General features: G+C 64.9%; 58 protein-coding genes, 1 pseudogene and 1 riboswitch (2 of these 60 cut by a window edge). Of the genes and pseudogenes, 30 read left to right on the forward strand and 29 right to left on the reverse strand.

What is annotated here, in order from left to right; genetic code table 11:
• The 6 genes from GGD61_RS30695 to GGD61_RS30720 form a co-directional block, all read left to right on the forward strand.
• Nucleotides 1-1061, forward strand: the 3' portion of a protein-coding gene (locus GGD61_RS30695) for an HlyD family secretion protein (protein WP_092262623.1). 88 nt of this gene lie to the left of the window's left edge; only the last 1061 of its 1149 coding nucleotides appear in the window; its start codon lies beyond the left edge, outside the window; the stop codon is at nucleotides 1059-1061.
• Complete coding sequence (locus GGD61_RS30700; RefSeq protein ID WP_018321725.1) at nucleotides 1058-2677, forward strand: DHA2 family efflux MFS transporter permease subunit; 1620 nt, start codon at nucleotides 1058-1060, stop codon at nucleotides 2675-2677. The genes GGD61_RS30695 and GGD61_RS30700 overlap by 4 nt, the downstream gene beginning before the upstream one ends.
• Nucleotides 2678-2992: 315 nt before the next feature.
• Nucleotides 2993-3994, forward strand: coding sequence for a nitronate monooxygenase family protein (locus tag GGD61_RS30705; protein WP_092262587.1), 1002 nt, complete (start codon nucleotides 2993-2995; stop codon nucleotides 3992-3994).
• Nucleotides 3995-4099: 105 nt separating this feature from the next.
• Nucleotides 4100-4519 carry a hypothetical protein gene (locus GGD61_RS30710; protein ID WP_092262590.1) on the forward strand — a complete coding sequence of 140 codons (420 nt, stop codon included), beginning with the start codon at nucleotides 4100-4102 and terminating at the stop codon, nucleotides 4517-4519.
• A gap of 155 nt (nucleotides 4520-4674) precedes the next feature.
• Nucleotides 4675-6249 (forward strand): alkaline phosphatase, encoded by a 1575-nt coding sequence (locus GGD61_RS30715; protein WP_092262593.1) that lies wholly within the window; start codon nucleotides 4675-4677, stop codon nucleotides 6247-6249.
• A gap of 197 nt (nucleotides 6250-6446) precedes the next feature.
• Nucleotides 6447-7265: an aldo/keto reductase gene (locus GGD61_RS30720; protein WP_092262626.1), complete on the forward strand. Its 819-nt coding sequence runs from the start codon at nucleotides 6447-6449 to the stop codon at nucleotides 7263-7265.
• Between the two features lie 180 nt (nucleotides 7266-7445).
• Here GGD61_RS30720 and GGD61_RS30725 read toward each other — a convergent pair whose 3' ends face one another.
• Nucleotides 7446-7685, reverse strand: coding sequence for a hypothetical protein (locus GGD61_RS30725; RefSeq protein WP_092262629.1), 240 nt, complete (start codon nucleotides 7683-7685; stop codon nucleotides 7446-7448).
• Between the two features lie 95 nt (nucleotides 7686-7780).
• Nucleotides 7781-8233 (reverse strand): hypothetical protein, encoded by a 453-nt coding sequence (locus GGD61_RS30730; protein WP_177237516.1) that lies wholly within the window; start codon nucleotides 8231-8233, stop codon nucleotides 7781-7783.
• Nucleotides 8234-8391: 158 nt separating this feature from the next.
• Between GGD61_RS30730 and GGD61_RS30735 the strand changes: the two genes are divergently transcribed.
• Together GGD61_RS30735 and hpaD are read left to right on the forward strand one after the other, a co-directional pair.
• Complete coding sequence (locus GGD61_RS30735; protein WP_026202606.1) at nucleotides 8392-8664, forward strand: helix-turn-helix domain-containing protein; 273 nt, start codon at nucleotides 8392-8394, stop codon at nucleotides 8662-8664.
• Between the two features lie 18 nt (nucleotides 8665-8682).
• On the forward strand, nucleotides 8683-9537 hold the full coding sequence (gene hpaD, locus GGD61_RS30740) for a 3,4-dihydroxyphenylacetate 2,3-dioxygenase (RefSeq protein ID WP_092262598.1): 855 nt from the start codon (nucleotides 8683-8685) through the stop codon (nucleotides 9535-9537).
• 10 nt (nucleotides 9538-9547) lie between these two features.
• On the opposite strand, the gene GGD61_RS30745 is transcribed toward hpaD, so the two are convergent.
• Together GGD61_RS30745 and GGD61_RS30750 are read right to left on the reverse strand one after the other, a co-directional pair.
• A complete protein-coding gene (locus GGD61_RS30745; protein ID WP_092262601.1) occupies nucleotides 9548-10780 on the reverse strand; it encodes a PLP-dependent aminotransferase family protein in 1233 nt (410 codons plus the stop codon).
• 88 nt (nucleotides 10781-10868) lie between these two features.
• Entirely contained in the window at nucleotides 10869-11396 is a 528-nt protein-coding gene (locus GGD61_RS30750) for a DUF3124 domain-containing protein (protein ID WP_183231750.1), read from the reverse strand.
• Between the two features lie 67 nt (nucleotides 11397-11463).
• On the opposite strand from GGD61_RS30750, the gene GGD61_RS30755 reads away from it, so the two are divergent.
• The 4 genes from GGD61_RS30755 (at nucleotide 11464) to GGD61_RS30770 (ending at nucleotide 16859) form a co-directional block, all read left to right on the forward strand.
• Entirely contained in the window at nucleotides 11464-13194 is a 1731-nt protein-coding gene (locus GGD61_RS30755) for a cation:proton antiporter (protein WP_092263362.1), read from the forward strand.
• 177 nt (nucleotides 13195-13371) lie between these two features.
• Nucleotides 13372-14448, forward strand: coding sequence for a 3,4-dihydroxy-2-butanone-4-phosphate synthase (gene ribB / locus GGD61_RS30760; RefSeq protein WP_092263360.1), 1077 nt, complete (start codon nucleotides 13372-13374; stop codon nucleotides 14446-14448).
• A 127-nt stretch (nucleotides 14449-14575) separates the two neighbouring features.
• Nucleotides 14576-15790 (forward strand): acyl-CoA dehydrogenase, encoded by a 1215-nt coding sequence (locus GGD61_RS30765; protein WP_018321712.1) that lies wholly within the window; start codon nucleotides 14576-14578, stop codon nucleotides 15788-15790.
• 151 nt (nucleotides 15791-15941) lie between these two features.
• The gene (locus tag GGD61_RS30770) at nucleotides 15942-16859 is read left to right on the forward strand and encodes an MBL fold metallo-hydrolase (RefSeq protein WP_092263357.1); all 918 of its coding nucleotides are present in this window, start codon (nucleotides 15942-15944) and stop codon (nucleotides 16857-16859) included.
• Between the two features lie 69 nt (nucleotides 16860-16928).
• On the opposite strand, the gene GGD61_RS30775 is transcribed toward GGD61_RS30770, so the two are convergent.
• A complete protein-coding gene (locus GGD61_RS30775) occupies nucleotides 16929-17783 on the reverse strand; it encodes a DUF1499 domain-containing protein (protein ID WP_092263354.1) in 855 nt (284 codons plus the stop codon).
• Nucleotides 17784-17986: 203 nt separating this feature from the next.
• Nucleotides 17987-19615 (reverse strand): fatty-acid--CoA ligase, encoded by a 1629-nt coding sequence (locus tag GGD61_RS30780; RefSeq protein WP_018321709.1) that lies wholly within the window; start codon nucleotides 19613-19615, stop codon nucleotides 17987-17989.
• A gap of 65 nt (nucleotides 19616-19680) precedes the next feature.
• Here GGD61_RS30780 and GGD61_RS30785 point away from each other — a divergent pair, with 65 nt between their 5' ends.
• On the forward strand, nucleotides 19681-20814 hold the full coding sequence (locus GGD61_RS30785; protein ID WP_092263351.1) for an extensin family protein: 1134 nt from the start codon (nucleotides 19681-19683) through the stop codon (nucleotides 20812-20814).
• 36 nt (nucleotides 20815-20850) lie between these two features.
• Here GGD61_RS30785 and GGD61_RS30790 read toward each other — a convergent pair whose 3' ends face one another.
• Both GGD61_RS30790 and GGD61_RS30795 read right to left on the reverse strand, forming a co-directional pair.
• Complete coding sequence (locus tag GGD61_RS30790) at nucleotides 20851-21537, reverse strand: L,D-transpeptidase (protein ID WP_018321707.1); 687 nt, start codon at nucleotides 21535-21537, stop codon at nucleotides 20851-20853.
• Between the two features lie 13 nt (nucleotides 21538-21550).
• Nucleotides 21551-21766 (reverse strand): hypothetical protein, encoded by a 216-nt coding sequence (locus tag GGD61_RS30795; RefSeq protein WP_183231751.1) that lies wholly within the window; start codon nucleotides 21764-21766, stop codon nucleotides 21551-21553.
• Nucleotides 21767-21871: 105 nt separating this feature from the next.
• On the opposite strand from GGD61_RS30795, the gene GGD61_RS30800 reads away from it, so the two are divergent.
• On the forward strand, nucleotides 21872-22849 hold the full coding sequence (locus GGD61_RS30800; RefSeq protein WP_092263344.1) for a magnesium transporter CorA family protein: 978 nt from the start codon (nucleotides 21872-21874) through the stop codon (nucleotides 22847-22849).
• Nucleotides 22850-23053: 204 nt separating this feature from the next.
• Complete coding sequence (locus tag GGD61_RS30805) at nucleotides 23054-23272, forward strand: hypothetical protein (protein WP_038972668.1); 219 nt, start codon at nucleotides 23054-23056, stop codon at nucleotides 23270-23272.
• Between the two features lie 1098 nt (nucleotides 23273-24370).
• Here the strand turns inward: GGD61_RS30805 and GGD61_RS30810 are convergent.
• Nucleotides 24371-25123 (reverse strand): SDR family NAD(P)-dependent oxidoreductase, encoded by a 753-nt coding sequence (locus GGD61_RS30810; RefSeq protein ID WP_026202769.1) that lies wholly within the window; start codon nucleotides 25121-25123, stop codon nucleotides 24371-24373.
• Between the two features lie 26 nt (nucleotides 25124-25149).
• Nucleotides 25150-25791 carry a pyridoxamine 5'-phosphate oxidase gene (gene pdxH, locus GGD61_RS30815; RefSeq protein ID WP_018322567.1) on the reverse strand — a complete coding sequence of 214 codons (642 nt, stop codon included), beginning with the start codon at nucleotides 25789-25791 and terminating at the stop codon, nucleotides 25150-25152.
• Between the two features lie 113 nt (nucleotides 25792-25904).
• Here pdxH and GGD61_RS30820 point away from each other — a divergent pair, with 113 nt between their 5' ends.
• Nucleotides 25905-26312 carry an RT0821/Lpp0805 family surface protein gene (locus GGD61_RS30820; RefSeq protein WP_018322568.1) on the forward strand — a complete coding sequence of 136 codons (408 nt, stop codon included), beginning with the start codon at nucleotides 25905-25907 and terminating at the stop codon, nucleotides 26310-26312.
• Between the two features lie 109 nt (nucleotides 26313-26421).
• Nucleotides 26422-27384, forward strand: a complete 963-nt coding sequence (locus tag GGD61_RS30825; RefSeq protein ID WP_018322569.1) for a DnaJ C-terminal domain-containing protein — start codon at nucleotides 26422-26424, stop codon at nucleotides 27382-27384.
• A gap of 321 nt (nucleotides 27385-27705) precedes the next feature.
• On the opposite strand, the gene GGD61_RS30830 is transcribed toward GGD61_RS30825, so the two are convergent.
• A complete protein-coding gene (locus tag GGD61_RS30830; protein ID WP_092259951.1) occupies nucleotides 27706-28476 on the reverse strand; it encodes an anti-sigma factor in 771 nt (256 codons plus the stop codon).
• A gap of 106 nt (nucleotides 28477-28582) precedes the next feature.
• Nucleotides 28583-29071 (reverse strand): RNA polymerase sigma factor, encoded by a 489-nt coding sequence (locus GGD61_RS30835; protein ID WP_018322571.1) that lies wholly within the window; start codon nucleotides 29069-29071, stop codon nucleotides 28583-28585.
• A 173-nt stretch (nucleotides 29072-29244) separates the two neighbouring features.
• Between GGD61_RS30835 and fabI the strand changes: the two genes are divergently transcribed.
• From fabI to GGD61_RS30855, 4 genes and pseudogenes are all read left to right on the forward strand, one after another.
• Nucleotides 29245-30060, forward strand: coding sequence for an enoyl-ACP reductase FabI (fabI, locus tag GGD61_RS30840; protein ID WP_092259949.1), 816 nt, complete (start codon nucleotides 29245-29247; stop codon nucleotides 30058-30060).
• A gap of 12 nt (nucleotides 30061-30072) precedes the next feature.
• On the forward strand, nucleotides 30073-30672 hold the full coding sequence (locus GGD61_RS30845) for a histidine phosphatase family protein (protein ID WP_092259947.1): 600 nt from the start codon (nucleotides 30073-30075) through the stop codon (nucleotides 30670-30672).
• 183 nt (nucleotides 30673-30855) lie between these two features.
• Nucleotides 30856-31944, forward strand: a complete 1089-nt coding sequence (gene aroC / locus GGD61_RS30850) for a chorismate synthase (protein WP_092259945.1) — start codon at nucleotides 30856-30858, stop codon at nucleotides 31942-31944.
• Between the two features lie 75 nt (nucleotides 31945-32019).
• Nucleotides 32020-33197: pseudogene (locus GGD61_RS30855) on the forward strand (adenylate/guanylate cyclase domain-containing protein).
• A gap of 21 nt (nucleotides 33198-33218) precedes the next feature.
• Here GGD61_RS30855 and GGD61_RS30860 read toward each other — a convergent pair.
• The 6 genes from GGD61_RS30860 to GGD61_RS30885 all read right to left on the reverse strand — a co-directional run bounded on the left by GGD61_RS30860 (nucleotide 33219) and on the right by GGD61_RS30885 (nucleotide 36801).
• Nucleotides 33219-33983, reverse strand: a complete 765-nt coding sequence (locus GGD61_RS30860; RefSeq protein ID WP_183231752.1) for a hypothetical protein — start codon at nucleotides 33981-33983, stop codon at nucleotides 33219-33221.
• A gap of 78 nt (nucleotides 33984-34061) precedes the next feature.
• Complete coding sequence (gene clpS / locus GGD61_RS30865) at nucleotides 34062-34367, reverse strand: ATP-dependent Clp protease adapter ClpS (RefSeq protein WP_018322577.1); 306 nt, start codon at nucleotides 34365-34367, stop codon at nucleotides 34062-34064.
• A 43-nt stretch (nucleotides 34368-34410) separates the two neighbouring features.
• Nucleotides 34411-34752: a DUF190 domain-containing protein gene (locus tag GGD61_RS30870; protein ID WP_018322578.1), complete on the reverse strand. Its 342-nt coding sequence runs from the start codon at nucleotides 34750-34752 to the stop codon at nucleotides 34411-34413.
• A 2-nt stretch (nucleotides 34753-34754) separates the two neighbouring features.
• Nucleotides 34755-35177, reverse strand: a complete 423-nt coding sequence (gene crcB, locus GGD61_RS30875; RefSeq protein ID WP_092259941.1) for a fluoride efflux transporter CrcB — start codon at nucleotides 35175-35177, stop codon at nucleotides 34755-34757.
• Between the two features lie 6 nt (nucleotides 35178-35183).
• Entirely contained in the window at nucleotides 35184-35573 is a 390-nt protein-coding gene (gene crcB, locus GGD61_RS30880; protein WP_092259939.1) for a fluoride efflux transporter CrcB, read from the reverse strand.
• 19 nt (nucleotides 35574-35592) lie between these two features.
• Nucleotides 35593-36801 carry an MFS transporter gene (locus GGD61_RS30885; RefSeq protein ID WP_092259937.1) on the reverse strand — a complete coding sequence of 403 codons (1209 nt, stop codon included), beginning with the start codon at nucleotides 36799-36801 and terminating at the stop codon, nucleotides 35593-35595.
• Nucleotides 36802-36910: 109 nt separating this feature from the next.
• Nucleotides 36911-37001, reverse strand: a riboswitch (Fluoride riboswitch).
• A 272-nt stretch (nucleotides 37002-37273) separates the two neighbouring features.
• Between GGD61_RS30885 and GGD61_RS30890 the strand changes: the two genes are divergently transcribed.
• Nucleotides 37274-38137, forward strand: coding sequence for a DUF1194 domain-containing protein (locus GGD61_RS30890; RefSeq protein WP_092259935.1), 864 nt, complete (start codon nucleotides 37274-37276; stop codon nucleotides 38135-38137).
• A gap of 167 nt (nucleotides 38138-38304) precedes the next feature.
• On the forward strand, nucleotides 38305-38940 hold the full coding sequence (locus GGD61_RS30895; protein ID WP_092259933.1) for a hypothetical protein: 636 nt from the start codon (nucleotides 38305-38307) through the stop codon (nucleotides 38938-38940).
• 38 nt (nucleotides 38941-38978) lie between these two features.
• Here GGD61_RS30895 and GGD61_RS30900 read toward each other — a convergent pair whose 3' ends face one another.
• Both GGD61_RS30900 and GGD61_RS30905 read right to left on the reverse strand, forming a co-directional pair.
• A complete protein-coding gene (locus GGD61_RS30900; protein WP_092259987.1) occupies nucleotides 38979-39752 on the reverse strand; it encodes an enoyl-CoA hydratase/isomerase family protein in 774 nt (257 codons plus the stop codon).
• Complete coding sequence (locus GGD61_RS30905) at nucleotides 39749-39901, reverse strand: hypothetical protein (protein ID WP_177237271.1); 153 nt, start codon at nucleotides 39899-39901, stop codon at nucleotides 39749-39751. Before GGD61_RS30905 ends, GGD61_RS30900 begins: the two co-directional genes overlap by 4 nt.
• A gap of 104 nt (nucleotides 39902-40005) precedes the next feature.
• Here GGD61_RS30905 and GGD61_RS30910 point away from each other — a divergent pair, with 104 nt between their 5' ends.
• Entirely contained in the window at nucleotides 40006-40386 is a 381-nt protein-coding gene (locus GGD61_RS30910) for a VOC family protein (protein ID WP_092259931.1), read from the forward strand.
• Nucleotides 40387-40463: 77 nt separating this feature from the next.
• The gene (locus GGD61_RS30915) at nucleotides 40464-41096 is read left to right on the forward strand and encodes a hypothetical protein (RefSeq protein WP_092259929.1); all 633 of its coding nucleotides are present in this window, start codon (nucleotides 40464-40466) and stop codon (nucleotides 41094-41096) included.
• Here GGD61_RS30915 and GGD61_RS30920 read toward each other — a convergent pair.
• Nucleotides 41093-42202: an Acg family FMN-binding oxidoreductase gene (locus GGD61_RS30920; protein WP_244550724.1), complete on the reverse strand. Its 1110-nt coding sequence runs from the start codon at nucleotides 42200-42202 to the stop codon at nucleotides 41093-41095. The genes GGD61_RS30915 and GGD61_RS30920 overlap by 4 nt on opposite strands.
• A gap of 80 nt (nucleotides 42203-42282) precedes the next feature.
• Nucleotides 42283-43191 carry a GntR family transcriptional regulator gene (locus tag GGD61_RS30925; protein ID WP_026202773.1) on the reverse strand — a complete coding sequence of 303 codons (909 nt, stop codon included), beginning with the start codon at nucleotides 43189-43191 and terminating at the stop codon, nucleotides 42283-42285.
• On the opposite strand from GGD61_RS30925, the gene GGD61_RS30930 reads away from it, so the two are divergent.
• From GGD61_RS30930 to GGD61_RS30950, 5 genes are read left to right on the forward strand one after another with little or no spacing between them, the layout of a single operon-like run.
• Nucleotides 43182-44216, forward strand: coding sequence for a hydroxymethylglutaryl-CoA lyase (locus GGD61_RS30930; RefSeq protein ID WP_246786082.1), 1035 nt, complete (start codon nucleotides 43182-43184; stop codon nucleotides 44214-44216). The genes GGD61_RS30925 and GGD61_RS30930 overlap by 10 nt on opposite strands.
• Nucleotides 44213-45427, forward strand: coding sequence for a CaiB/BaiF CoA-transferase family protein (locus GGD61_RS30935; protein ID WP_092259925.1), 1215 nt, complete (start codon nucleotides 44213-44215; stop codon nucleotides 45425-45427). Before GGD61_RS30930 ends, GGD61_RS30935 begins: the two co-directional genes overlap by 4 nt.
• Nucleotides 45428-45469: 42 nt before the next feature.
• Nucleotides 45470-46516, forward strand: a complete 1047-nt coding sequence (locus GGD61_RS30940) for an ABC transporter substrate-binding protein (RefSeq protein ID WP_092259923.1) — start codon at nucleotides 45470-45472, stop codon at nucleotides 46514-46516.
• Nucleotides 46513-47361: an ABC transporter ATP-binding protein gene (locus GGD61_RS30945; protein WP_018322591.1), complete on the forward strand. Its 849-nt coding sequence runs from the start codon at nucleotides 46513-46515 to the stop codon at nucleotides 47359-47361. The genes GGD61_RS30940 and GGD61_RS30945 overlap by 4 nt, the downstream gene beginning before the upstream one ends.
• A gap of 2 nt (nucleotides 47362-47363) precedes the next feature.
• On the forward strand, nucleotides 47364-48215 hold the full coding sequence (locus tag GGD61_RS30950; RefSeq protein WP_092259921.1) for an ABC transporter permease: 852 nt from the start codon (nucleotides 47364-47366) through the stop codon (nucleotides 48213-48215).
• A gap of 10 nt (nucleotides 48216-48225) precedes the next feature.
• Here the strand turns inward: GGD61_RS30950 and GGD61_RS30955 are convergent, their stop codons facing one another.
• The 7 genes from GGD61_RS30955 to GGD61_RS30985 all read right to left on the reverse strand — a co-directional run.
• Nucleotides 48226-49473: a methyltransferase gene (locus GGD61_RS30955; RefSeq protein WP_183231753.1), complete on the reverse strand. Its 1248-nt coding sequence runs from the start codon at nucleotides 49471-49473 to the stop codon at nucleotides 48226-48228.
• Nucleotides 49466-50200, reverse strand: coding sequence for a TlyA family RNA methyltransferase (locus tag GGD61_RS30960; protein WP_183231754.1), 735 nt, complete (start codon nucleotides 50198-50200; stop codon nucleotides 49466-49468). The genes GGD61_RS30955 and GGD61_RS30960 overlap by 8 nt, the downstream gene beginning before the upstream one ends.
• 51 nt (nucleotides 50201-50251) lie before the next feature.
• Nucleotides 50252-50806: a nucleoside 2-deoxyribosyltransferase gene (locus GGD61_RS30965; RefSeq protein ID WP_092259915.1), complete on the reverse strand. Its 555-nt coding sequence runs from the start codon at nucleotides 50804-50806 to the stop codon at nucleotides 50252-50254.
• A 186-nt stretch (nucleotides 50807-50992) separates the two neighbouring features.
• Entirely contained in the window at nucleotides 50993-52921 is a 1929-nt protein-coding gene (dxs, locus tag GGD61_RS30970; protein WP_092259983.1) for a 1-deoxy-D-xylulose-5-phosphate synthase, read from the reverse strand.
• A 605-nt stretch (nucleotides 52922-53526) separates the two neighbouring features.
• Nucleotides 53527-53778: an exodeoxyribonuclease VII small subunit gene (locus GGD61_RS30975; RefSeq protein ID WP_008132970.1), complete on the reverse strand. Its 252-nt coding sequence runs from the start codon at nucleotides 53776-53778 to the stop codon at nucleotides 53527-53529.
• A gap of 74 nt (nucleotides 53779-53852) precedes the next feature.
• Nucleotides 53853-54782, reverse strand: coding sequence for a histone deacetylase family protein (locus GGD61_RS30980; protein WP_026202776.1), 930 nt, complete (start codon nucleotides 54780-54782; stop codon nucleotides 53853-53855).
• A gap of 133 nt (nucleotides 54783-54915) precedes the next feature.
• Nucleotides 54916-55311 carry the end of a bifunctional UDP-sugar hydrolase/5'-nucleotidase gene (locus GGD61_RS30985; protein WP_092259913.1) on the reverse strand. 1266 nt of this gene lie beyond the right edge of the window, so 396 of the gene's 1662 nt are visible here — the last part of the coding sequence; its start codon lies beyond the right edge, outside the window; its stop codon occupies nucleotides 54916-54918.

Here is a 55311-nt window from a genome sequence, read left to right on the forward strand (position 1 = left end):
GCGAGACCAGTCAGCCGGCGAAGGCGCCGTCGCTGCGAGACCGGCTTCGTCAGCATTGGCTGCTGGCAACCGCCGGCGCCTTCGTGCTGATCGCCGCGCTCGTTGGCGGTCTGCTCTATTGGCTCGAGGCGCGCCACTATGAATCCACCGACGATGCCTTCGTCGCCGCGCGCAGCTTTTCGGTGGCCTCGAAGGTCGGCGGCTATGTGACCGACATCCCGGTGACGGACAACCAGCACGTCAGTGCGGGCGATCTCCTCGCCAGGATCGACGAGCGCGACTACCGTATCGCCATCGATCAGGCCAATGCGCAGGTTGCCAGCGCCAAGGCGAACGTCGCCAACGTCGAGGCGCAGATCGATTCGCAGCAGGAGCAGATCAAGCAGGCCCAGGCGCAGCTCGAACAGGCGCAGGCTCAGCTGCAGTTCGCGCAGGAGGAGTTCAAGCGCGCCGAGGATCTCGTCGAGAAGGGTGCCGGCACCGTGCAGCGCCAGCAGCAGACCCGTTCCGACCTTCAGGCCCAGCAGGCCAACACCGAGCGCGCCAAGACCGCGGTGACCTCGGCGCAACTCGGCATCAAGACGCTGCAAGCTCAGCTCGAAGGCGCCAAGGCGCAGCTTGAGCAGTCGCAGGCGCAGCTCGATCAAGCCAAGCTGAACTTGCAGTACACCAACGTCGTCGCGGCGCAATCGGGCCGTGTCGTCAAGCTCTCGGGCGCCAAGGGCACCTTCGTCACGGCGGGGCAGAGCCTGATGATGTTCGTGCCCGACGAGGTCTGGATCGTCGCCAACTACAAGGAGACGCAGCTGGGCGACATGCGTCCGGGCCAGCCGGTCGAGATCCGCATCGATGCCTATCCCGGCAGCAAGCTCACCGGCCACGTCGATTCCGTGCAGCCCGGCTCCGGCACCGCGTTCAGCCTGCTGCCGGCGGAGAACGCGACCGGCAACTACGTCAAGGTGGTGCAGCGCGTGCCGGTGAAGATCGTGGTCGACAACTGGCCGGCCGATCTGCCGGTCGGTCCCGGCATGTCGGTCGTGCCCTGGACCAGGGTGCGATGACGGACGCTGCGCAAGGCGGCGCATCCGCAGGCGGCTGGTCGCCGGAGCGCTCCGCGGCCGGCGGGCACAATCCCTATTTGATCGCCTTCGTGGTCTCGATCGCGACCTTCATGGAGGTGCTCGACACCACCATCGCCAATGTCGCGCTTCGCCACATCGCCGGCGGGCTCGCGGTCGGCATCGACGAGAGCACCTATGTCATCACCAGCTATCTCGTCGCCAACGCGATCGTGCTGTCGATCTCGGGCTGGCTGTCGACGGTGATCGGCCGCAAGCGCTTCTACATGATATGCGTCGCGATCTTCTCGATCGCATCGCTGCTGTGCGGCTTCGCCTGGAATCTGCAATCGCTGGTGCTGTTCCGCATCCTGCAGGGCCTCGGCGGCGGCGGCATGGCCACCAGCGAGCAGGCGATCCTCGCCGACTCCTTCCCGCCGCACAAGCGCGGCCAGGCTTTCGCCATCTACGGCGTCGCCGTCGTGGTCGCGCCGGTGATCGGTCCGACGCTCGGCGGCTGGATCACCGATACCTACAGCTGGCACTGGGTGTTCCTGATCAACGTGCCGATGGGGCTGCTCTCGCTGTTCCTGGTCGGTACGCTGGTCAAGGAGCCGTCGGGCGCGGAGGAGGAGAGGGAGAAGCTGCTGAGCAAGGGCCTGCGCGTCGACTATGTCGGCTTCCTGCTGGTCGCGATCGGGCTCGGCTCGCTCGAATTCGTCCTCGACGAGGGTCAGCGCAACGACTGGTTCGGGTCGAACATGATCGTCGTCTTCGCGGTGCTGGCCGCGGTCTCGCTGCTCGCGCTGATCCCGTGGGAGCTGACGCGGGAAGATCCCATCGTCGATCTTCGCTTGCTCGGCCGGCGCCAGTTCGCCGCCTGCTTCCTGGTGATGCTCGGCACGGGCGCGGTGCTGATCTCGACCACCCAGCTGCTGCCGCAACTGCTCCAGACCGAGCTGAACTACACGGCGATGCTGGCCGGCCTCGCGCTGTCGCCCGGCGGCATCGCGACCCTGGTGCTGATGCCGGTGGTCGGCCGCCTCGTCAGCACAGTGCAGCCGAAATATCTGATCATGTTCGGCGCTGCCATCGTCGCGTTCTCGATGTGGCATCTCACCGGACTCACCGGCGACATCACCTATGGCTATGCGGCGCTGTCGCGCATCTTCCTCGCGCTGGGCCTGCCCTTTCTGTTCCTGCCGGTGACGACCGCGTCCTACGATGGCGTGCCGCCCGACAAGACCAACCAGGCTTCTGCGCTGATCAACGTCGCCCGCAACATCGGCGGATCCATGGGCGTCGCGCTGGCGCAGACGGTTCTGGCGCAGCGCCAGCAATTCCACCAGAGCCGACTGATCGAGCACGCCGCGCCATCCGACCTCGGCTATCAGCAGACCATCGACGCGATGACGCGCTACTTCCAGGCGCAAGGGTCGAATGCGAGCGATGCCGCGTCACAGGCGCTCGCCTGGGTCGGCCGCACCTTGCAGCAGCAGGTTGATCTGCTCGCCTATATCGACGTGTTCTGGACGCTGGCGATCATTGCGGTGCTGATGATCCCCACGGCGGCGGTGCTGCGGCCGATCAAGCTGGGCGCGCCGGCGCGGGGACATTGAGAGTATGCACTGTGGCTTGGTCTTACCGCGATTGACGCTGTCTCCCCGTCACCCTGAGGTGGCCGCTTCTTCAGCGGCCCTCGAAGGGAGACGGCCCGGCTCGCAGCTGGGCCGTACATCCTTCGAGGCTCACCTAGCGGCGCGCCTGCGCCGCTAGGATCGCACCTCAGGATGACGGGACTTGCAACCAGACTTGGTGTCTCGACTCACCTCCTCGGCTCCTTTGGCCCGCTCCCTCGGAGAGAAATGGTGACCGCGGCGCAAAAGTCCGGCTAGACTGAACCCAACCTGAGCAAATTCCGGGAGGCGAATTAAGTGAAGACCGCGATCACCGAGCTGTTCGGCATCGAGCACCCCATCATCCAGGGCGGCATGCATTTCGTCGGCTTTGCCGAGCTGGCCGCTGCCGTCTCCAATGCCGGCGGGCTCGGCATCATCACCGGCCTCACGCAGAAGACGCCGGAATTGCTCGCCAAGGAAATCGCGCGCTGCCGCGACATGACCGACAAGCCGTTCGGCGTGAACCTCACCTTCCTGCCGACCTTCGCGGCGCCGCCCTATCCGGAATACATCGCGGCCATCGTCGAGGGCGGCATCAAGGCGGTGGAGACGGCGGGCCGCAGCCCCGAACAATACATGCCGGCGCTGAAGGCGGCGGGCATCAAGGTCATCCACAAATGCACCTCGGTGCGTCACTCACTCAAGGCCGAGCGGATCGGCTGCGACGCTGTCAGCGTCGACGGCTTCGAGTGCGGCGGTCATCCCGGCGAGGATGACATTCCCAACATGATCCTGCTGCCGCGCGCGGCGGAGGAATTGAAGATCCCGTTCGTCGCCTCCGGCGGCATGGCCGACGGGCGCAGCCTCGTCGCGGCATTGTCGCTGGGCGCGGCCGGCATGAACATGGGCACGCGCTTCATCGCCACCAAGGAAGCGCCGGTGCATCAGAACGTGAAGAACGCGCTGGTCGCCGCGACCGAGCTCGACACCCGCCTGATCATGCGGAGCCTGCGCAATACCGAACGCGTGCTGAGGAACGCCAATGTCGATCGCCTCATCGAGATCGAGCGCGAGAAGGGCGACAAGCTGAAGATCGATGACATCCACGACCAGGTCGCGGGCGTCTATCCCAGGATCATGCTGGAGGGACAGATGGACGCCGGCGCCTGGAGCTGCGGCATGGCCGCAGGGTTGATCCATGACATCCCCTCCTGCAAGGAACTCGTCGATCGCATCATGAGCGAGGCGGAACAGATCATCCGCAGCCGTCTGATGGGGTTCCTGGATGGGACGGGGGCGACGCGAAAGGTCGCCTGACACCGCCAAACTTCTTAACCACGGCGGCAAATGGACGCTGGAATCGCGCGCGAGGCCTCCTAAATAAGGATAAAATACCTTCAAAATCAATTTCAGGAGGCGTCCGTGGTCCTGAAAAGCGTTTCTTTTGCAGTTGCCGTTGCCCTCGTGATCGCATGGGGCGGCTTCGCGCGCGCTGACGACTACAAGCCAGACGAATATCTCGGCGTCGACCTTTCGAAGGCAGTTCTGTCGCCGAAGCGGCTCGGGCCCGAGACGCAGTTTGCGCCGGTCGCACTCGAGGCGAAGGGTGGCAACGAGGCGCAGGCCCGCGCCGAGCCGGTCGACGTGCCGAAGAAGGTTGCCGCCGAGCGTGTCCGCGTAGCCGAGCCGAAGGTCGCGCACGGCAAGCCCGCGCAGCCGCGCGGTGGAGCCCGCGCCAAGCTCGCGCATCGCCGCAGCAATCCGCTTGATGCACAGGCGAGAGATACCCGCATCCAGACCTGGCCCTGTCGTTCCGGCGGCATCTGCAACTGGCAGCGCTAGACGCTTCGTTTCTTCTACGCCTCTCCCCGCCTGCGGGGCTATCTCGCCCCGTCATCCGCGCGTCGCAAAACCGTAGGCGCGGAGTCAAGAAACCGTAAGGGTAGGAGTCAAGGAGCGCAGGCACCTTCCGTCGCGATTCGACGAAGGTTTCCTGAATGGCAACGCTCCGCGCTTCGCGCGCATGGACCCGGCGGCAATTCCTGGTCCGCTCGACCTCCAGCCTCGCCGTCGCCTCGCTCGGCACGCTCTCAATGCCGCACCTCAGCCGCGCCGCCGACCGGCCACAAGTCGCGGGCGGTATTCAGTCCGGCGATGTTTCTGGCGACTCCGCCGTGATCTGGGCGCGCGCCGACCGGCCCGCGCGGATGCAGGTGGAATGCTCGACCGTCGAGAGCTTCAAGACCATCATTGCGTCAGCTTCGCGCGACGCTCTGCTTGATGCGGATTTCACCGCAAAGCTGCTGCTGAACGATCTGCCGCCCGGCCAGGATATCTTCTACCGCGTGCGCTTCGACGACGTCGCGACCGGCATTGCCGGCGAAAGCCGCATCGGCCATTTCCGCACCGCGCCGTCCGCTGGCCGCTCGATCTCGTTCCTGTGGTCCGGGGATGTCGCGGGGCAGGGCTGGGGCATCGACATTTCGCGCGGCGGCTATCGCAGCTATCGCACCATGCTCGACAACCGCCCGGATTTCTTCATCCACTCCGGCGATCACATCTACGCCGACTGCACGGTTCCTTCCGAGCAGAAGCTGCCGAACGGCGAGATCTGGCACAACCTCGTGACCGAGGAAAAGTCCGAGGTCGCGCACACGCTGGCGCAGTTTCGCGGCAATTACAAATACAACCATCTCGACGAGAACTTTCGCGCCTTCCACGCCGAGGTGCCGATGTTCGCGCAGTGGGACGACCACGAGGTCACCAACGACTGGTCGCCGACCGGCAGCCACGACGAGGCCGGCTATGAGGACGACGGCACCCCGCGCCTGATTGCGCGCGCCTGCCGCGCCTTCTTCGACTTCATGCCGATCCGCGATATCGGCGCGCAGCAAGGCCGGGTCTATCGCAAGATCGCCTACGGCCCGCTGCTCGACGTCTTCATGATCGACATGCGCAGCTATCGCGACGATAGCTGGAACAAGGGCGGCGATCACCGCGGCTGGATCTTGGGTGTCGAGCAGCTCGCCTGGCTGAAGCGCGAGCTCGCGGCCTCGCGCGCAACCTGGAAGGTGATTGCGGCTGATCTTCCGATCGGCCTGATCAGTCTCGACGCCGTCGCGCTTGGCGATGGTCCGCCCGACCGGCGCGAGCACGAGATCGCCGACCTTCTGGCCTCCATCAAGTGCGCCGGCGTGCGCAATATCGTCTGGCTCACCGCCGATATGCACTACACCGCCGCGCATTATTACGATCCCGGCAAGGCGCAGTTTCAAGACTTCGAGCCGTTCTGGGAGTTCGTTTCCGGCCCGCTACACGCCGGCACCTGGGGCCCGGGTGAGCTTGACGACACCTTTGGTCCGGTCGCGATGTACCAGAACGGCTGCAGTGCGGCGCAGGGCGAGAATTTGGCGCCGTGTTTCGGACTGCAATTCTTCGGCCGCGTCGACATCGACGGCGCCAGCGGCGTGATGACCGTGACCTTGAAGGACGTCGACAATCGCGACCTCTGGTCGGTCGACATCGCGCCGCAACCGCAGATCCGCCCGGCCGTGGTGGCGCAGCATTCGTGAGGGGCGATACTCTGTGCGCGGGTCCGGCCATGACGAAGGATAGGCATGGCGCGCCGCTAACCCGATCTTGATTGGCCGCGCTGCCCATGCCGGGCTATGCTGCTCGCTCCCGCCATCTCTTTTCCATCACCGAAGAGTCCGCCCACGCGGCAACGCCGCGTGCTTCCAGCGGGTTGAACGACGTCAGGAGCCTGTTCATGGACAATCTGAAGACACAGGGCATCAGCGTGCCCAAGCTCGGCCTCGGCACCTTCCGCCTGCAGGGCGATGCCTGCCGCGCCGCGGTCGAGAGCGCGCTGTCGATCGGCTATCGCCACATCGACACCGCCGAGATGTACGCCAACGAAGAACCCATCGGCGCTGCCCTTGCCGCGGCTCGCCTTCCGCGCGGCGAGCTGCACGTCACGACCAAGGTCTGGCATGAGAACCTCAACACCGACGCGATCCGGCGGGCCTTCGATGCCAGCCTGAACAAGCTCAGGCTCGATCATGTCGATCTCTATCTCGTGCACTGGCCGTCGAAGGCTGCGAACTGGGGTGCGGTGTTCGAGACCCTGATGAAGCTGAAGCAGGAGGGACGCACGCGGGCGATTGGCGTTGCCAATTTTTCCACGGCACTGCTCAAGACCGTGGTCGAGGACATCAGGGCGCCGATCGCCTGCAACCAGATCGAATATCACGCCATGCTCGATCAATCGAAGGTGCTGGCCTATCTCGCCGCGAAGTCGATCCCTCTGGTGGCCTATTGCCCGCTCGCGCAAGGCCGCATCGCTTCGGAGCCGGTGCTGGCGGAGATCGGAGCCAGGCACAACGCGACCGCCGCGCAGGTGGCGCTGAAATGGCTGCTCGATCAGGACGGCGTCGCCGCGATTCCGAAGGCCTCGCGCCGGGAGAGCCAGCAGGCCAATCTCGATGCGCTGAAGATCACGCTCGACGATGCCGACCGCAACAAGATCGCCGCGCTGCCGAAGGACCGCCGCTGCGTCAATCCGGGCTTTGCGCCGGCGTGGGATTAGCTTCGTTTCAAACGCGCATGGCAGGCTCGTAGGGTGGGCAAAGGCGCACTTGCGCCGTGCCCACCACCTCTCAATCACTATGGAAGCGGTGGGCACGCTTCGCTTTGCCCACCCTACAAGACTGACGACACGCAAAAGAAATGGCCCCCGAGAGGGGCCATTTCCATGATGCGTCGCGCGTTAGTCCCAGTGGTGATGGCGATGGCTGCGCTTGATCACCACGACCTTGTCGCGATTGTGCCAGCCACGATGCCAACCATGGTCGCGATGGCCGCGGAATTCGGCGCGAGCGCCGTACGGCCCGTGATGATGGTGGTGGTAGCCGCCGCGCTTGATCACCACCGTCTCCGCGCTCGCCAGCGTCGGCGCCGCGATCACGAGCGCACCCAGGGCCGCAACCACATAACCAAGCTTCTTCATGATGTCCTCCTCCAATCGAATGCAAATCTAAACCGCGCATTCGCGCGAACGTTCCGGAGGAAACGCGGGAGAATTCTGAACAGCTGTTCAGGTGACTAATCGCAGCGTTGCTGCGCCGGCGTCGGCGCGCCTGTCGCGACGTACTTGCCGTCCCTGATCGTGTACTCGCCGCGCTCGCTGCGATTGTAGATCGCGCGCAGGCTGCCATCCTTCGCCAGCAGCAGCCCGAACTCACGCGCCTGGTGCAGCGAGGGGAAGTACACCATCACATTAAGCAGGCCCTCGGCGCCGACGGTGGCCGACACCACCTCGTTCTCGTCATTGGCCTCGCCGAAATTGCGCCGGTACATCACCCGGCCGTCCTTCCGGATTTCGTAAGTCAGGAGCGCGCCCTTGTCACGGTCGGGCCGGACGGCGCAATCGACCGCCCACGAGCCGAGCAGGCCCCATTGCTCGACCGTCGCGGTCAACGTCTCGGCACCTGCCGTGGAGGTGATCGCCGCCCACAGCATCGCAGCCGCGATCCAGCGGCTCAAACAACGCGTCATGTCCTGAAGAAACCCCGCCTCGAAGAACTCCAAGTGTAGCATCCCGCCCGCTTCCGTCCATGGCTGCCGCCGATCGCTCGCGAATTTGATCCGCGTCAATGAGGCCGGTCTTTTCCGGGGTAGGATGGCGTTTCCCGAAGGCGAACCTGGATAGACCAATGCTGAATCAAGTCATGGATTTTGCGGGCGAAGTGCTGCCGGGGAGTTGTGCCGTGCCGCCCTATTCCGAGACCGCGTTTCTGACCGAGCTGGGCGATCGCTTGAGGTCCTCGCGCATGCGCTGCGACCTGTCGCGCCGCGAGCTGGCCCGCCGTTCCGGGATTTCCGAGCGCTATATCGCCCAGATCGAAGCCGGCAAGGGCAACGTCTCGATCGTCCTCTTGCTGCGGCTGGCCTCCGCGATCCACGGCAGCCAGCCACAGGCGGCCTGACGCTTCGAGGTGACCGCCATGGGGCAACTCGTACTCGCGGCCAAGGTCACCCACGTTCCATCGCTGATGCTGTCAGAGCTATCAGGCAGCCCGTTACGTGACGCGCGCAAAGCCGCCGTCGATTCGCCGCGCGAGCTCGGCCGGCGGGCGAAAGAACGCGGCGTCACCTGCTTCGTGGTGTTCGACACCCACTGGCTCTCCAATTTCGGCTACCACATCAATGCCAATGCGCGGCATTGCGGCTCGTTCACGAGCCACGAGGCGCCGCAGATGATCCAGGATCTGCGCTACGATTTGCCGGGTGACACGCGCCTGGCCGAAGCCATCGCCGATAGGGCCGGGGACGCCGGCCTGAACGTGATCGCCCATCAGGTGGCCAGCCTCGGGCTCGAATACGGCACCGTCGTGCCGATGCACTACCTGAACCGGGACGGCTTCGCGAAGGTCGTCTCGGTCGCCTCGCCGCTCTTCACCTCATTCGAGGAGAGCCGGATCCTCGGTGAAGCGACCCGCCGCGCGATCGATGAATCCGGTGAACGCGTCGCCATTCTCGCCAGCGGTTCGCTCTCGCATCGGCTCTGGCCGAACAAGAAGCTGGGCCCCGAGGCGTGGACCTCGGTCGCCAGCGAGTTCAACCGTCAGGTCGATTTGCGCGTGCTCGAGCTGTGGCAGAGCCGCCGCTACCGCGAATTCCTCGACATGCTTCCGGATTACGCCACCAAGTGCAACGGCGAAGGCGGCATGGCCGACACCATCATGCTGTTCGCCGCGCTCGGCTGGTACGACTATCGCGGCGCCGCCGAGCAGCTCTGCGACTATTTTCCCTCGTCGGGCTCCGGCCAGGTCAACGTGGAGTTTCACGTCGAGGCGTGAGGCCGCGGCTTCAAGCCCGCTTCTCCACATTGGCACTCCGGGCCGGCACGCCGAATTCCTTGCGGCAGACCTCGGCCAGCACGGCGACTCCCTCGCGGATCTGCTGATGCGTCGGGCTCGCAAAGCACAGCCTGAGCCGCGAGCTGGCATGGCTCTTGTTGGTCGACCATTCCGGCCCCGGATTGATCGAGACCCCGGCGGCGAGTGCGGCCTGATAGAGTTTCAGCGTATCGACCTGGTCGGGCAGCTTGACCCAGAGGAAGATGCCGCCCTTCGGCTCTTCGAATTCCGCTGCCGTGCCGAACTGCTCGTTCAGCGCCTCCATCAGCGTGTCGAGCTTGGTGCGCAGCGCCTTGGTCAGCGCCGGCACATGGCTTGCGAAATGCGGCTTGCAATAGGCGGCGAGCACCATCTGCTCCAGCGCGCCGGAGCCGGCATCGGTCTTCAGCGCCAGCATCCGCGACATCACCGCCCAGGGCGCCACGATGAAGCCGACGCGCAGCGCCGGCGCGATCGATTTGGAGAACGAGCCGATATGGATCACGCCGCCGTTTGGGCTCATCGCATGGATCGCCGGCGGCCGCTGCCCCGACCAGACGAGGTCGGCATAGCAATCGTCCTCGAAGATCGGCACGCCATACTCGGTCGCGAGCCGTACCAGCTCAGTGCGGCGGCTCTCGGGCATGATGCTGCCGGTCGGATTCTGCACCGTCGGAATGGTGTAGATGTATTTCGGCCGGATGCCGCGGCTCTTCAGGTCCGCCAGTGTCGCGGCCAGCACGTCCATGCGCATGCCGTCCTTGTCGAGGGGGACGCCGACCACATTGACGCCGAGCCGCGCCAGGCGGGTCAGCGAGCCCTGATAGCTGTCCTGCTCGAAAATGACGGTGTCGCCGCGGGTCAGCAGCGTCGCGTTGACGAGGTCGAGCGCCTGCAGTGAGCCGGACACGATCAGGAGATCGTCGACGGTGCAGTTGATGCCGGCATCGCGCTTGAGCTTCGTCACCAGGAATTCGCGCAAGGGCAGGTAACCCTGCGGGCCATGCGCCAACCCATAGGTCGCGAGCGACCGGCCTTCGCGCTGTAACGCTGAGGTGGTCGCCTCGATCAGGCCCTCGAGCGGCAGTTGCTCGGAATCGTTGTTGCCGCCGACGAAACTGTACTTGGCAAGGCCCGTCCAGCGCGCAGAAGGGGCCGGCAGCCCTGCCGGAAACAGGGGTGCGAAATCGAAGCTGGACGTCATGGGGGTGTTCCTCGTTTTGTTCTTGTTGAGCCAGCCGGTGTTGCGCCGGCCAGCCTTACTTCTTGCCAGCCGTCCGGGTGGGACGGACTCACTTCTTTGTGGCCGTCCTGGTCGGACGGCCCTGGCTGATGAAAGCGTAATGCGCATTGGCGACGCCGCCAACCATCAGGGCCTCGACCACGGGCTCGGCGATCTCGCCTGTCGCGGCCCAGTCGACGAGGAAATTGGCCCCGGTCCCGCCGCGGACGTCATCGGTCGGAATGAAGATCGAGACGGTGGCGAGTGGCCTCAAGGCCACGGGCGTCTTCAGATAACTCTCGACCTGCTTGCCTGCGGTGTCGAAATAGGCGATGCGTTTGATCACCAGTGCTTGCGTCTCGGAGGCGTTGTGAACACTCAAGGTCACCGAGAAGTCGACGCGCAGCTTGCCCTGGCTCATTGCGACGCTGGAATAGGCAGGCACGTAGAATCCACCGGAGATTGCGAGTTCCTCCTTCGGCAGCGCGGCGAGGGAATCGGCGAAGTTCTGTTCAATATTGACCTTGGATTGTGCGACGGCGGGCATGGCAAAGGCGAGGGGGCATAGCAGCATTGCTGCGAACAGCCCTTTTCGCATGTGACGAATTGCTCGCTTGCCGCGCCGCAACCCGTCTCTAGGGTGCGGCAAAACGGACCAATTTGGCATGCATGAGCTCATTCGCGACATCACTCTCTGTATTCTGTTTGCCTGGATGCTGGGCCTGCTCGCCCATTTCTCCCGGCAGCCGCTCATTCTGGCCTATCTTATCGCCGGCTTTTGCATAGGTCCATTCGGCGCCGGCTGGGTCCATTCGCAGGAATCGATCGGCGTCATCTCCGAGCTCGGCCTGATCTTCATGCTGTTCATGATCGGCCTGGAGATCGACCTGAAGAAGATCGTGCGGGCGGGAAAGGTGATCCTGTTCGCGGCGGGTGGCCAGCTGCTCGGCGGCTGCCTGCTCGGGGTCCTGTTCTTCGTCGGCATCGGCCTGTCGCTCGGCGGCGGGCACTTCGATGCGGTCTATCTCTGCGTCGCCTGCGCGCTGTCGAGCACCGTGATCATCGTCAAGGTGCTCTACGAGAAACGCGAGCTCGACACGCTGCCGGGGCGCATCACGCTCGGCGTGCTGGTGCTGCAGGACATCTTCGCCATCCTGTTCCTGGCGGTGCAGCCGAGCCTTGCCAATCTGCAAGCCAGCGTCATCCTGCTCTCGATCGGTCGTGTCGCGGTGCTGGTCGCCGCAGCTCTGCTGGTGAGCCGCTACGTGCTGCCGCGGCTGTTCCACCAGATCGCCCGGCGGCCCGAGCTGATCCTGCTCGGCGCGCTGGCCTGGTGCTTTCTCGTCGCCGAGACCGCCGAGCGGCTGTCGCTGTCGCGCGAGATGGGCGCCCTGATCGCCGGCGTCTCGCTCTCGACCTTTCCCTATGCGCTCGACGTCACCGCCAAGGTCACCACGCTGCGCGACTTCTTCATCACGCTGTTCTTCGTCGCGCTTGGCATGACCATTCCCGTCCCCGGTCTCTCCGTTATCGGGCTGGCCCTGATGATCGCCGCCTTCACGGTGGTGAGCCGCCTCGTCACCACCTTCACGCCGCTCTATCTGATGAAGCAGGGCTTGCGCGCCAGCCTGTTGCCGGCGCTGAACCTCGCGCAGATCTCCGAGTTCTCGCTGGTGGTGATCCAGACCGGCGTTGCCGATCACCATATCGCAGCGCAGACGGCGAATGCCGCCTCCTTCGCCTTCGTGGTGCTCGCGGTGCTCTCGACCTTCGCGATGAGCCGCAGCGACGAGATCACCCGCTGGGCCATCGGCCCCCTGAAGCGGATCGGCCTGCGCGATCTCGACCACGGCAACGGCCATGCCGAGGAGGGGCACGAGGGCGGCCATGGCGAGGCCCGCCGTATCGTCATCCTCGGCTTTTTCCGTGCGGCGAGCGCGCTGCTGGCCGAGATCGAACGGCAGGCGCCGGTGCTGCTCGAGCAGATCACCGTGGTCGATTTCAACCCCAATGTGTACCAGACGTTGCTGTCGCGCGGCCTGCACGTGATCTATGGCGACATCAGCAGCGCGGACACGCTGCTCCATGCCGGCGTCGGCAAGTCCGAGATGATCATCCTCAGCGTGCCGGATTCGCTGCTGAAGGGCGCCAGCAACGAGAAGCTGGTCCGCCACGTCCGCGCGCTCAATCCGACCGCCCTGATCGTGGCCACGGCCGATCTCCTGTCGGACGTTGAGGAGCTCTATGCGGCCGGCGCCAGCTACGTCACCGTGACCCGCCTCAGCGACGCTCATGAGCTGTTTACCGTGATCGAGGCCGCGCAGGCCGGCCTGCTGACCGACAAGCGCGCCGAGCTCGACCAGCGGCTCGGCGAGCGCCGCGAAGTGCTGCCCTGACGCGGGGACCGGCCGTCTTCCTTCCCGGCATTCCGCGCCTATATCCCTGGTATCTTCGGTGCAAGCCTGCCCACCTTGGCAGGCCTGCCGTCAGGCATATGCGGTTGCGTCCAGGACACTAGCGCCCCGGCCCAAGTCCGGCTAAGCCTCCCGCCCACAACCGATAGAGATTGGGACATGCCCGATAGCGTCCAGGAAGTCTTGCAGGCCTTTGCCCGGGGTGAGCTCGTGGTCGTCACCGACGACGAGGACCGTGAGGGCGAGGGCGATCTGATCGTCGCCGCCTCGCTCTGTACCGCCGAGAAGATGGCGTTCATCATCCGCCATACCTCAGGCATCGTCTGCGCGCCTGTGACCACCGAGGACGCGCGCCGCCTGCGGCTCGATCCGATGGTGGCCCACAACGATTCCGCGCACACCACCGCCTTCACGGTGTCGATCGACTACAAGCCCGATGGCGGCACCGGTATCTCCGCCGAGGAGCGCGCCTCCTGCTGCCGCGCGCTGTCCAATCCCAATGTCGGTGCCAATGACTTCGCCCGGCCCGGCCACATCTTCCCGCTGATCGCCAAGGATGGCGGCGTGCTGCTGCGCTCGGGCCATACCGAGGCCGCCGTCGATCTCTGCAAGCTCTCCGGCCTGCCGCCGGTCGGCGTCATCAGCGAATTGATGAACGACGACGGCAGCGTGATGAAGGGCGAGCAGGTCGCCCGCTTCGCCGCCCAGCACAAGCTCAAGCACGTCACCATCGCGGACATGATCGCCTACCGCCAGGCGCGCGAGAAGCTGATCGAGCGGGTCTCGACCTTCGTCACCGAAAGCCCGATCGGACCCTTGCAGGGCTATGCCTATCGTTCGCCGTTCGATTCCATCGCCCACGTCGCGTTCGTCTACAATGGCGTCGGTGACGGCAAGAACGTGCTGACGCGCTTCCACAAGCCGAACATCGTCAAGGACACCTTCACCGGCCACAAGCGCATGGCGGCCGTGCTCGAGCATTTCAAGAAATCAGGCCGCGGCGTCCTGGTTTACTTGCGCGACGGCGCGGCCGGTGTCCCCGTGTCCCCGTTGCCCGACGAGAGCGCGACCGAGGCCGACCGCAACCGCCAGTGGCGCGAGGTCGGCGTCGGCGCGCAGATCCTGCGCGATCTCGGCGTCACCTCGATCCGGCATCTCACTTCCTCGGTGCACGACTACAAGGGCCTGTCCGGCTTCGGCATCGAGATCGTTGCCAACGAGCAGCTCGAAACCTGACAACGGCATTTCCGGTTCGTCGGTGTTGCGCCCCGGAACGACCGAAACCAGGATGCAATTGCACTTGTTGCCGCGGCGCTTTACTTTGTCGGGCAAATTTTGACGGAACCAGACGAAAGGACGTTTCATGAGCGTGCGCCCTCAGGCCAAGGACAAGCCGGCTGCGGCTTCTTTCCAGTGGGACGATCCGTTCCTGCTCGACGAGCAGCTGACCGAAGACGAGCGCATGGTGCGCGACACCGCCCGCGCCTACGCCCAGGACAAGCTGCTGCCGCGCGTCTCCAAGGCCTATCTCGAAGAGAAGACCGACCGCGAGATCTTCAACGAGATGGGCGAGCTCGGCCTGATCGGCATCACGCTGCCGGAGGAATATGGCTGCGCCAATGCGAGCTACGTCGCGTATGGCCTCGTCGCGCGGGAGATCGAGCGGGTCGATTCCGGCTATCGCTCGATGAACTCGGTGCAGTCCTCGCTGGTGATGTACCCGATCTACGCCTATGGCGACGAGAACCAGCGCAAGAAGTACCTGCCGAAGCTCGCCAGCGGCGAGTGGGTCGGCTGCTTCGGCCTGACCGAGCCCGATGCCGGCTCCGATCCGGCCGGCATGAAGACCCGCGCCGAGAAGGTCGCGGACGGCTATCGCCTCACCGGCAGCAAGATGTGGATATCGAACGCGCCGATCGCCGACGTGTTCGTGGTCTGGGCCAAGTCGGCCGCGCATGACAACCAGATCCGCGGCTTCGTGCTCGAGAAGGGCATGAAGGGCCTGTCCGCGCCGAAGATTGGCGGCAAGCTCTCGCTTCGCGCCTCCATCACCGGCGAGGTCGTGATGGACGGCGTCGTGGTTCCTGAAGACGCCCTGCTGCCCAACGTCTCCGGTCTCAAGGGTCCGTTCGGCTGCCTCAACCGGGCCCGCTACGGCATCTCCTGGGGCGCGCTCGGCGCCGCCGAGGACTGCATGCACCGCGCGCGCCAGTACACGCTCGACCGCAAGCAGTTCGGCAAGCCGCTCGCCGCGACCCAGCTCGTGCAGAAAAAACTCGCCGACATGGAGACCGAGATCGCGCTCGGCCTTCAGGGCTCGCTTCGCGTCGGCCGCCTGATGGACGAGGGCAAGTTCGCGCCCGAGATGATCTCGATCATGAAGCGCAACAATTGCGGCAAGGCCCTCGACATCGCCCGTGTCGCGCGCGACATGCACGGCGGCAACGGCATCTCGATCGAGTACCATGTGATGCGCCACGTCCATAACCTCGAGACGGTCAACACCTATGAGGGGACGCATGACGTCCACGCGCTGATCCTGGGGCGCGCCATCACGGGCATTCAGGCGTTTTTCTGAGCGGCTACGCGGTGAACGCGTGAGGCACGAGAACTCTCCAACTGCGTCATGGCCGGGCTTGTCCCGGCCATCCACGTCTTAAGCCACGCGAAGAACGTGGATGCCCGGCACAAGGCCGGGCATGACGAAGTCAGCAAGGAATGAGCAAGCCATGTCCGACAATGACGACGTCCCGTTCAACCGCAACTTTCCGCTGAAGCCGGGCGTCGTCGAGGAAGTCCGGCCCGGCGTGCGCCGCGTGCTCTGCAACAATCCGAGCCCGTTCACCTTCACCGGCACGGTCAGCTACATCGTTGGCAAGGGCAATGTCGCGATCATCGATCCCGGTCCCGACGATGCGGCGCATGCGGCTGCGCTGCTCGATGCCGTGCGCGGCGAGACGGTGAGCCATATCTTCGTCACCCACACCCATCGCGACCATTCGCCGAACACCGCGCGGATCAAGCAGGCGACCGGCGCGCCGGTCTATGCCGAGGGCCCGCACCGGGCCTCGCGCCCGCGCTTCGAGAGCGAGAAGCACAATCCGGAATCCGGCTCCGATCGCGACTTCGTACCCGACATCCGGATCGCGCATGGCGATGTCGTCGAGGGCGACGGCTGGCGGCTCGAGGCCGTTGCGACGCCCGGCCACACCGCCAATCATCTGGCATTCGCCTGGCCGGAGCGAAAGTTCAACTTCGTCGGCGATCACGTGATGGGCTGGTCCACCTCGATCGTGGCGCCGCCCGACGGCTCGATGATCGACTACATGGACTCGCTCGACCGGCTCGCCGCACGCGAGGAGGATCTCTATTTCTCCGGCCACGGCCCCGAGATCCCCGACGGCCAGCGCTTCGTGCGCTTCCTGATCCGGCACCGCAAGGCGCGCGAGGCCTCGATCCTGCACCGCCTCGCCAAGGGCGAGACCGACATCCCGACCATGGTCCGCGCGATCTATATCGGTATCGACCCGAGGCTGACGACGGCCGCCGGCTATTCCGTGCTGGCGCACCTGGAAGACCTGGTCGCCCGCGGCGTGGTGGCGACCGACGGCGATCCCGTGATCGGCGGGACGTATCGGATGGCGTAGGGGCGAATGGGGAGTAGCGAGTAGCGTTCCATTCGCTATTCGCTATTCGCTACTCGCCATTCGCCAGTTTCATTTCTTCACCGTCTTTGCCGGCGCTTTCGGCGGCGCCACCGGGGTCTTCTTCACCGGCTTGAGCGCGTCGGCATCGGCGGCGGTGTTGAGATCGTCGATGAATTTCTTGACCCGCGCGGCATTGCTGCCGAGATCGCTGTCGAAATTGCGCGAGGCAGAGCGGATGTCGACGCGGGAATCATCGCCGTCCGGCACGAACCTTATCGAAATGTCCTCGCGAAACCCCATGATCGGCGTGCGCGCCACCGCCTCGATGCGGCCGATGCGGCGCGGCGGCTGCGGTGCGCGCTCGTCGATGATGATCCATTTGCGCTTGTTGACGAGCTGGAGCGCGATCGCATAGGCGCGGTCGACGGAGATCTCGAGCTCGACAGGCTCGATATCAGGGTAGAAGTGGCGCTGCTGCTCCGCCGAATAGAGGCCGGCATAGACCGCGGTGTTGGTGCCCTCGCCGGTGCGCAGGCGCGCCAGCGCGTCGAAACGCGGCGGATCGATCGGGTCGGTGGTGATGTCGTAGATCGCCGGCAGCTTGCGATATTGCAGGGCCAGATAGGCGGGATAGGCGAGGATCGCCGCGTCGATCAGCAAAGCGAGCAGGATGCGCGCCATGCCGCGCGAGCCGTTCTGCCAGATCGCGGCAAAGCCGGCGAGCCCGAACAGGATCGACAGGCCTGATATCGCGAGCCCGCCGAAGAAGGTCGCAAGGGCCGGCTTCGGCTCCAGGAAATCGAAGCGGACGATGATGATCGAGACCACCACCGCCACCACCGCGAACACGGCCAGATTGCGCGCCCAGCTCGCGAGGCTGGACACGGGCTCCGACTGATAGGGAGCGGAAAACCTGCGGGCCATCGAGTGAGCTCTGCCGGGGTTGGCGATGCCGGCCAGTTCGGCGCGACGAGGGCCGTTGAGACCACGGCGCGGGGGCAAATTCAAGGGAGATCGGGCTGTTATGACCGGTCATTCCGGGGCGGCTCAAGGAGCCGAACCCGGAATCTCGAGATTCCGGGTTCGATGCTTCGCACCGCCCCGGAATGACGTTGCTTGCTTTGCCGCTACGCCGCCGCGTTCGGGAAGCGATAATCCCTAAACTGGTCGCGCAGCGCCGTCTTCAGGATCTTGCCGGTGGCCGTATGCGGAATGCCCTCGACGAAGGCGACGTCGTCGGGCATCCACCATTTGGCGATCTTGCCGTCCATGTATTTGAGGATGTCCTCGCGGGTGGCCTGCTGGCCCTGCTTGAGTTGCACGATCAGGAGCGGCCGTTCGTCCCATTTGGGGTGGAACACGCCGATCACGGCGGCTTCGGCCACGGCCGGATGGCCAACCGCGAGGTTTTCGAGGTCGATCGAGGAGATCCACTCGCCGCCGGACTTGATCACGTCCTTGGAGCGGTCGGTGATCCGCATGTAGCCGTCCTCGTCGATGGTCGAGACGTCGCCGGTGTCGAAGAAGCCGTCCTCGTCGAGGATGTCGGTGTCGACGCGGTAATAGGCCTTGGCGACGGCGGGGCCGGAGACCTTGAGGCGGCCGAAGGTCTTGCCGTCCCAGGGCAGCTCCTTGCCGGCGTCGTCGGTGATCTTCATCTCGACCGCGAACGGCGCATAGCCCTGCATCTGCAGCACGTCGAGCCGCGCATCGCCGGTGGCGTTCTGGAACGGCGGCTTCAGCGCCGCGACGCTGCCGATCGGGCTCATCTCGGTCATGCCCCAGGCGTGACGCACGTTCGAGCCCATGTCGAGGAAGGCCTTGATCATCGACCGCGGCATCGCCGAGCCGCCGCAGATCACCATCTTCAGGTCCGGCAGCTTGAGATTATTGGCGGTCATGTGCTGGAGCAGCATCAGCCACACCGTGGGCACGCCGGCGGTGTGCGTCACCTTCTCGGTCGAGAGCAGCTCGTAGACCGAGGCGCCGTCGAGCTTGGCGCCGGGCATGACCAGCTTGGTGCCCTGCGAAGGCGCGGAGAAGGCGATGCCCCAGCTGTTGGCATGGAACAGCGGAACCACCGGCAGCATCGTCTCGGACGCACTGGTGCCGAGCGCGTCGACATTGTTGGCCATCAGCGCATGCAGCACGTTGGAGCGATGCGAATACAGCACACCCTTCGGGTCACCGGTCGTGCCCGACGTGTAGCACATCGCGGCTGCCGTGTTCTCGTCAAAGTCCTTCCATTTGAATTTGCCGTCGGCCTCCGCAATCCAGTCCTCGTAGGCGACCACATTCTTCAGCGTCGTCTGCGGCATGTGCGCCTTGTCGGTGAGCACGACGTAGCGTTCCACGCTGGTCAGCTTGTCGGCGATCTTCTCCAGGACCGGAACGAAGGTGATGTCGGTCATCACGATGCGGTCCTGCGCATGGTTGATGATCCAGGCAATCTGCTCGGGGAAAAGGCGGGGATTGACGGTATGGCAGATGGCGCCGATCCCCATGATGCCGTACCACACCTCGAGATGGCGCCAGGTGTTCCAGGCGATCGTCGCGACACGGTCGCCGAGCTTGATGCCGTCGCGCTCCAGCATCTGCGAGACCTTGAGCGCGCGCTTGTGGATCTCGGCGTAATTGGTGCGATGAATCGGTCCCTCGACCGAGCGGGTAACCACCTCCTGCTTGCCATGAATTTTGGCGGCATGTTCGATGATCCGGTGGCAGAGCAGGGGCCAATCTTGCATCAAACCAAGCATTCCGACGTTCCTCCGAGAAGTCGCTGGGCGCGTTGTCGCTCTCAGCGTTGGGCCAAAGAATTGTCATGAGTTTTAGCCTGCCGGACTTTCGCCGCAAATGGTCTTGTCGCGGCTATATGTCCGCTGGCGCGGCAATGGTTACCGCTGCGCTCGGGCTGTCGCTCGTCCTCGCCGAGAGGGCAGAGGCGCGAAAATACACATCCCCACTGGATATCTTCGGTATCGCCGCACCACGGTCGCGCCCCGCGGTTCATTCCGCCAGGATCCCGCTGCCGAGACCGCGCCCCGAGGAGGCGCCCAAGGCATCGGACAAGGCATCGGACAAGGCATCGGACGAGGCTCCGCGGGAGGCGGACGGCAAGCCTCTCGCGGACAAGCCCGGCGCCGACAAGCCCGCCGAGGTTGCGGCACCAGCCCAGAAGCCGGTCTCGGCCTGTCGTCTTGCGCTGACCGAGGAAATCGCGATCGCGCCCTCGATTCCGGATATCCGCGGCCCCGGCGCTTGTGGCGGCGAGGATCTGGTGCGGCTGGAAGCCGTCGTTCTGCCGGACAAGCGCAAGGTGACGGTCAAGCCGGCGGCGATTCTTCGCTGCACCATGGCGTCGGCGATCGCCGATTGGCTGCGCAAGGACATGGCGCCGCTGGCCACCAGCCTCGGCTCGACCATTGGCGAACTCGACAATTTCGATTCGTTCGAGTGCCGCGGACGCAACCGTGTCGTCGGCGCGCTGCTGTCAGAGCACGGCAAGGCCAATGCCCTCGATGTCCGGGCCATCAAGCTGACCAACGGGCAGTCGATCGGCCTCACCGACCGCACCATGTCGCGCGACGTGCGCGAGCGCGTGCTGCACTCGGTCTGCGCGCGCTTTTCCACCGTGCTCGGCCCGGGCTCGGACTGGTACCATGAGGACCATATCCATCTCGACCTGGCGCAGCGGCGCAACGACTACCGGATCTGCCAGTGGAACGTCTGGGATCCCCTGCCGCAGGTCGCCCCGCTGCTGCCAGCGGAACGCCCCGAGGAGGCGCCACCGCGCGAGGTCGCGGCCAAGCCCGAGGTCAAGCCCGAGGCCAAGCCTGAAGAAAAGGAAGGAGCTGACGACGAGGCGGTGGAGAAGTCTCCGGCGCCTGCGAAAAAGCCGGCGGCCGATGCCAGCAAGTCCCAGCCGCGCAAGCCGGCAACAAAAAAGCGCCGGTGAAACCGGCGCTTTTCGATCGCAGAGATCAGCAGGCGATCAGTAGCTGCCCGCCTGGCCGGTTTGGCTGCCGCCGAGCGCCAGCCGCGAATTGTAGGGCGAATCGCCATGCTTCGGCTCGAGCACCACGACGAGGGTGCCGAGCTTGACGCGATCATAGAGATCGATCGCGTCCTCGTTGGTCAGGCGGATGCAGCCCGAGGAGATCGAAGCGCCGATATATTCCGGCTGATTGGTGCCGTGGATGCGGAACAACGTGTCTTTCCCGCCGGAATAGAGGTAAATCGCGCGAGAGCCCATCGGATTGTCCGGGCCGGGTGCGACATAGGTCGGCACGCCCAGGCGCGAAATTTCGCCGGGGGTGGGGTGCCAGGCCGGCCACTCGGTCTTGCTGCCCACCTTGGCGATGCCCGACCAGGCCATGGCCTCTTCGCCAACGGTGATGCCGTAACGGATCGCCTTGCCGCCATCCAGCACGTAATAGAGATAGTGATTGTCGGAATCGACCACGATCGAGCCCGGCGATTCCTTGCGGTGGTATTGGACGATGGCGCGGCGGAACGGTTCCGCAACCGGGGTGTTCTCGTACCGAACTTTGGCCAGCAGTTCCTTGTCCTTCGGCTTGAAGGCTTTGGTGTCGGTCGCCTCGAAATGCGTGGCCTGCATGCAGCCCGACAGCATCAGGCCGGCGGCCAGAATTCCCAACTTAACTTTCAGCGACGACATGATTTGGTTCCAATCAAAACAATACCGTGCGGAAGGCCTGAGCCTGCCCAAGTTCCTCGACTCCGTTAATTCCATTATCGTTGAAATCTGCCACAATTCCAGCACTGAAGGCCTTATCCCGCGCTGCGAGACCCAAGCTGTGGCTTTTCTGCCGCAAGTTTTGCGGCCCCGTGAAGATTTTTGGGCCAAAGGGGGCCGGACTGTCGATTCCGTGCCACAGTTGAGCCATGGCCGCGCCACAAATGCAAACGCTCCATTAATGTGGTTGTCATCGTGAACTTGTCAGAATCGCGCTAAGGGCTGTCATTCTGCCGCAGGTTCTCTGGAGTCGTGCATGTTTTCGGTGTTTGTTCCCTCCGAGTCTGTCCTGAAGAAGGTTGTCATCGAAGATCTTGCCGCGGTGCCCGAAAGCGCGGTCTGGATCGACCTCGTCAACCCCACCGCGGCCGAGGACAAGGCAGTGGAGCGGCTCGCCGGCATCGCCATCCCGACCCGGGAAGACATGCAGGAGATCGAGATCTCCAGCCGTCTCTATATCGAGAACGGCGCGCGCTACATGACCGCGACGCTGATGTGCCACTCCGATACCGACATGCCCCGGACCACGGCGGTGACCTTCATCCTCGGCGACCACCGCCTGGTGACGGTGCGCTACGACCTGCCGAAGCCGTTCGCCCTGGTCGAGGCCAAGCTTGCCCGCTCCTGCACGCCCTCCATTACCGGCGAGATGGTGCTGATGGAACTGCTGGACGCCGTGATCGACCGCTGCGCCGACATCCTGGAGCGCTGCGGCGCCGAGATCGACCAGGTCAGCCACGACATCTTCGAGCCCGAGAGCGAGCGCCACGGTCACGCCAAGCAATATTCCCAGATCCTGATCTCGATCGGCCGCAAAGGCGATCTGACCTCGAAGGTTCGCGAGAGCCTGGTGTCGATCGGCCGTGTCGTCACCTTCCTCTCCGCGGTGGTGGAGGGCGTGAAATGGTCGAAGGACATGCGCGAGCAGCTCAAGACCATGCAGCGCGACGTTTCCTCGCTGACCGACCACGCCTCATATCTCTCCAGCAAGATCACCTTCGTGCTCGACGCCATGCTCGGCGTCGTCAATCTCGAGCAGAACAACATCATCAAGCTGTTCTCGGTGATGGCCGTCGTGCTGATGCCGCCGACGCTGATCGCCTCGATCTACGGCATGAACTTCAAGATGATGCCGGAACTCGAATGGGCGCACGGCTATCCGATGGCGCTGGTGATGATGCTCGTCGCCGCGATCCTTCCGTACTGGCTCTTCAAGTGGAAGAAGTGGCTCTGATCCCGTTGCGCTCGGAAAATAGCTACCGAGACCTTACGCCGGTCGCACAGACACGGTGAATCGTGTCGCAGAATAGATCGGGATTGCGGCCGCGCCGTGATGTGTTCGCCGTGCCGCAATTCCTCCGGTAAAATTTGAGCGGTGGGCTGAACGTTTGCGCGAAACTTGTCTGCGATAAGCAGTGCGTAGCCGCGAGGAACAACCATGGTTGAAAAACACATAACGTCGCCCCGCAACGTCATCGACCTGGCGAACTATCGTCAGGTCCTGGCGAGCGGCAAGGCGTCGTCGATGTCGGCACGCATGTGCCGGCACTGTGGTGCTCCGCTGCTCGATGGTGAGAATGACGACGACTGCTCGACCGCATTCAGCACGGCCGCTCCACGGCCGCGCGACAGGTCACGTCGGATTCGAATCGATTGAGGAACGGAAGGCGAGGGCGATCCAGGTCTTGCGGCGGCGTTGTCTGGATCGCCTTGCTTCCCTTCTGTTCAGGACAATCGGCTGTGACGTCCGATTGGCGGGTGCGTTAGAGACCGGCTGAACCCCCATCCAGCCAAAACGGGGCCTGTGTCGCGCTCTGTCAATCCGCTTCGCCGAAAATATTCCACTTTACCGAAATTCGGTTTCGGCGTATGTGTCGTCCATCCCGGCTCACCCAAGAGGGGCGACTATGTGTCGTCACTGTCGCGAGCCGGGCTTGCGGTGGACGCGGCAGCGTCGGCACGAGAGGCGCGGGCAGGGCGGGTAGTCCCTGTGAGCCCGAGGCTTCGTGCGGACGACGGCGCTGCCAGGCTTCGTCTCGTCTGTAAGTTTCCGGCTTCGTCGACGGGGCCCGGGAAAACTGCGGCGAAATGGCGGGCCGTGCGTACGGCAAAACCGTGTGGTCCTGGCCGTCGTTGCCACGGTCAAGTCCTTGCGAAGATGCGAGCGAGCCCAACCGGGCAGACTGCATCATCCAAATTCGCGGGGCGAGGGAGGCCAGAAGGAATGGTCGGCTCCCGGGAGATCACGGCATAAGCCGTCCAGCCATCGCGCAGGGAAGGCCGAGTGATCGGCCACACCTGTATGCTGCTGTGCGGTTCTTTCTGCGCGTGCTTTTCGCGCAGCGGACCGCGGGTGCGAGCCAGCACCCGGCCTTCCCTGCGCCCTCTTGGATGAGAGGGTGGAGTGATCAAGCAAAGCTCGGGCGAAATGCGCCGCGAGGCCGAAGAGGCGTGTCTGCGAGCCGAGCTGCGTGCCACAAGCTCGATCTCGTAGGGTGGGCAAAGCGCAGCGTGCCCACGCCTTGTTGCTCATGGACGGAGATCGTGGGCACGGCGCTATGCGCCTTTGCCCACCCTACGGCACTGCCGCTGGGATATGCACTGGAGCATCGCAATGACATGTGGAGACAACATGCGCCACAATCCGCTCTCGTGCCCCAGACGCAGTGCAGCGTCACTGCGTGCCGCAACGCGTCCGGGACACGAGAGAGCGAGGTTGTCGCCCTTGCTCCGTCACTGCAATGACGCGAACGGACTACACGTGCTGGCCGCCGTTGATGTGGATCTCGGCGCCGTTGACATAGGACGAGGTGTCCGTGCACAGCACGTAGATGATCTTGGCGACCTCGTCGGGCGTGCCGAGCCGGTGCATCGGAATCTGCTGTTCGACGATCTTCTCGGTGCCCGGCGACAGGATCGAGGTATCGATCTCGCCCGGAGCGATCGCGTTGACGCGCACGCCGACGCGGCCGAAATCGGAGGCCATCTCGCGCGTCAGCGCCGCGAGCGCGGCCTTCGACGTCGCGTAGGCGGCGCCCGCGAAGGGGTGCACGCGCGAGCCCGCGATCGAGGTGACGTTCACGACCGAGCCCTTGGCCGCCTTCAATTCCTCGATCAGCCCGCGCGCAATCATGATCGGCGCGAAGAAGTTGACGTGGAAGACGTGCGTCCAGGTGTCGAGATCGGTGTCGACCGAGCCGAGCCTGGAGCCGCCCGCGCCCTTCGGCGAGATCGCGGCGTTGTTGACCAGCGCATGCAGCGTGCCACCCTCCAGCCGGCTGCGGATCTCGCTGATCGCGCGCGCGGTGTCCTCGGGATTGCCGAGGTCGACCTGGATGTGGTCCTCGGGCCCCGCGTCCCACGGACAGTCCTCCGGAAACGGATGCCGCGAGCAGGTGATGACGCGCCAGCCCGCCGAGGAGAAGCGGATCACGGTGGCGTGGCCGATGCCGCGGCTGGCTCCGGTCAGGAGCAGTGTACGGCGCGGCGCATTGGACGAATGCGGCATGGACATCTTTCAGGTCGGCCTAAAGCTTAGGGATACATCCGCGTCTTGGACCACTTCTGGCCGGCCGCGTCACGGCGAAATTCGATGCGGTCGTGCAAGCGGAACGGGCGGTCGTGCCAGAACTCGATGCGTGAGGGCGTGATGCGCCAGCCGCTCCAGCCCGGCGGCCGCGGCACTTCGCCGATGACGTATCTGGCCGCGACTTTCGCGATGGCCTGTTCGAAAGCGAAGCGGCTCTCCAGCTCTTGCGACTGCTTGCTCGCCCAGGCGCCGATCTGGGCCTGCTTGGGTCGGGTGGCGAAATAGGCGTCGGCCTCGGCCTCGGTCACCGGCGTCACGTTGCCGCGGATGCGGACCTGACGGCGCAGCGACTTCCAGTGAAAAAGTAACGCTGCCTTAGGATTTGCGGCGAGTTCGCGGCCCTTCTGGCTGGCGATGTGGCTGTAGAAGACAAAACCCTCGGTATCGAAGCCTTTCATCAGCACCATGCGCACGTCGGGCAGCCCGTCGGGGTCGACGGTTGCGAGCGCCATGGCGTTCGGATCGTTCGGCTCGCTCTTGATAGCCTCGTTCAGCCAGGCCTCGAACAGCGCAAATGGCTCGTCGGCGGCGGTGAAATCACCGGATGTTAAGGGTGTCTGGTGTTTCATCGAGGTCGTGTCGGTCATGTCTGGAGTCCGAGTTGCGTCCCGCGGCCCAAAACGCGTTGTTGTCCGCTACCGCCCTATATAGGGCATGGGGACGCGTTGGCCTATCGGCGATCCGGCCGTCCGGCGTTGTCATGACGATCATTGTCATCGGGCTCGGTGCCGGAGGATGCAGCTTTTCCCGCAATGACAAGAGTGCCTACGCCAAGGCCGATGACAGTGACCTCACCGGTTCGATCGCGCGGCCGGCGAAGGACGCCCCGCCCACCGAGACCGATCTCGCCTTCGCCCGCAACGCCGCCTCCGACGTCCTCAGCAAGGGCGACAGGGATTCCAGCCAGCATTGGGAGAATCCGGAGACCGGTGCGCGCGGCTCGGTGACGCCGATCGCGCAGTCCTATGCCGCCGAGGACGGCCGCAGATGCCGCGATTTCCTGGCGAGCTACGTCAACGGGGCGACCGAAAGCTGGCTCCAGGGCGCCGGCTGCCAAAGCACCCGTGGCCGTTGGGAGATTCATACGCTAAAGCCGTGGCGGAGCTAGGATTCGGCGCGCGCCCCTAGTTGCAAAAATGCCACTCTCTTCCCACATGAATCCCTGGTGGGGCGGGGAGCCCTTTGAACAATTCGATTTCTTGAAGGAGACGTGACGGATGCGCGACCCCTATGAGGTCTTGGGGGTGCCGCGGAGCGCCAGCGCTGCCGCGATCAAGAGCGCCTATCGCAAGCTTGCCAAGAAGCATCATCCCGACAGCAACAAGGACGACCCGAAAGCCGCCGAGCGCTTCTCCGAGATCAACTCGGCGAACGAGATCATCGGCGACGAGGACAAGCGCAAGCAGTTCGACCGCGGCGAGATCGACGCCGACGGCAAGCCACGCTTCCAGGGCTTTCCGGGCGGTGGCGGGCCGCGCGGCCGCGCCGGCCCCGGCGGCTTCGAAAGCTATACGTTCCGCTCCGGCGGCGGTCCCGGCCAGGGCGGCGGCGCGTTCGAGGATATCCTCAACAGCATGTTCGGTGGCGGGATGCGTGGCGCCCGGCCTGGGGCCGGCGGCGCCGGGCAGTTCGAATTCGACACCGGCGGCGTCGGGCTCGATCTCGACGTGAATGTCGCCATGTCCGTCTCGCTGGAAGAGGCGGTCAAGGGCGGCGAGAAGCGCGTCCGACTGCCGACCGGCAAGGAGCTCAACGTCAAGATTCCGGCCGGCGTCACCGAGGGCCAGCAGATCCGGCTCCGGGGGCAGGGCGAGTCCGCGCAGGGCCATCCGCCCGGCGATCTCCTGATCACCATCAGCATCGCGCCGCACGCCCACTTCAAGGTCGAGGGCGCCGACTTGCGGATTGATCTGCCAGTGACGCTCTACGAGGCCGTGCTCGGGGCCAAGGTGCGCGTGCCCACCCTCGGCAATGCCGTGGAGCTTTCGGTTCCAAAAAACACTTCCAGCGGCCGGACCTTCCGCCTCAAAGGTAAGGGGTTGCCGAAATCTGGCGGAACCGGGGATCTCTTCGTCACGATCAGGATTATGCTACCGGACGGGAACGACGCCGAGCTTGAAGCATTGATGGAGAAGTGGCGGGACCAACACCCCTACAATCCACGTAGCGGACTCGGCTAGGGCGCTAGCCGAGGCATCCCGACGATCGGAGCATTCTCTTCCCGAAAGGATGATGCTCAACATGCGCCTGAAGCGCGGTTCGCGCTTCGACGCTGACGTTCGAGACGTGTCGGTTGCCCGGCGGGGCAGCCGATAAAAAGGTGCGGCCTCGAGAGGGGGACCAGCGCGGTACCAAAAACCCCAATCGAGGCCGCCCGCGTCGATCGGCGGATCGAACGCTGCTCATTTTCGCGTGATCATCCGGTGCGATAATGAGACGCGCCGATGTCTTCATTCCAAATTTTCAATGACGGAATCTAGGCACCGCCCTCAAGCAGCTGTCTAGGTGCCGTTTTTCTCGGCCTGATCATAGACCGCCTGCGCCACCCTGGTCAGCCGGTCGCGATCACCGCCACCGCTGACGACGTAGCCGACGCCGCGCTCGGCCCAGAACAATGCGCCGTCCTTGTCCGTCCTGGCGTAGCGCATTTGCGTCGCACCATTCTCGGTTTTGGCGGTGTAGATCGTATAGCGCTCGCCAGAGGCGCCCTCATACATCAGGAACGAGGCCGGGCCGTTCGGACCCGGCAACAGCCGGCCGCCGACGAGCTTCAGCCCGCTCGCCTCCAGGTTCGGCGCGAACACGGTCCAGCCGCAACGCCGGGTCAGCCAGGCCTGCAGGTGGTCGCGCTCGTTGCCGCCGACCTCGACGGGGTGGCGGACCTCCACGACATAGAGGCGGTGGGCGTCGAGCGCGTCCGCCGCAAAGCTCCGGAAGGTGGAGGGGGCATTGGCGGCGCCATGCCCGACCCAGCCGGCGGCGCCGCCGGCGACGAAGGCGACCAGCACCGCCGCCGCGGCGCCGTAGAGCCATTGCCGCGGGCGGCGTTCCAGCCGCTCGAGCTCCAGCCGGGCCGGCACCGGCTCCTGGGCGACGGAATCGTAGCGGGCGTGCAGCATCTCAGCCATGGCGCGCCAGGACTGCACGCGCTCGGCCTCTTCAGGATGGGCGGCGAGCCAGGCCTCGACGTCGGCGCGGCGCTCGGCCGGCAGCTCGCCATCGACATAGGCGTGCAGCTCGTCCTCGGTCACTGGGATATTGCGGTCGTTCATATCAATCGTCTCTGGCTCTGTGGCCTTAAATGTCGTTCAAAGCTCGACGTCGCGTAGCTCATCTTCGTGCTGCGGGCGGACGACACGCGATGCATCAACCCTGCCATCATTTCACCCGCCTGAGCGTCGGGCGCTCGCCCTCCAGCGAGGCCTTGACGTGGGCGCGGGCGCGGGCCAGGCGCGACATCACGGTGCCGATCGGCACGCCCTGGATGTCGGCGACCTCGCGGTAGCTCATGCCTTCCAGCATCACGAGGAGCAACACCGAGCGTTGCTCCTCGACGAGCGTCGCCAGCGCCCTCTCGATGTCGCGCCCTTCGGCTTCGGTGCCGCTGGCATCCGGGTTGTTCTCCGTCAGCTGCGTGAACTGCGGCCGCCTTGCCAGCGAGCGCCGCCGGTTCTTGTTGAGGTTGGTCAGGATCGTGTAGAGCCAGCTCCTGACGTCGCCTCCGAGAAACAATCGCTCCGAACGCAGCGCCCGCACCAGCGTGTCTTGCACCAGATCGTCGGCCGCATCCGCGTCGCGCGTGAGCGCGCGGGCGTAGCGGCGCAACGCCGGGATCATGGCTTCCACACTCTGGCGAAACGCACTCATTGCGGTCTTGACGTCCTGGTATCAGGCGCGAGCGCCTATAGCGATCATAACACCCGAACGGAACGGCTATTCCGGCGCTCGAAACAGCGTTAACGCGGCGTATTAGGGCTGTACCGCAGGGGAGGGCTGGTGTACCTCCAGACCTCACCAAGAGTTCGACGGGACGTTCAAAAATGGCGCAGAATTCGGGTCTGATGCAAGGAAAGCGCGGAGTGGTCCTCGGCGTTGCCAACAACCGCTCGATCGCCTGGGGCATCGCCAAGGCGTGCCACGCCGCCGGCGCCGAGCTCGCCTTCACCTATCAGGGCGATGCGCTGAAGAAGCGCGTCGAGCCGCTCGCTGCCGAGATCGGTGGTCTCGTGCTCGGCCATTGCGACGTCACCGATGCTGCGACCATCGATGCTGCGTTCGCGGTGCTGAAGGAAAAATGGGGCAAGATCGACTTCCTGGTGCACGCGATCGCCTATGGCGAGCAGCTCGACGGCCGCTACGTCGACACCACGCAGGAGAATTTCTCCAAGTCGATGCTGATCTCCTGCTACTCGTTCACGGCGGTGGCGCAGCGCGCCGAGAAGCTGATGACCGATGGCGGTTCGCTGATCACGCTCAGCTATTACGGCGCCGAGAAGTGGATGCCGCATTACAACGTGATGGGCGTTGCCAAGGCGGCGCTGGAGGCCAGCGTGCGCTATCTCGCCGCCGATCTCGGCGAGAAGAACATCCGCGTCAACGCGATCTCGGCAGGTCCGATCAAGACGCTCGCGGCATCCGGCATCGGCGACTTCCGCTATATCCTGAAGTGGAACGAGGCCAACGCGCCGATGCGGCGCAACGTGTCGACCGAGGACGTCGGCGGCAGTGCGCTGTATTTCCTCTCCGACCTCTCGCGCGGTGTAACCGGCGAGGTGCATCACGTCGATTCCGGTTATCACGTGCTCGGCATGAAGCGCCCGGACGCGCCGGACATCTCGTTCGGCGGCAAGGACTAGCTTAAATCCGGAATTCCCGTGCCCACGATCTATTATCTTCGCCATGGTGAGACCGAGTGGAATGCGCTCGGGAGGCTTCAGGGCACCAAGGACGTTCCGCTGAACGCGCGTGGACGCGGTCAGGCCGTGCAGGCCGGCAGCATTCTCGCCGACCTATTCAAGCGCGAGGGTCGCGACAAGGCGGCGTTACCCTATGTGTCGAGCCCGCTCGGCCGCGCGCGCCAGACCATGGAACTTGCGCGCGGCAAGCTGGAGCTGCCAGTTGCCGGATATGCGCTCGATGATCGCCTGCGTGAGATCGGCTATGGGGTTTGGGAAGGTCTGACCCTGGCCGAGAGCGAGGCGAGGGATCCTGACGTGTATGCCCGGCGCCTCACCGACAAATGGTCGGTCGGCCCCGCCGGCGGGGAGACCTACGCCGATGTCCAGGTCCGCGTACGGGCCTGGTACGACCAGCTGCGGACCGACACCGTTGCGGTCGCCCATGGCGGGACCTGCCGGGCCCTGATGGTTTCACTCGGCCTGGAGACCCCCCTCAGTGCCGCCGAACTCTATATCGAGCAGGGCGCCGTCTACGTGTTCCGCGACGGGCGGCTGGAGAAGTTTAGCTAGTCCCATCCGCCGTCATTCCGGAGCGGTGCGAAGCACGAACCCGGAATCTCGAGATTCTCAGGTGCGCAAGGGCGCACCGGAGTTCGCCCTTCGGGCGCCCCGAATGACCGAGTGTGTTTGACCCCGGTGTTCCCCCGCGTTACCACCACAAGTCAGAACTGACTTACGCACCAGCGAGAAGCGATGTCCTTCAACACCTTCGGCCACATGTTCCGCGTCACGACCTTCGGCGAGAGCCATGGGGTGGCGATCGGCTGCGTGGTCGACGGTTGTCCGCCCATGATCCCGCTGACCGAGGCCGACATCCAGGGCGATCTCGACCGCCGCCGGCCGGGCCAGTCGCGCTTCACCACCCAGCGCCAGGAGCCGGATCAGGTCAAGATCCTCTCCGGCGTGATGGCGCATCCGGAGACCGGCGTGCAGGTGACGACGGGTACGCCGATCGGGCTCCTGATCGAGAACACCGACCAGCGATCGAAGGACTATTCCGAGATCAAGGACAAGTTTCGCCCCGGTCACGCCGACTTCACCTATGAGGCCAAATACGGCCTGCGCGATTATCGCGGCGGCGGCCGCTCCTCGGCGCGCGAGACCGCGACGCGCGTTGCCGCCGGTGCCATCGCGCGCAAGGTGCTGCCCAACGTGAAGGTGCGCGGCGCGCTGGTGCAGATCGGCCCGCACAAGATCGACCGTGCGAAGTGGGACTGGGACGAGATCGCCAAAAATCCGTTCTTCTGCCCGGACAAGGACAAGGCCGCGTTCTTCGAGACCTATCTCGACGGCATCCGCAAGAGCGGCTCCTCGATCGGCGCGGTGATCGAGGTGGTCGCCGAAGGCGTGCCGGCCGGCCTTGGCGCGCCGATCTACGCCAAGCTCGATTCCGATCTGGCGGGCGCGATGATGACCATCAACGCAGTGAAGGGTGTCGAGATCGGCGCCGGTTTCGGCGCGGCCGAGCTCACCGGCGAGGAAAACGCCGACGAGATGCGCACCGGCAATGACGGCACGCGCTTTTTGTCCAACCATGCCGGCGGCGTGCTCGGCGGCATCTCCACCGGGCAGCCGGTGGTGGTGCGTTTCGCGGTGAAGCCGACCTCGTCGATCCTGCAGCCGCGTCTCACCGTCGACCGCAAAGGTGCGGACACCGAGATCTTCACCAAGGGCCGCCACGACCCCTGCGTCGGCATCCGCGCCGTCCCCGTCGGCGAAGCCATGATGGCCTGCGTGCTGGCCGACCACTTCCTGCGCGATCGCGGGCAGGTGGGACGCTAGCAAAAGGTCTTCATGTCGCGGTACTAGCCCACCGCGCAGCTTGACGTTCCCACAACTTCGTCCGCAAATGCGGACATGCAAAGCTCCGAGCTCCAGCGCATCACCAACTGGCTGATTGACGGCGCACGGTCGTCAGGCACCCCGGCCGAGATGATTGCGGACGTCTGCGAGCATCTGGTCGAAGCCGGCCTGCCAATCTGGCGGTTCGGCATCTTCATCCGTACCCTGCATCCCGAAATCTTCGGCCGCAACTTCATCTGGCGGCAGGGCGAGGAGGTCGAGGTCGGCACCGTCGATTTCGATATCCTGGACACACCCGAATTCGCCGCGAGCCCGCTCCGCATCGTGTTCGAACAGGGGATCGAGGTCAGGGGGCGCGTCGGCGATCCCGACAATACGCGCTTTCCGATCGTCAAAGACATGGGCGCCGAAGGAGCGACCGACTACATCGCTGTGCCGATGCCGTTTCTCGACGGCTCGGTCCACGCGACGAGCTGGGTGACACGGCATCCCGGCGGCTTCACCGACGACCACATCGCGGCGATCCGCTCCATCGTGACGCCGCTGGCGCGCGTCAGCGAGATCATCAGCCTGCGCCGCACCGCCGAGATGCTGCTCGACACCTATGTCGGCAACCGCGCCGGCGCGCGCATCCTCGGCGGCCAGATCCGCCGCGGCCACAACGACACCATGCAGGCCGCGATCTGGCTCTCGGACCTGCGCGGCTTCACCGCGCTGTCGGACCGGCTGTGGTCGAGATCCTCAATCACTATTTCGACTGTCAGGTGACCGCGATCCGCGGTCATGGCGGCGAAGTCCTGAAATTCATGGGCGACGGCCTGCTCGCGGTGTTTCCGATCGACGAATATGTCGGCGATGCCGCCCATGTCTGCACGCGCGTGCTGGAAGCGGCGCGCGAGTCCCGCGCCAGCGTCGAGGCGCTGGCCTTTCCGGTCGGCGACGCCGTCGAGCGCTTCCGCTTCGGCGTGGCGCTGCACGTCGGCAACATCCTCTACGGCAATATCGGCGGCGGCAACCGCCTCGACTTCACCTGCATAGGTCCCGCCGTGAACCTTGCCGCAAGGCTCGAGAAGATCACGGGCCGCCTGGGGCGGACCGTCGTCGCCTCGGAAGGTTTTGCCAATGTCTGCCACCACGACTGGCGCGAGCTCGGCGAATTTCCGATCGCGGGATTTTCCAAGGCGCAGCGCGTGTACGGGCTCGGCGAGGAGACGCCGGTGGTGATGGCCTAGCGGACGGCACCGTCGGCGAAACTAGTCAGCGCGCACATATGACTGCCTCAGCCCAAGCGTCAGGATCATCAGAGTGATCCACAGCCGCAGCATCGCAAAGCTGAAGATGAAGACGAAATAGATCAGGTTCTTGCTGAACTGGCTCGCTGACGAGGTCTGCCAGAAATTCCAGATCGCGCTCCGCACCGCTTCCTGTCCGTAGGCGAGGGCGACGTTGATGACACCGAGCGCGATCACGGCGGCGCCGAGCCACAGCCCGCGCCGTGCGAACTCGCCGATGGCGGCGAACAGGGCGACCCTGCCGTCATCGTGCTCGGCACGGACGATCATGAGCAGCACGATGATGGCGATCCATGCACTCCAGAAGCGCCCGGGATGGGTGAACTGGTCGAACGCCATGCCATCGAGCCCCGCCATCAAATGAGGCGCGAAAGCCTCATGGCCGATCGCTGCGATACCGAGCGCCGCTGAGGTCATCACGAGTGCGATCCGCCACAGGATCGAGAAGGACAGATTGAGCTGCTCGCCCAATGTCAGCGCGCCGAGCGAGGACTGGCCACCCGCCGCCTCGATCGATTGTTGCGCCGTTGCGAAGAAGGCCAGGAGCACCGAAATGTCGGCAATGATGATGGCCGGCAGCGCCACGGCGCCGCCGCCGAACGCGATTACCCGGATCGCAGCCGCCAGGATCAGCCAGGGCAGGGCGTGCAGGAGCTTGAACGGACCGAACGAGGTTTCTGGGCGGGCCGGCTTGAGCGCGAGCTGTTTGCGCAGTGCAGCTGTCATCTCACCGTGGTGACACAGGAGATTGAACCTGCGGTAGCGGGGATCGGTAAAATTGACCGGAAGCGGGCAAACGACGCCCTATTCCTCCGGCTCGGTCGTGAACAGCAGTGGATAGCCCTTGGCGCGGCCGGCATCGGTGGCGCGGGTGGCCTTGGTCTCGGCGACGTCCCTGGTGAACACGGCAACGACGCAGGCGCCGAGCTTGTGCGCGGTGATCATCACCTTGTAGGCCTGATCCTCGGTCATGCGGAATTCGGCCTTCAGGATCATGGTGACGAATTCGCGCGGCGTGTAGTCGTCGTTGATCAGGATGACCTTGTGCAGCTTCGGCCGCTCGACCTTGGTCTTGGTCCGCGTCTTCGGCTTGGTGACAGTGTTGTTCATTCCGCCTCCCGGACACGCGGGCTCGGGTTCCCTGCCGCAGCGATCAGCTTGCGGCCTTCGCACCATATTGCAGGACCTGCACCTTCTCCAAGGTGATCAGACCGCTCGACATCATGCCATCCAGGATGGGCAGGAATGCGTTGATGTTGTCCTCGCTGTCAACGATCTCGATCAAGAGCGGCAAATCTTCCGAAAGCCGCAGGATCTTCGAGGTGTGCAGCCGGCTCGACTTGCCGAAGCCCATGGGGCCGCGCAGCACGGTGGCGCCGGCAAGGTGTCGCTCGCGCGCGGTCATCACGATCGCTTCATAAAGCGGTTTGCCGTCGAAATGGTCGCTCTCGCCGATGAAGATCCGGAGCGAAACTGCCTGATTGGGGATTTGCATGGTCAGCTCCTCGTCAAGCGGTTGTAGCGGCTCGCCATCATATGCCCTGCCCATACCGACACCAGCCAGCAGATGACGGACGCCGCGATATAGGCGAGCGCGGTGTATTTCATGCCGCCGTGGAACAGGCGGAAGGTCTCCAGGCTGAAGGTCGAAAAGGTAGTGTAGCCGCCGCAGAACCCGGTCATGACGAATTGCCGGTGCTCGGGCCGCGCCAGCATGCGGCCGTCGGGGCCGGTCAGCGTCGCGTAGAAGCCGATGATCAGCGAGCCCGTCGCGTTGATGAACAGCGTCGCGAAGGGAAAGCCCGGCCCGGTGTCGAGCGCGAGCCCGACGAGATAGCGCGTCAGGCCACCGACGACGCTGCCGGCGGCAACCCAGGCATAGAGTATCGCAGTGCGCCGGCGCTCGGTGGGAGCGTTCATCGGCCTCTAGCCTCCCAGGCCGTCCGCAAGGAGGAAACCGCAACTGACGGCGGCAAGGCAGAGCCCGACCGAGAACACGACATTGCCGAGCGCATGCATCGCCTCGCCGTTACGCGCGAGTGTCAGGGTTTGCAGGCTGAACGAGGACACCGTGGTGTAGCAGCCGAGAAATCCCGTCACCGCGAACAGCCACGGATTGGGCGTGGCCAAGGCCGAGCCGGGATGGGTCGCCAGCGCGCCGAGAATGCCGATCAGGAAGGCGCCGGTGACGTTGATGGTCATGGTGCCCCACGGAAACGTCTCGCCCAGCCGCCGCGCGATCACGCCGGAAATAAAATAGCGCGCGCAGCCGCCGAGCACGCTACCGACCATGATCGCGATTGCTCCGCTCAGCACGATGAACGACCTCCCATCCTCATTTGTCCTCCGCTGCCAGACCGTTGCCGGCGGCCAAGAGTCCCACGAGCGAGACCAGCGCGAAGCCGAGTCCCGCAAAGAAGGTTCCTGCCGGACCATAGGCGTCCCACAGCGCGCCGGCGATCACGCTCGCGGCCAGCAAGGCAAGGCCGGTGAACAGGTTGAAATAGCCGAACGCGGTGCCGCGCAGGCTGGGCGGCGCGGCGTCGGCGACGAGGGCCGAGAGCAATCCTTGCGTCAGTCCCATATGCAGCCCCCACAGCACGACGCCGAGTGCGAGGCCGCCAAGGCTCGGCAGCAGCGCCAGCGCGAGATCGGCACAGGCGAGGAAGACGAGCCCGAGCGCGAGCAGGCCGGTCCGGTTGATCCGGTCCGAGAGCACACCGGCCGGATAGGCCGACAGCGCGTAGGCGATGTTCATCAGCACCAGCACCGCCGGCACCCACATCGCATTGAGCCCGATGTTCTGTGCCCGCAGGATCAAGAAGGCCTCGCTGAAGCGGGCGAGGGTGAAGACGACGCCGACGGCCACGACGCGCCAATAGACCGTGCCGAGCTGCCGCATCGCGGCGAGATTGAGCGGATTCCCCGCAGGCTCCCGGCTCGGATCCGGCTCCGGCTCGCCCACCGCGAACGCGATCAAGCCGAACGACAGGAAGGCCGGTAGCACCGCCACCCAGAACACCGCGGCAAAATTGTCTGCCGTCCACCACATCAGGCCGATCGCCACGAGCGGCCCGAGGAAGGCGCCGATGGTGTCGAGCGATTGCCGCAGGCCAAAGCTCGCCCCGCGCAGGCCGCGAGGTGCGATATCGGCGATCAGCGCATCGCGCGGCGCGCCGCGTATGCCCTTGCCGACACGGTCGATGAAGCGCGCGGCCACCAGCCATCCGACGCTGGGGGCAAGCGGGAACAACGGTTTGGTGAAGGCCGCGAGCCCGTAGCCGAGCGCTGCGAGCAGTTTGCGGCGGCCGAGCCAGTCGGACAATGCGCCGGAGAAGATCTTCGTGATCGAGGCCGTCGCCTCCGCGATGCCCTCGATGAAGCCAACGGTGAGCGTCGAAGCGCCGAGCACGGTGACGAGATAGACCGGCAGGAGCGCGTGGATCATCTCGGAGGAGATGTCCATCAGCATCGAGACGAAGCCAAGCACCCAGATCCCCCTGGGCAACCCGCTACGTGCAGCAGTCGGTGTCGTCGTCGTCACGTCGTCGCCGTCTCCTTCGCGTTCTCCTGGCCAAAGGCCAGACAACAAAAAACCCGCCACCGGCGGGTTTGTCCATCCCGCCGAAGGCAGAGGCCCAATGATTGCCCCTCCTCAAGCAGGAGTCATCAGCCCACTACGGTCCAGGATACGGGTTCAAGGCCGCCGGGCGGTTATCGGGGGACTCCATCCCCATCTGTCTGGCCAACCTAGCATGGAAATCGTGCCGGACAAGTAGGCGGGACGCTCTGTCCCGCGGCTCGTCGTTCCGGCTTTGCGCATCGCGAGCCCGATGATGCGAGCAATCTGGCGCGTTCCAGCGGCGCGAGCGCGGCAACACGGCGGCAGCTTTGCGCAAGGGCGTGCACATACCCAACCCTCAGCTTCCTAACCTGAATGTGAAGCGCAAGCGATCTTCGCCCTTTGCGGCTCGGCGATTGCATGTCACCATCGCGTCATACGACGGGAGACTGCGATGCGCTTGCTGTTCTCGATCGGGGCTGTGCTGGTTGCCGGCATGTTTGCCGGAGGGGACGTCGCGGGCATAGCGGCACCAGGACCAAAATTTGAACCGCCAAAGAACGAGCCGCAGCGGCTTGCGGCCGACAAGGACGCGCAGACGGTCGACGTCGAGCTGATCCTCGCCGTCGATGTGTCCTACTCCATGGACATGGACGAGCTCGCGATCCAGCGCGAAGGCTATGCGCAGGCGATCCAGTCGAAGGAATTTCTTCAGGCGCTGAAGCTCGGTCCGAACGGCCGGATCGCGGTGACCTATTTCGAGTGGGCCGCTTCGAGCGACCAGAAGATCATCATTCCCTGGCGGCTGGTCGACGGACCGGAGACGGCCGATGCGGTTGCCGCCGAGATCATGAAGACGCCGATCCGGCGCGCCTCGCGTACCTCGATCTCCGGCGCGATCACGTTCGCGATGCCGCTGTTCGACGAGGATCCCTATCGGGGCCTGCGCCGTGTGATCGACATTTCGGGCGACGGACCCAACAACAATGGCGGCCCCGTCACGGTGGCGCGCGACGCCGCGCTGGAGAAGGGCGTCGTCATCAACGGCCTGCCGATCATGGTCAAGGAGCCGTCCTATTCGACCATGGATATCGACAATCTCGATTTCTATTACGAGGACTGCGTCATCGGCGGTCCGGGCTCCTTCGTCATCACGATCAAGGACCGTGACAAGTTCAAGGAGGCGATCCGCACCAAGCTGCTGATGGAGGTCGCCGGCCGCACGCCGGAGCGCCCCGTGATGCGCGTCGCCGACAAGGAGCCGCGCGTCAATTGCCTGATCGGCGAGAAGATCTGGTCGGACCGCTGGGGGCGCTGAAGCCCCCCGGCTGAGACCTTTTGCCCATCCAACCGGCAGTTGAACTTAACGGCTCATTAACCGGTGCATGGCCCTAATCGGTCGGTTTCTGTCCGTTTCAGTCGGCGTCCCGATATCGCTGAAGCCAAACGAAGTGGGTCGGTCGGGCCCGTCTTCCGAGCAATCACATGGCCGTCATCTCATCGAGCACCAGCCAGATTTCTCCCGCCAATGAGCGGCTGTATCACCAGAGCGCGCTGCTTGGTGACTGGAAGGGCAATTGGGTGGGCAACAACCAGCCCGTCGGCTTCAAGGTCGTGAACATCCGCGGGGCCCGCGCGCAGGTCGAGTACACCCATAACGGGCACACCGAGCGCGGCTTTGCCGAGGTCCAGGGCACGCTCATCACCTTTGGTGGGGTGACGGTCGGCACCAAGGACGGCAAGAACATGGTGATGCTGTTCTCCTTCGGGGGCGCTGGCAAGCAGACCGCGAATCTCGAGAAGCAGGCCCCGCCGGCTTCCGACAGCCGTCTCATGGGAAGCTGGGGCGGCTATTCCAGCGCCAACGGCAAGAGCGCGAGCTTCAAAGTGCTCGCGGTCAATGGCAAGGAAGCCCAGGTCAGCGTCACCACCGACGGCATCACGCGCCAGGGAACCGGCTACGTCTACAAGAACGTCATCATGTTCGGGCAGACGCAGATCGCGACCGATGACGGGCAGAACGGCAAGGTCATCTACCAGGTCGGTACGAAATCCTTCATGGTGCCGGTGACGAAATATCCGCCGGCCGATTCATCGTCCTCCGTGGACAGGACGGCCTGAACGCGCGGCGCTCCCGACACGCGCGGGGCCTGCGGTTCTCACCATTTCGGCGCCCGCTTCTCCACGAACGCCCTCAAGCCCTCCTGCGCCTCATCCGACGTCGCGACGTTGCAGAAATCGTCCACGGCGCTCGCAATGCTGCGGCGATAGTCCAGATCGATCTGGCGCATGAAGGCGGCGCGGCCCATCCGCAGCACCGCGGCCGATTTGGCGGAGAACTGCGCAGCGAGCTTCGCCACCTCGGCCTCGAGTTCGGCATCGCCGACGACGCGGTTCACCACGCCGAGCTCGCGCGCTTCCATGGCGCTGAAGACCCGGCCGGTGAACAGTAGCTCGAAGGCGCGATGGCGTCCGACGATGCGCGGCAGATGCGCGTAGTGGATCGCGGGAATGACGCCGACGTCGATCTCGGGATAGCCGAACGTCGCGCTCTCGGCTGCCAGCACCACGTCGCAGGACACCGCCATGGTCATGCCGCCGCCGCGCGCCGCACCGCCGACCGCGGCGATCGAGGGCTTTCCGAGCCCGTACTGGGCTTCGTAAAGGTCGATATAGAGCGCTTGGAGGAATTGCCGGATCTCGGCGCCGGATCTGCCAAGCAGGATGTCGAGGTCGAGGCCCGCCGAAAAACGTTTTGCAATTGCGCTCGCCAGCACGACAACGCGTGCGCCGTCGTCATCCGCAGCGCGGCGGAAGGCGGCCACAACTGCGCGGATCATCTCGAGGCTCAGCGCATTGACAGGCGGGCGGCGCAGCGTGATGCGGGCGATGTTGCCAACGCATTCGTACGCGACGGGATTGTCAGAGGTCACCGAGTTCTCCATGCCTTGATCGGGACAGCACCTTCAACTGCCGCTCGACCTTGCGCAAGGCTTTCGCGGGCGGCCTCAAGCGCGCCATCGCCGATCAGCCGCCAGGCATCGTCGGCCCCTTCCGCCAGATGCGGGATCGTCAGCGGCAAGAGCGCGGCTTCCTGACCAGCTTACGTTGCGGCGCGGCCCGTGCAAGACCTCGGGGGCGCATGCTAGGCTGCACTCTGGAGATTGCTCGCGACGGAGAGGACAGATGACCGACGAACATCCCATGTTGGCCGGCTCGGCCACCGTTTTCGTCGTCTCCGACATCGCCGCGAGCCTCGCCTATTACCGCGACGTGCTCGGGTTCGAGGTCACCTTCGAATATGGTGAGCCGCTGTCCTACGCCTGCCTCTGTCGCGAGGAGGTCGCCCTGCATCTGCTGGCAGCGGCCAGGACGAAACGCTTGCCCGGGCAGGGCGGCCTCTGCATTTTCGTCCGCGACGTCGACCTGCTCTATGCCGAATTGTCCGGCCGTGGCGCCAGGCCCATCAACCAGCCGGAGGATCGCGATTACGGCATGCGCGATTTCGACATCGTTGATGCCGACGGCAATCAGCTCACTTTCGGCATGGGTATCCCGGAACCCTGAGGCGATGCCGGCGCGGCCTCGCTGGTATTTCTCATCGCCGGAGGGTATGATTTGCGAGGTTTTCGAAGGTTACCTGAATGTCCCGCCTTGCAACTTCATGCGGTCTTGCAGCTATCGGCGCCGTACTCTGCCTCAGCGGCACCTCCGTTGATGCACAAGTTGCACCGCTGAGATATGTCATACCGGGCGGACCGTTTGGCTTTGGCGGCAGCGATGGCCAGGGCTCCGATCCTTACGGCAATTTTCCGAGCTTCAATGCCGGTGACGCAGGCGGGCGCACCAATTTTGCGAACGGCTTCTTCGTCGGCAGCCGGCGCGGCAACCTCAATTGGAGCGGGCTCAGTCAGACCGGACTTGGTCAGAGTGGATTTGGTCAGAGCGGTTTTGCCGGCAATTTCAGCGCGCTCTCGTATGACAGCACCCAGTTCGGCTACACCACCAAAACCTTGGGCGACATGCCCGTCACCTTTTTTGCCGGTTTCGACACGCTGAAATATGGCAACGGCATCGGCAGCTCGCTTGCGCCGCTGACGTCCGGTGCGACGCCCGGCACCAGCGCATTTGCGGGCGTCGAGTTCAAACCGACCTCCAACCTCAGCCTATCGTTCGGCGCCGGTTTCATCCAGCAGGACTCGGGTCGCATGGACAGCGATATCAGATCGAACATGCTGCCCGGCGAGTCGCCGGCCCTGAGTGGCCTTCGGCGTTAGGATCGCATCACCAGTTCAGGCGGACGCCGCAGCGATTTCGGCAGGTCCGGGCCGTACCCGAAACGCATCACGATATCGGGGCGCCGCTCGCCGAGTCCGAGTGAGGCCGCGAATTGCGGCCTCAGCGCCGCCACCTCGACCGGCTGGTTGACGAAGGCATATTTCAGTCCCAGCGCGGTCGCCTGCAAGCCGAAGCGCTGGCAGGCGCGCCCCACTGCAATCCCGTGCGGTGTGTCGCTGCGATAGGCCGCGAGCACGACGACGCCCGCGGAGCTGACGAGCTGTTCGCGGTACTTCTTGTTTTCGCCGCTCTCCGTGAAGAAGAGTTTCATAAGCGGCCGCGCCAGCCACGACGGCAGGGACGGGTTTCCCGAGGCGAGCGAGAACAACCCGTCCATGCTCGCGAGCGCCTCCGTCTCGTTGAAGCGAATCCAGTTCACGAGCTCGCGCATGAAGGCCCCGTCGCGCATCTGCGCGGCGTTGCCTTCGAGCACGTAGTCGGCGACCTTCGCGATCGCGGCGTGCTCGGTCAGCAGGATGGTCGTGACATCAGGTTCGAGACAGGCGTTCTCGAGCCGGCGCAAGGTCTCGGGCGGGGCCGGCCTGCCGTCGAACGTCGCGCGCGTGCACTGCCGTACCGGAATCGCGGCCGCCAACGCCGATGCGGCGGGCGGTGTTTCCTCGAGCGTGATCACGATGCGGTCGCCGTCGATGACCGGGTCGGCGCGCCAGCCCAGCGTGGATGCAGCGAGGATGAGGTTTTCGGCGGCGCAGCCGAGGCTGACGAAGAGGTGATGATCGTCCGGATCGACAGCCGGACAGCGGCGCGAAAAATCCGGCGCGATCGTGATTTCGTTGCCGTGCGCGGAGAAGACCCACGGCTGGGTGTTATGGCTATTGGCGGCGAGGGTGGCAAAGCGCACGAGCTCGCGATCCCGTGGAACGGCCTGCAGCGGAGCCCGCGACGTCGTCACCGCCGCGTCATAGGTCATCGTTGCTCCCGCGGCAGGGAAGCCGCCGATCGCAGCCGCGGGAAACCCGAGCGCGGCCGCGATGAACTGCCGTCGGTGAACCACAAACGCTCGCTCCATGCCCTTGCGCAGCATGCCTCTAGCAGCAACGGGCCCCAGAACGATTGACCGGAATCAAGATCAGATGACCGGTCCACGCAATTCTGGTTTGGGCATCACGACAAGCCCGCCACCAGCGGCCTTTGCAGGTGCCTGGCCATCAGTTCCGCCGCCTCCGTGTAACGTCGCGTTTCCAGGACGTCGAGCAGGCGCAAATGCTCGCGCACGTGCCGGCGCATGCCGTCGCGGTCGGCGAAGCTGCGATAGGCGAACAGGCGTCTGATCGAGTTCACGCGCTTGAGCGCTTCGAGAAAAAAGGGATTGCCGGCGCCGCGGATGATGTCTTCGTGGAATTCGCAGCCGGAGTGAAAGATCTCGCCGATCGTCATCTTCTCGATCTCGCCTTCGAACACGCGCTGTTGGCGCTCGCGCAGGCGTGTGATCACCTCCTGCGGCAGCGTAAAACCCGGCTGCGCGATCGCCGCCGGCTCGATCACCGCGCGAAACGCCTTGGCCTGTGCTTGAGCTTCGGGGCTTGAGACCGTCTCTGCGAAACGCCAGCCATAGCCCGGCAGGCGTGCGATCCAGCCCTCGGCAGCGATCCGGTCCAGCAGCCGCTGCAGCTCGGCCCGCGTGACGTCATAGCGGCGCATCAGCTCCGCCTCGGTAACGTCGGTCGGCAGCCGGCTCGCGAGCACGTCGCCTGCGACGGACGCATAAACCTGCTCGTTGCGCCTCACTGCCGCGAGCGCCGGTTGGGCTGCGCCGCTGGTGGGATTCTTCGCCAGCACAAAGCCGCGATGCGGCTCGCCGCGCGCCAGCCCCGCTGCTTCCAGCGCCTTCAGGCCGAGCCGGATCGGCGCGCGCGAAAGGTCCAGCGCGTCGGCAAGCCTTTGTTCGATCAGGCGGTCGCCGGCCTTCATGCCTTCGCGCCGGGCCAGCGCCATGATGAGCCCGGCAAGGTGTTCAGCGCGTTCGGAACCGTTCTTGTCGGTGCGTTGTCGGGAACTGTCTGATGAGCTCATTGCACTGCACGCGAGATTTAGGGCTTGACAGACTGTCCCACGGATTGTTCTTTTATGCAACAATATACAATCGACCCAGGGAGAGCCCGATGGCACGCGCGCCGGATGTCCATATTTGCGAGGTCGCTCCCCGCGATGGTCTGCAGAATCTCGACATCTTCGTTCCGACCGAAGCCAAATGCGCGTTGATCGACACGATCGCCGCTGCCGGCGTGCGCGAGATCGATGCCGGCTCGTTCGTGTCGCCAAAGGTCGTGCCGCAATTCGCCGACGTCGATACGGTGATGACACACGCGCTCACGCACAAATCGGCGACCATCGGTGCGCTGGTGCCGAACGTGAAGGGCGCCGAGCGCGCCATCGCCGCCGGTGTCAACGCCGTCTACTTCGTGATCTCCGCCAGCGAGACGCATAATCGCGCCAATGTGCGCCGTACGGTCGATGAGCAGATCGAGGGATTTCGCGCGGTCCGCGCCGCGATCGACGCCCGGCCCGTGGGCCAGCGGCCGCAATTGATGGGCGCGATTGCCACCGCCTTCGGCTGCTCGCTGGAGGGCGAGGTGAGTGAGGCAGCCGTGTGCCGGGTGGCGCGCGCTTTTGCCGAGGCCCGTGCCGACGAGATCGGCCTTGCCGACACCGTCGGCTATGCCACCCCGAAATTGATCGGGCAGATCATCCAAGCCGTGCGGGGTGAGGTCGGGTCGCAAATGACGCTGCGGCTGCATCTTCACGACACGCTCGGTGCGGGCCTTGCCAATGCCGTCGCCGGTCTCGAAGCCGGCATCCGCCGTTTCGACGCTGCGGTGTCCGGCCTCGGTGGCTGCCCCTTTGCTCCCGGTGCGCGCGGCAACATCGTCACCGAGGACCTCGTGTTCATGCTGGAACGCATGGGGCTCTCCACCGGCATCGACCTCGACCGTCTGATGCAGACGCGCGAGATTCTCGCCCGCCATATCCCGGCGAAGCATCTGACGGGGCATCTGCACGAGGCGGGCATTCCCAAAGTCCTGCGGAGCGCGGCATGACCCCGGCTGCACATGAGACGGTATCGGAGCTTCGCCCGCTCGCCGGGCTTCGCGTCATCGAGTTCAGTCAGATGGTGATGGGGCCGAGCTGCGGCTTGATCCTGGCCGATCTCGGCGCCGACGTGATCAAGGTCGAGCCGCCCAAGGGCGACCGCACCCGCACTTTCAAGGGGCCAGCCGCCGGCTTCTTCGCCACCTACAGCCGCAACAAGCGCAGCATCGCGCTGGATACGTCGACCGCGGACGGCCAGAACGTCGCACGCAGGCTGATCGAGAACAGCGATGTCCTGATCGAGAATTTCCGGCCGGGCCTCTTGAAACGGATCGGCCTCGACTACGAGAGCGTCGCGGCGTTTGCGCCCCGCCTGATCTATTGCTCGCTCAAGGGGTATCTGCCCGGCCCGTACGAGAACCGCCTCGCGCTCGACGAGGTGGTGCAGATGATGGGTGGCCTCGCTTATATGACCGGCTTGCCCGATCGTCCCATGCGCGCCGGGGCCTCGGTCAACGACGTCATGGGCGGCATGTTCGGCGTGATCGCGATCCAGGCCGCGCTCGCCGAGCGGCAGCGGACCGGCCGCGGCCGTTACATCCAGAGCGCGCTGTACGAAAACAACGTGTTCCTGATGGCGCAGGCCATGATGTGCGAGGTGGTCAGCGGCCAGCCGTCGATCCCGTATTCCATCAAGGACAGTCCGTGGCCGGTCTACGATCTCTTCGACACCAGGGACGGCTCGAAGCTGTTCGTCACCATCGTCGGCGAAGAGCAATGGGCGGCGTTCTGCCGCGCCTTCGATCGTGACGCCTGGCTCGTTGATCCGCGCTTTGCCACGAGCAACGACCGCGTCGATCATCGCAGCTGGCTGATCCCGGAAATCGCGAAGATCTTCAAGCAATGGGACAAGGCCGATCTCGCCGCGCGCCTCGAGCAGCTGGATCTGCCCTACGCGCCGGTCAACAAGCCCGGCGATCTCTTCGATGATCCGCATCTCAACCAGTCGGGCGGCCTGACCGATATTCGGCTGCCCGATGGCGGTGAGGCCAAGACACCGCTGTTGCCGATTTCCATGGACGGAAGGCGGCTGCCCAACCGCTACGATCCACCTGGGATCGGTGAGCACAGTGGGGAGATCCTGCGCGAGATCGGCATGTCTCCGGAAGACATCGAGGCGCTGCGACAAGCAGGGACGATCAAGTTCGCGCCGTCCTGACCGATCGGCGTAATCGAACAAAAAACGAGGGAGGAGGAGCACATGAGCATTACCAGGCGCGAGGCGCTGATCGCGGGCTCCGCATTGGCCGGAGCATCGCTGTTGCCGGGGCGATTGCTTGCGCAAAGCAAGCAGGTCTCCCTTGCGTTCGGACCGGTGTCGCCGGTCTACGCCATCGGCATGATCGCCGAGCTGAAGGGGTACTTCAAGGACGAAGGGCTCGATTCCAAGCTCGTCACCGGCAATGCCGGCACGTTCGGCCGCCAGACGCTGGCGGCAGGACAGGCGCTGTTCGCCCATGGCGATGCCAGTCACCCGCTCCAGCTCGGCGCGCGCGGCAAGCCCTGCAAGATACTGCTCGCTACCGAGATGGTGTGCTCCTACGCCAACATCATGGTCCGGCAGGACCTCCACGACAGCGGCATCAATTCGGTCGAGAAGCTCGCCGACTACAAGCGGCCGGACGGCGCCAAGCCGATCGTTGCCGCCACCGCGATCGGCTCGGGCACCTGGGTGTTCGGCACCTATGTGTTCGAAGCGCGCGGGCTCGGCGACAAGGTGAACTGGGTCGCAGGCGGCGGAACCAACACGATGTTCCCCTCGCTCCAGACCAAGCAGTTCGACGCCATCATGGCGCCGCCGAGCTGGATCGTCGAGGTCGAGAAGAAGGGCTTTGGCAAGACAATCTACGACACGTCCAAGCCGGGCGTGTTCGAGAAGGATTTCGGCGGCACGCTGCCCGTGCTCGTGATCTACACGCTCCAGGACACGGTGGAGCAGGACAAGGCGTTGGTGCAGGCCTATGTCAACGCGATCTACCGCGCGATGGCGTTCGTGAAGGCGGCGCCACTCGCGGAGGTGCAGGCGTTGGTCACGCCGAAATATTTCTCGGGCATCGATCCCGACGCGGTCAATGCCGAACTCGGCTTCGACAAGTCGACCTGGGCCTATGACGGCGTCATCGACAAGACTGCGTTCGAACGCGGCGCCAAGCCCTGGTACCGCAAGGGCACGGATATTCCCGAGACCAAATACGAGGATGTCGTCGACATGAGCTTCCTCCAGGCCGCCAGGGCGAAATACAAATGATCGCCGCGACGGGCCAGGGCCTTGCGCTCGCGCGCGACGAGGATCACACAGCGGCAGCGCGCGTCCGCATTGCCGTGCAGGGGCTTGCCAAGCGCTTCAACGCGTCCGGCCGCGAGTTCGTGGCGGTGGATGACGTCTCATTCGAGGTCAAGCAGGGCGAGTTCGTTGCGCTGCTGGGTCCATCCGGCTGCGGCAAGAGCACTATTCTCAACATGGTCGCGGGGTTGTTGCCGCGCTCGGGTGGACGCATCCTGATCGACGAGGACGCGGTCGAGACCGGCACGGTCAACCCCAGGGTCGGTTATGTCTTCCAGCGCGATACGCTATTTCCCTGGCGAACCGTGGAGCAGAACATTGGCTATGGGCTGGAGATCGCCGGGTTGCCGAAGACCGAGCGCGCCAGCCGCGTCGCTTCGGCGGTCGAGAAGGCCGGGCTCTCGGGCTTTGGTCAGAGCTTTCCACGCATGCTGTCCGGCGGCATGCGCCAGCGCGTCGCCTTGATGCGCACGCTGATCCTGGAGCCCGAGATCCTGCTGATGGACGAGCCGTTCGGTGCGCTCGACACCCACACCAAGCTGGAGATGCACAAGACGCTGCTGGAGATCTGGGAACGCGAGCGGCAGACGGTGCTGTTCGTGACGCACGATCTCGGCGAGGCGCTGACGCTCGCGAGCCGCATCATCCTGCTCTCGGCCCGGCCCGGGCGTCTCAAGGAAGATTTCGACGTCGCTATCCCGCGGCCGCGTGACCCCGTGGCCGTGCGCGAGAGCGCCGAATTCGGCCGCCTCTATTCTCACATCTGGCACTCCCTCGGCGAAGAATTCCGCCGCACCAGGGTCGATTGACCATGTCCAACAACCGCGCCGTGATTCTGTTCTGGCAATTGGCCATTCTCGCAGCCGTGCTTGTCATCTGGCAGTGGGGCTTTGAATGGAGCAAGGCGCTGCTGCCGAGGGCTTACGTGCCCAAAATCCTCGATCCCTATTTTGTCGCCAAGCCGTCGCTGATCTGGCAGAGCTTTCTGCGGCTCGGCTGCTTCGCTGACGCTGGCGGCTTTGCCGCCTGCATCAGGGGCAACGACAACAATCTTTGGCTCGCCACGCTCGTCACGTTGAAGAATACGTGGTGGGGCTTTCTGTTCGGCTCTGCGAGCGGGATCGCGGCTGGCCTGGTCCTCGGCCGTTCGGACTTGCTTGCCCGCGTGTTCGGACCCTACATCGTGGCGCTCAACTCGATACCGCGCATTGCGCTGGTACCGCTCGTCATCCTGATCTTCGGCCTTGGCGATCTCTCCAAGATCGCGACCGCCTGGCTCGTCGTGTTCTTCGTGGTGTTCTTCAACACCTTCGAGGGAACGCGTGCGGTCGACCGCGACCAGATCGCTGCCGCCCGTCTGCTCGGCGCCAGCGAGTTCACCGTGCTGCGTACGGTCGTGATCCCGTCCGCGCTCGCCTGGGTGTTCGCTTCGCTATTGCCGGCGGTGTCTTTTGCGCTGATCGGCGTCATCGTTGGCGAGTTCATCGGCGCCGAGCGCGGCCTCGGCAAGCTCATCATCGAGGCGGAGGCGCGGGCCAATGCCAGCGAGATGATGGTGGCCATCTTCGTCATGATGTTCGTCGGCATCCTGCTGGCGATCGCGGTGCGCTCGCTGCAGTCCTATCTGCTCCGATGGCAGCCGCAATTCGAGCCATCGGCATAGCGGCCTGACCTCAACGGCTGAACCGCGCCACCAGCTCCACATGCGGCGTGTGCCGGAACTGATCGACCGGCACCACCGCCTCCAGCCGATAGCCGCCGTCGATCAGCAGCCGCGCGTCGCGGGCAAATGTCGCGACGTTGCAGGACACCGCGATCACGACCGGCACCTTGCTCGCGGCGAGCTTAAGCGCCTGCGCCTGTGCGCCCTGGCGCGGCGGATCGAATACGACGGCGTCGAAGTCACGTAGCTCGGGCGGCACCAGGGGGCGGCGGAACAGATCGCGCGGCTCGGCCTTGATCGGCTTCAGGCCCGGCGTGCGCGCGGCTTTCGCCAGCGCTGCGACAGCGCCGGCGTCGTTGTCATAGGCGGTGACGCGGGCCTTCTCTGCGAGCCGCAGAGCGAACGGACCGACACCGCAGAAAAGGTCGAGAACCTCCTTGGCCTTGCCGATGCGCTCGGCGACGAGCGCTGCCAGCGTCTCTTCGCCCGCGACCGTTGCCTGGAGGAACGAGCCCGGCGGCAGCGTCACCTCGGCGCGGCCCATCTTTATTGTCGGCGCCAGGCGTTGCAGCACCAATTCGCCATGCCGCGTCAGCCGCGCCAGGCGATGCTGCTCGGCGACGCGCGAGAGCGCGGTGACGAGCGGCGTCGGCAGCGGGCCGGAGCCGCGCACGTCGACATCGAGGCCGTTGGCGGTGGCGGTGACCTGGATGTCGAGGGGCTTGGTCACCGGCATCCTGGACGTCAAAGGCTCGGCGAGCGCCCAGGCGGCATCGATCGCGCCGTCGAGTGCGGGATCGAGGATCGGGCAGCGATGGATCGGGATGACGTCGTGTGAGCTCGTCGCCGAGAAACCGACCTTGAGGATATCATGCGTGCCGAAGCGGCCATGCAGCGTGACGCGGCGGCGTCCGGCGCCATGGGCATCGACCAGCGGCGCGACCTCGCATGCGATGCCGGCCTGGGCCAGCGTCTCCACCACGATGCCGCGCTTCCAGGCGTGATATGGCTCAGCCGCCCAATGCTGGATGGCGCAGCCGCCACAGACGCCGAAATGCGGACAGAACGGCTCGATGCGCTCGGGGCTTGCGACGTCGACTGCGAGCAGCTTGCGGCGGTCGGGATGGTGGCCCACGACGTGATCGACCTCGATGGTCTCGCCGCCAAGCGTGTAGGGCACATAGATCGCTTCGCCGGCGTCGAGGCTGACGCCGTCGCCGCGATGGCCGACATGATCGATCCTGATGCGCTCAACCACGACGCGCGCCCAGGAAGAATTCGATATTGCCGTCGCCGCCGGTGATCGGCGAGGGGAATATCTCGATGTCGGTGCAGCCGAGCGAAGCGGCAAAGGCGGCGATGTCGTCGCAGATTTCCCGGTGCACGGCGGCGTCGCGGACGATGCCCTTCTTGTTGTGCTTCCTGTCAGCCTCGAATTGCGGCTTGATCAGCGCCAGCAGGCTCATCGGCGCTGCCGCCAGCGACAGCGCCACCGGCAACACGGTCTTCAGCGAGATGAAGCTGACGTCGATGACGACGACATCGGGCCGTGCCGGCAGCCGCTTGCCCTCATAGCTGCGGATGTCGGTCTCCTCCATCGACACGATCTTGGGATGGTCGCGCAGCGAAGGATGCAGCTGGCTGGTGCCGACGTCGATGGCGAACACCAGGCTCGCGCCGTTCGCCAGCAGCACCTCGGTGAACCCGCCCGTTGAAGCGCCGACGTCGAGGCAGACATGATCTTCGATCTCGATCGGATACCGTTCCAGCGCGCCGGCGAGCTTGACGCCGCCGCGGGAGACATAGGGGTGCGCGGGCTCGGCCTGGATCACGGCGTCCTCGGCAATCGTCTCCGACGGTTTGGCGACCGGCTTGTCGTCGGCGGTGACGAGCCCGGCCTCGATCGCCGCGCGCGCCCGCGCCCGGCTCTCGAACAGGCCGCGCTCGACCAGCAATACATCTGCGCGCTTGCGGGCAGGGGACATCACGCTCTCTTGGTACGGCTCTTGGGACGCTTCTTGGGACGATTGATCTGCTTATGTAGCGATCAATCGCGCGGCTGCCATCCGGACGCAAGCCTCGAACGCGGCGAGATCATGCCAGACGTCGATCGGCATCGCGGCCGGCGTCACCAGCGGACAGCCGTGCAGCTCCAGCGCATGGATCATCATGAGATTGTCGACGAGGCCGAAATCCTCGACCGTCAGTCCCTGCGCGTCGACCAGCCGCCCATCCTCGGAGGTGACCTCCATGAAGCGGCCGACACGGTCGGCATAGGCGGCACCGTCGTTGGAATAGGCCAGGCAGAATTTGCGGCGGCCGGCCATGTAGCCGAGCTCGTAGACGGTGCCGGGATCGGCGCCGGCGCCGCGGAACGGGGTGAGATTGGCAATGATGGCGTCGGCCGCCTCCATCATCGCCTCGTTGCCGCAGAAGATCTGCCGCGCGGCATCGGGCGCGGTGAGATCGATGGCGTTGTCGAGGGGATAGAGGCCGGTGAGCCCGTGCGCGGCGCAAATATCGACCTTGCGCCGGCCGATCTCGATCGCATCCGGCAGGAACACGTCGGGGCCTGCCAGATAGATTTTCATGGCTGACTGCTTCGGAGAAATTCAGGCGAGCTGCGAACCGCGGCGAAAACTGCGCTCCCTCTCCCGCTTGCGGGGGAGGGTTGGGGAGGGGGTGTCTCGGCAATCGAGAACCCCCAAGAGGCGAAAACCCTCACCCGGATCGCTTCGCGATCCGACCTCTCCCGCAAGCGGGAGAGGTGTACCACCTCAGGCCAGCTTGACCGTCTCGGCCTTCACGTCCTTGCCGAGCGCCTCGAACACCTTGGCGACGATGCCCTTGGCGTCGAGACCGGCGCGGCCGTACATCGCGGCCGGCGTGTCGTGGTCCTGGAACACGTCGGGCAGCACCATCGAGCGGAACTTGACCATGCCGGTGTCGAGCACGCCCTGATCGGTCAGGTACTGCGCGACATGCGAGCCGAAGCCGCCGACCGAGCCTTCCTCGATCGTGATCAGGATCTCGTGGTCGCGGGCAAGCTTGAGCACCAGCTCGGTGTCCAGCGGCTTCATGAAGCGCGCGTCGGCGATCGTGGTCGACAGGCCGTGGGCTGCGAGCTCGTCGGCCGCCTTCTCGCATTCGGCGAGGCGCGTGCCGAAGGAGAGCAGGGCGATCTTGCTGCCCTGGCGAATCACGCGGCCCTTGCCGATCTCGAGCGGGATGCCGACCTCGGGCATCTCGATGCCGCGGCCTTCGCCGCGCGGATAGCGCAGCGAGCTCGGACGGTCGTCGATCGCGACCTGCGTCGCCACCATGTGCACGAGCTCGGCTTCGTCGGCCGCGGCCATGATCACCATGTTCGGCAGGCAGCCGAGATAGGCGTTGTCGAACGAGCCGGCATGCGTGGCGCCGTCGGCGCCGACGAGGCCGGCACGGTCGATGGCGAAGCGGACGGGCAGGTTCTGGATCGCGACGTCATGCACGATCTGGTCGTAGCCGCGCTGCAGGAAGGTCGAGTAGATCGCGCAGAACGGCTTGTAGCCTTCGCTGGCAAGACCGGCGGCGAAGGTCACCGCGTGCTGCTCGGCGATGCCGACGTCGAAAGTGCGGTCGGGGAAGGCCTTGTTGAAGATGTCGACACCGGTGCCGGACGGCATCGCCGCGGTGATGGCGACGATCTTGTCGTCCTTCTGCGCTTCCTTGACGAGGCTCTGGCCGAACACGTTCTGGTAGGCCGGCGCATTCGGCTTGGCCTTGGCCTGGGTGCCGGTCGCGACGTCGAACTTGACGACGGCGTGGTACTTGTCGGCGGACGCTTCCGCCGGGCCGTAGCCCTTGCCCTTCTGCGTCACGACGTGGACCAGGATCGGGCCGGTCTCCATGTCGCGGACGTTCTTCAGGACAGGCAGCAGATGGTCGAGATTGTGGCCGTCGATCGGGCCGACATAGTAGAAGCCGAGCTCCTCGAACAGCGTGCCGCCGTCCATCATGAAGCCGCGGGAATATTCCTCGACGCGGTTGGCGCGGTTGGCGATGATCTTGGGCAGGCGCTTGTTGATCTGCTTGGCCGCATCGCGCAGCGTGCGATAGGTCTTGCCGGAGTAGAGCCGCGACAGATAGGCGCTCATGGCACCGACCGGCGGCGCGATCGACATGTCGTTGTCGTTGAGGATGACGATCAGGCGCGAGTTCATCGCGCCGGCGTTGTTCATGGCCTCATAGGCCATGCCGGCCGACATCGCGCCGTCACCGATCACGGCGATAACGTTGTTCTTGCCGCCGGAGAGGTCGCGCGCCACCGCCATGCCGAGGCCGGCGGAGATCGAGGTCGAGGAATGGGCCGCGCCGAACGGATCGTAATCGCTCTCGCTGCGCTTGGTGAAGCCGGACAGGCCGCCGCCGGTGCGCAGCGTGCGGATGCGGTCGCGCCGGCCGGTGAGGATCTTGTGCGGATAGGCCTGATGGCCGACGTCCCAGATCAGCCGGTCGCGCGGCGTGTCGAAGACGTAATGGATCGCAGTGGTGAGCTCGACCACGCCGAGGCCCGCGCCGAAGTGACCGCCGGTCACCGAGACGGCATCGATGGTCTCCTGCCGCAGCTCGTCGGCAACCTGGCGAACCTGCTCGATCTTGAGCTTGCGCAGGTCTTCCGGCGTCCGGATGGTGTCGAGAAGCGGCGTTTTACTGTATGCGTTCACGGCGATTTCCAATTTGTCAGCGCCGGAAGTTCATTCCGGTGCGCGATGGGTTTGCACAATATCGGCGCAGCGCGAGTCCTCAAACCGTCGGAGCCACCTGCATGGGGCAAGGCCCCGTCTTCAAGCTTAGGTAAGCTTAAGTGCGCTCCGGTTCAGTCTCTGTGATCCCTGTCACTTAGATCGGCTTCGTCCGTCCCAGCCAATTTCATTAGCAGTTTGAAGCGCTTGTCGTCGGAATTCTCTGCCCACGCAAGGCTTGCAAAAAGCCACACTCCGCGCAGCTTTACACCAAAGCTTGGGCCAAAGCCAACCCGCAGGACCGATTGGGGGTATGCAGATGCAACCGGCGGGCCAGAGTGGTTAACCGTGGCCCGGGACAATGGGTTCCAGCCTTGCCGGGTCCCCTGGCAGGCTTTTCCGCCTGAATGAGATCTTTTTTTGGTCCCGAGGGACGGATTTCCGGACGGATGGCATCAATCCGGCTGCACGGAACCGTGCTGGTTGGCGGGATCGCGCCGTGCGTTCATGAAATCATGGCGGCCACGCTCCCGTGATGACGTTTCGGGGCCTGCCCTCGGAAGGCTGAGCGGGAACTCTCGGCTTTCCTACTGCACGTCCAGCGGCGCGGTGCCGGTGGCCTGGCCGCTGGCATCGGTGGTGATCTTGTCGACGCGCGCCTCGGCCTGGCGCAGCAATTCCTCGCAGCGGCGCTTCAGCGCCTCGCCGCGCTCGTAGATCGTCACGGATTCCTCGAGCGGCACCTTGCCGTCCTCGAGCCGCTTCACGATCGTTTCGAGTTCCTCGATCGCGCGCTCGAAGGTGAGCCTGGAGACGTCGACTTGAGTATTTTCGGCCATATCCGTTTCCGATTGCCCGATTCGCTTTCCTTGCAGTGAAGGCAGGTTTTGCGGGCTTAATGTGGCGGGCGTCGTCAGGCGCCCATCAGGGCGCCGACATGCGCCGTAACAGATTCTTTCAGTCCCTGCAGGTCATAGCCGCCCTCGAGCACCGAAACAACGCGCCCTCCCGCGGACTTGTCGGCGAGATCCATCAGCTTGCGCGTCACCCAGGCATAATCCTCCGCGCGCAAATTCAGCGAGGCCAGCGGATCGCGATAATGCGCGTCGAAGCCCGCGGAGATGATGAGCAGCTCGGGGCTGAATTTCTCGAGCTGCGGCAGAATCAAATTCTCGAACGCGGAGCGGAATTCCGGCCCGCCGTCCTCGGAGGCGAGCGGCGCGTTGACGATGGTGTCGTGGTCGCCGCGCTCGCCCGTCGCGCCGGTGCCTGGAAACAGCGGCATCTGGTGCGTCGAGCAGTACATCACGGTCGGGTCCGACCAGAAGATGTCCTGCGTGCCGTTGCCGTGATGCACGTCGAAATCGACGATGGCCGCGCGCTTGATGCCGTATTTGCGCTGGGCGTGGCGCGCGGCGATGGCGACATTGTCGAAGAAGCAGAAGCCCATCGGCTTGCCGATCTCCGCGTGATGGCCGGGCGGGCGCACAGCGACGAAGGCGTTGCGATGCTCGCCCGCCATCACCGCTTCGGTCGCCGCCACCGCGCCGCCGACACCGCGCATCACCGCTTCCCACGTGCCAGGGGACATCGAGGTGTCGCCGTCGATATAGACCTGCCCGCTGCTCGGTGCGATGTGGCGCAGCTCGGTGACGTAGTGCTCGTTGTGGCACAGCGTGACGAGATCGAGATCGCCCTCCGGTGCCTGGTCGCGCACCAGGAACTGGAAGCGCTCATGCGACAGCGCTTCCTCCACCGCACGCAGGCGATCCGGCCTTTCAGGATGTCCCGGCGGCGTGACATGGTCGAGGCAGGCCTTGTGGGAAAGGAGAAGCGTGCTCATCAGGTCGGCCTCATGGATCCGGGCTTTCGACGTCGCTTGGCGCATCCGGCGCCAAAACGCAATGCAAATCCCAATCTATGCGTTTGAACGGGAATGGCAAAGGGGCGTCCGGTTCAGGCCCATTTGATCCGGATCAATTCACGCGCAGGATGCGACTCAGCGGCAGCGGGCCGATCGGACCGTGCGCCCGGAAGAACGCGAACAGTGCGTCCGCGTCGTAGCCGCCATATTGCGGCGCCGTGCCTTGTTTGGCGACGGTAAAACCATCGCCGCCGACCGCGAGGTAATCGTTGAGGGTGACGCGGTAGCCGCTGGCCTGCTCGATCGGCCTGCCGCCCAGCGTCATCTTGTCGGCGATCACGCGCTCGCCGAATGGCTTCGACGCATCCCAGGCATAGCTGAACCCGTTCGATACCTGGAGAATCCGCGGCCGCTTCGGGTCCAGCCATTGCTGCTCGAGCATGTCCTTGAGCTGACTGCCCGTCAGCGTCATCGTCACGAGGCGGTTGCGGAACGGTTGGCTGGCGAA

Source organism: Bradyrhizobium sp. SBR1B, from assembly GCF_014198205.1.
Taxonomy (GTDB): domain Bacteria; phylum Pseudomonadota; class Alphaproteobacteria; order Rhizobiales; family Xanthobacteraceae; genus Bradyrhizobium.

Excerpts from the sequence above, each read along its gene's own strand:
- GGD61_RS30795 (WP_183231751.1), bottom strand. The coding sequence starts at position 21,766 with ATGGCTCAACTGTGGCACGGAATCGACAGTCCGGCCCCCTTTGGCCCA.
- GGD61_RS30860 (WP_183231752.1), bottom strand. The coding sequence starts at position 33,983 with ATGACAGCTGCACTGCGCAAACAGCTCGCGCTCAAGCCGGCCCGCCCA.
- crcB (WP_092259941.1), bottom strand. The coding sequence starts at position 35,177 with ATGAACGCTCCCACCGAGCGCCGGCGCACTGCGATACTCTATGCCTGG.
- GGD61_RS30960 (WP_183231754.1), bottom strand. The coding sequence starts at position 50,200 with ATGTCCCCTGCCCGCAAGCGCGCAGATGTATTGCTGGTCGAGCGCGGC.
- aroC (WP_092259945.1), top strand. The coding sequence starts at position 30,856 with ATGTCCTTCAACACCTTCGGCCACATGTTCCGCGTCACGACCTTCGGC.
- GGD61_RS30765 (WP_018321712.1), top strand. The coding sequence starts at position 14,576 with ATGAGCGTGCGCCCTCAGGCCAAGGACAAGCCGGCTGCGGCTTCTTTC.
- GGD61_RS30965 (WP_092259915.1), bottom strand. The coding sequence starts at position 50,806 with ATGAAAATCTATCTGGCAGGCCCCGACGTGTTCCTGCCGGATGCGATC.
- GGD61_RS30915 (WP_092259929.1), top strand. The coding sequence starts at position 40,464 with ATGTCCCGCCTTGCAACTTCATGCGGTCTTGCAGCTATCGGCGCCGTA.
- GGD61_RS30935 (WP_092259925.1), top strand. The coding sequence starts at position 44,213 with ATGACCCCGGCTGCACATGAGACGGTATCGGAGCTTCGCCCGCTCGCC.
- GGD61_RS30730 (WP_177237516.1), bottom strand. The coding sequence starts at position 8,233 with ATGACGCGTTGTTTGAGCCGCTGGATCGCGGCTGCGATGCTGTGGGCG.
- GGD61_RS30715 (WP_092262593.1), top strand. The coding sequence starts at position 4,675 with ATGGCAACGCTCCGCGCTTCGCGCGCATGGACCCGGCGGCAATTCCTG.
- GGD61_RS30805 (WP_038972668.1), top strand. The coding sequence starts at position 23,054 with ATGGTTGAAAAACACATAACGTCGCCCCGCAACGTCATCGACCTGGCG.
- GGD61_RS30720 (WP_092262626.1), top strand. The coding sequence starts at position 6,447 with ATGGACAATCTGAAGACACAGGGCATCAGCGTGCCCAAGCTCGGCCTC.
- GGD61_RS30945 (WP_018322591.1), top strand. The coding sequence starts at position 46,513 with ATGATCGCCGCGACGGGCCAGGGCCTTGCGCTCGCGCGCGACGAGGAT.
- GGD61_RS30890 (WP_092259935.1), top strand. The coding sequence starts at position 37,274 with ATGCGCTTGCTGTTCTCGATCGGGGCTGTGCTGGTTGCCGGCATGTTT.
- GGD61_RS30825 (WP_018322569.1), top strand. The coding sequence starts at position 26,422 with ATGCGCGACCCCTATGAGGTCTTGGGGGTGCCGCGGAGCGCCAGCGCT.
- GGD61_RS30790 (WP_018321707.1), bottom strand. The coding sequence starts at position 21,537 with ATGTCGTCGCTGAAAGTTAAGTTGGGAATTCTGGCCGCCGGCCTGATG.
- GGD61_RS30910 (WP_092259931.1), top strand. The coding sequence starts at position 40,006 with ATGACCGACGAACATCCCATGTTGGCCGGCTCGGCCACCGTTTTCGTC.
- clpS (WP_018322577.1), bottom strand. The coding sequence starts at position 34,367 with ATGAACAACACTGTCACCAAGCCGAAGACGCGGACCAAGACCAAGGTC.
- GGD61_RS30770 (WP_092263357.1), top strand. The coding sequence starts at position 15,942 with ATGTCCGACAATGACGACGTCCCGTTCAACCGCAACTTTCCGCTGAAG.
- GGD61_RS30725 (WP_092262629.1), bottom strand. The coding sequence starts at position 7,685 with ATGAAGAAGCTTGGTTATGTGGTTGCGGCCCTGGGTGCGCTCGTGATC.
- GGD61_RS30750 (WP_183231750.1), bottom strand. The coding sequence starts at position 11,396 with ATGCGAAAAGGGCTGTTCGCAGCAATGCTGCTATGCCCCCTCGCCTTT.
- pdxH (WP_018322567.1), bottom strand. The coding sequence starts at position 25,791 with ATGACCGACACGACCTCGATGAAACACCAGACACCCTTAACATCCGGT.
- GGD61_RS30830 (WP_092259951.1), bottom strand. The coding sequence starts at position 28,476 with ATGAACGACCGCAATATCCCAGTGACCGAGGACGAGCTGCACGCCTAT.
- GGD61_RS30755 (WP_092263362.1), top strand. The coding sequence starts at position 11,464 with ATGCATGAGCTCATTCGCGACATCACTCTCTGTATTCTGTTTGCCTGG.
- GGD61_RS30785 (WP_092263351.1), top strand. The coding sequence starts at position 19,681 with ATGAGTTTTAGCCTGCCGGACTTTCGCCGCAAATGGTCTTGTCGCGGC.
- GGD61_RS30775 (WP_092263354.1), bottom strand. The coding sequence starts at position 17,783 with ATGGCCCGCAGGTTTTCCGCTCCCTATCAGTCGGAGCCCGTGTCCAGC.
- GGD61_RS30980 (WP_026202776.1), bottom strand. The coding sequence starts at position 54,782 with ATGAGCACGCTTCTCCTTTCCCACAAGGCCTGCCTCGACCATGTCACG.
- hpaD (WP_092262598.1), top strand. The coding sequence starts at position 8,683 with ATGGGGCAACTCGTACTCGCGGCCAAGGTCACCCACGTTCCATCGCTG.
- GGD61_RS30745 (WP_092262601.1), bottom strand. The coding sequence starts at position 10,780 with ATGACGTCCAGCTTCGATTTCGCACCCCTGTTTCCGGCAGGGCTGCCG.
- GGD61_RS30700 (WP_018321725.1), top strand. The coding sequence starts at position 1,058 with ATGACGGACGCTGCGCAAGGCGGCGCATCCGCAGGCGGCTGGTCGCCG.
- GGD61_RS30820 (WP_018322568.1), top strand. The coding sequence starts at position 25,905 with ATGACGATCATTGTCATCGGGCTCGGTGCCGGAGGATGCAGCTTTTCC.
- GGD61_RS30925 (WP_026202773.1), bottom strand. The coding sequence starts at position 43,191 with ATGAGCTCATCAGACAGTTCCCGACAACGCACCGACAAGAACGGTTCC.
- GGD61_RS30930 (WP_246786082.1), top strand. The coding sequence starts at position 43,182 with ATGAGCTCATTGCACTGCACGCGAGATTTAGGGCTTGACAGACTGTCC.
- fabI (WP_092259949.1), top strand. The coding sequence starts at position 29,245 with ATGGCGCAGAATTCGGGTCTGATGCAAGGAAAGCGCGGAGTGGTCCTC.
- GGD61_RS30810 (WP_026202769.1), bottom strand. The coding sequence starts at position 25,123 with ATGCCGCATTCGTCCAATGCGCCGCGCCGTACACTGCTCCTGACCGGA.
- GGD61_RS30975 (WP_008132970.1), bottom strand. The coding sequence starts at position 53,778 with ATGGCCGAAAATACTCAAGTCGACGTCTCCAGGCTCACCTTCGAGCGC.
- GGD61_RS30920 (WP_244550724.1), bottom strand. The coding sequence starts at position 42,202 with ATGCTGCGCAAGGGCATGGAGCGAGCGTTTGTGGTTCACCGACGGCAG.
- GGD61_RS30940 (WP_092259923.1), top strand. The coding sequence starts at position 45,470 with ATGAGCATTACCAGGCGCGAGGCGCTGATCGCGGGCTCCGCATTGGCC.
- GGD61_RS30950 (WP_092259921.1), top strand. The coding sequence starts at position 47,364 with ATGTCCAACAACCGCGCCGTGATTCTGTTCTGGCAATTGGCCATTCTC.
- GGD61_RS30800 (WP_092263344.1), top strand. The coding sequence starts at position 21,872 with ATGTTTTCGGTGTTTGTTCCCTCCGAGTCTGTCCTGAAGAAGGTTGTC.
- GGD61_RS30895 (WP_092259933.1), top strand. The coding sequence starts at position 38,305 with ATGGCCGTCATCTCATCGAGCACCAGCCAGATTTCTCCCGCCAATGAG.
- GGD61_RS30735 (WP_026202606.1), top strand. The coding sequence starts at position 8,392 with ATGCTGAATCAAGTCATGGATTTTGCGGGCGAAGTGCTGCCGGGGAGT.
- ribB (WP_092263360.1), top strand. The coding sequence starts at position 13,372 with ATGCCCGATAGCGTCCAGGAAGTCTTGCAGGCCTTTGCCCGGGGTGAG.
- GGD61_RS30780 (WP_018321709.1), bottom strand. The coding sequence starts at position 19,615 with ATGCTTGGTTTGATGCAAGATTGGCCCCTGCTCTGCCACCGGATCATC.
- GGD61_RS30835 (WP_018322571.1), bottom strand. The coding sequence starts at position 29,071 with ATGAGTGCGTTTCGCCAGAGTGTGGAAGCCATGATCCCGGCGTTGCGC.
- GGD61_RS30870 (WP_018322578.1), bottom strand. The coding sequence starts at position 34,752 with ATGCAAATCCCCAATCAGGCAGTTTCGCTCCGGATCTTCATCGGCGAG.